This is a genomic window from Bernardetia aquimarina, assembly GCF_042180575.1.
Taxonomy (GTDB): Bacteria; Bacteroidota; Bacteroidia; order Cytophagales; family Bernardetiaceae; genus Bernardetia.
This window is the reverse complement of sequence record NZ_CP170094.1, coordinates 2,551,371-2,609,041: the sequence shown is the minus strand read 5'-3', so window position 1 is coordinate 2,609,041 and position 57,671 is coordinate 2,551,371. Positions and strand designations below refer to the sequence as shown.

The following is a 57,671-nucleotide window of genomic DNA, read 5'->3' as shown; positions in this document are numbered from 1 at the left end:
AAAGTCCTACCAAAGCGACCATTTTATCTTTTACTCCGTTTGGAAATTCTAATCCATCCAAAAATGATTTGATAACCCCCGGAAACGAGCCATTGTATTCTGGAGTAACAACGATTAATTTGGTAGAATCTTTTAGAGGCGAAATAAGTCTATTAAAGCCTTCACTTTTTCCTATATTTTCGTAAAGAGCCGAAAATACAAAATCATGAGGAAGTTCTTTGAGGTCAATTATAGCAGCATGAACTCCTTTTTCTTTGAGTTTTCTTTGGTATAAAAGAGCCATTTGATAAGTTACAGAGTCTTTTCTATTTGTTCCAGAGATGATAGTTATCATTTACTTTTAATTAATGATGTGATTTTTAATTGTATTTAATTCATTGTTTTACTGAACAACTAATGTATTATGCAAACGTACATAACCAGTTTGATTGTCTATTGTTACCTTATACCAAGAATCTTTTTTATCCAAAATTTGATAACGATTTCCTTTCTTGACCACCTTCAAAACAGGAGAAGCAGCCGATGGAGTTTCTACAAAAGTAGTATAATCATTCTGAATAATCCCTAAAGTACGCTGTGTAGCAAAATTATGAAGTAAAAGCAGTACAACAACAACAGAAAAACCAATAACTAATGGAGGTACAATAGGTCTTTCTTGTCGCACTCTACTAATCAACCAAATAGCCATCAGAAGAATAATAATTCCAAAAAATGAAATAATATACCAACGATACGAATCATACAACGACAAAAAATAGGTTTTGTCTGTATATTGATAGCCTTCTAATTGATGTGTTTGAGCAAGCTCTTCCAATTTGTGAAGAACTTGTTTGTCAGGACTAACTCTGTAATGAAGATTGAGATAATAAAGAGCTTGAGGATAATTATTTTTACTTTCTTCTACAAAAGCCATTCTCAAAAGCATTTGAGGACTAAACTCTTTTCGTTTATTTAAGAGATGTTCGTAGATAGAAAGAGCCTCTACATAACGCCCAGAACTAAACAAAGAGTCACCCTGTTTGAGTAAATTTTCATTTTGAGCTTGACTTCTAAAAGAAATACCAATAAATCCTACTAAAAGACAAAAAACAAAAATGCCTTTATAGAAAAATCGAATACTTTTACTTTTTTTTGTAATATTGTTTTGCATCATAAAATTATTGTATTACCTTTGCAACGCATTTGAGGGAAACGCCCCTCATTTTTTATTGAATTTTGAGTAGTTTTTTAAATGATTTGGAATGATTTAGGAACAAATATAAGTTGAAATAAATCAGTTTAAAAATAGTTTGAAGATATTTTGAACTATTTATAATTTCAAGCTGTTGTTTCTCAAATGACAGATTAAAAATAAAGATTTTCTAAAATTTGTATCAAAATTTATCAAAACTTGATTCCGTAGCTCAGCTGGTAGAGCACAACACTTTTAATGTTGGGGTCCTGGGTTCGAACCCCAGCGGGATCACTTATACTTGTAAAACATAATTTTATTCAAAAATAGAATTACGTTTTGCTCACGTGGTGGAATTGGTAGACACGCCATCTTGAGGGGGTGGTGCACTATGTGTGTGAGCGTTCGAATCGCTCCGTGAGCACGCTAAAAATATAGTAATTAAGTTAATATTTGTTTTGATTCCGTAGCTCAGCTGGTAGAGCACAACACTTTTAATGTTGGGGTCCTGGGTTCGAACCCCAGCGGGATCACATTTGATTTTAAAACCATACAATTTTTATTGTATGGTTTTTTTGTGTCTAAATTTTATTATTCTACATATAAAATAGCTTCGGATATTTCATAATAAAAAATTCTATACTCATTTTGACAGCATCTCCAAGCGTAAAGGTCTCTTTATCAAAACTAACAACTAATTTTTCATTCGGAATGCTGCTATGTTTGCTTCGGTCTATCATTTTCTCACCAAAAGGGGCATAATTTATTTTTTCAGTATCAAATAAAAATAGTACTTGCATAAAATCGTGTTCATAAGGCTTCCAAACATAACCTTGTTTTTCTGCATAACGAATACGAACACGAGCATTTTTATTATTTGTATTACTCAAATCATCTTCAATCATAATATGAGTAGAATAAACTTCCATCATTTTGGCTTCACCTTCTAAAAGGGTATTTTTTCGCCAAATCACTAAACTATACCAATCATCTCCTTTTTCAGAAACAGAATATTTATAATTAGAACCTTGATATTCAAACTGCGCTTCAAAATTATAAGGGTCTATGGTTGATAATAGTGTGTCTAAAACACTATCTTGTTTAGCTTCTTGAGCAAAAAGCAATGAACTAGACAGAATAAAAACAAAACACAAAGACAAAAAAAACTGGGGAATTTTCATAGAATTAAAATGGTTGATTAATTAAAATACAAAAATGAATATAATTTTCACTACATTCTGCTTTCAAAAAAAGAATAAAAATAATAGAGAAAATAATATGCCTTGATGGTACAAATTTAATCAAAAAGAGTATTTATTCGTTATTTCAAGTCTTTTTGTTGGGATTAGAAAAATAGAATGCTTTGGTTAGATAATAAAAATCTGTATTCTCAAACTCTTCTTTATATTTGTGCTTATATTTGCAATTATTCTATTTTTTATTGAATTTTTTGATAGCTTTTGCGTTATTATATCTGCAAACTAAAGACACAAAATTTTCTCTTTTATTTTTTGGCTTTCTAAACAAACGACCTCTTTAAAACTATGATACAGGAAAAATTATATGAATTAAGAAATTCCTTTTTGCTTTATATTGAAGATAGAGGATTAATGATTTTGATGCGTCCATTTACTACAATTTTTCAGATTGCCTTCTCTATGTGGACATTCTTCAATTTCTTTTGGATTATGGTTGTTTGTGCGCCTTTTATCATACTTCCTATTCTTATCAACGAAAAAAGAGGTGGAACTTTTGCCTTCAAGATTATGAAATTTTGGGGTTTTAGTTTTAGCCTTTTGAGTGGAATTATTTATAAAATCAAGAACAAAAAACTACTTCAGAAAGACCAGCCTTATATTTTTGTAGCTAATCACAATTCTTTTTTGGATTCTCCTGCCATTACACTTGCTATTCCCAATCAGTTTAGAGCTTTAGGTAAGATTGAAATCTTGAAAATGCCAGTCTTTGGTTTAATATTCAAATATATTGGTGTTATCGTTGATAGAAGTAGTATGGAAAGTAAAAGGCGAAGTCTAAGACAAGTAAAAGAAAAACTAAGAAAGCAAATACATGTAATGATTTTTCCAGAAGGAACAATGAATAATTCAGGACACGATATGTTGCGTTTTCACGAAGGAGCTTTTTTAGTAGCTATCGAAACGCAAACTCCGATTGCACCACTTGTCATCAAAAATACACGGAAAATGCTTCCTAAGAATAGTTGGAGAGTAAAAGCAGGTTTTGTAGAAGTAGAATTTTTAGAACCTATTTCTACTGAAGGAATGACTATTCAAGACCTTCAAAAGCTCAAATTAAAAACCTTTGAAATGATGAAAAATGCGTATTTGGAAAATTAATAAATTAACTACTTTATGAAAATCTATCTTACCCCTGGTCCTTCCGAAAATTATTTTGTAGTTGAAGAAGCCATAAAAGAAGCCTTACAAAAAAAAATAACTGCAATTTCGCATCGTAGCAAAGAGTTTAAAGCTATTTTTGAGCATACCGTTACGCAGCTTAGAGAACTTTTAGAAATTCCTGCTGATTTTTCTATTGCTTTTACGGGTTCTGCCAATGAAATTTGGGAACGAATTCTTCAAAATTGTGTAGAAAAAGAGAGTTTTCACTTAGTAAATGGTTCTTTTTCAAAGAAATTCTATCAATTTGCAGAGCAATTAAACCTTAGTCCGTCTAAATATGAAGTTGATTTTGCAAAAGGTTTTTTAGTAGAAAATATTAATGTTCCTAATTCTGCTGAACTTATTGCAGTTATTCAAAACGAAACAAGTAGTGGCGTTCAGTTTCCTATTGAAAATATTACTTCACTAAAAGAAAAAAATCCAGACAAACTCATTGTTGTTGATGCTGTTTCTTCCTTGCCTTATGCTAATATTGATTTTTTGGTAATTGATTCGGTTTATTTTTCTGTACAAAAAGGTTTTGGTGTTCCTGCTGGTTTGGGAGTTTGGGTTTATAATCAAAAAATGATTGATAAAGCTAAAACTTTGAAAGCAAAAGGAAAAAGTATTGGTACATATCATTCTCTTTTAGAACTTGATAAATATGCTCAAGACAACCAAACACCTGAAACGCCTAATGTTTTAGCAATTTTTGTTTTAGGGAAAGTAATTGAAGCAATGAACAAAAAAGGCATTGCCATGATTCGAAGAGAAACTGATTATAAAGCTGAATTATTATATCATACGTTAGAACAATCTGAATTTTTATCTCCTTTAATTCAAGAAAAATCAGAGCGTTCGAAAACGGTTATTGTAGCAAATGTAGAAAAGGGAACTTCTTCTGATGTAGTTTCTTTTTTAGAAAAGAAAGGAGTAATTATAGGAAAAGGTTATGGAAGTTTTAAAGACTCTCAAATCAGAATTGCTAATTTTCCGACGCACTCAAAAGAACTTATCGAACAAGTAGCTGATTTTTTGATGGAATATGGGAAGTAAGGAGTTAGGAATTAGATATTGAGAAATAGGAACTAAGAAATAAAGAAGGATTGAAGTTGGCAACTGAAATGAGGTAAATTAAAATTATTTTCATAATCTCTTGAATTAAAGCCCTTTTAATTCTTGTAATTTGAGATAAAATGCTTAATTTTGCAGTTCGTTTTTTAGATATTTGTATTTTTACAAATGCTATTAGGACTTTAAATTAAATTTATAGGGTAAGTGGCGCAATCCTCTTACATTAAACTGTTTATACAATGAAAAAAGAAATTCACCCAGATTATCGTGAAGTAGTATTTTTAGATACTTCAAGTGATTATAAATTCTTAACTCGCTCTACTATCTTAACAAAAGATACTATTACTTGGGAAGACGGAAAAGAATATCCATTAGTAAAAGTAGAGGTTAGTTCTGCATCTCACCCATTCTATACAGGTGGAAAAGGAAACTTTGGACGTACTACTGGACGTGTTGAGCGTTTCAATCGTCGTTATAAGCGTGCTGATAAAAATGCAGAAGCACAAGCCGAAACAACAGAAGAAACTACTGAAAAGTAATCTCTTTGTTTTAAAATATCAAAAAATCCTTCAAAACTCTAAGATTTTGAAGGATTTTTTTGTTTTGATAAATTTGAAATTGAAGCTGTTTTAATTTGACTTAGGAATTGAAATTAAATAACATACTCATTTAAAAATAACAAATTATTGATATTCAATGTATTCCATTCGTAATTTGTAATTGTTCCTTAGTATAAACTCTGTAGTATAAACTCTGTTTTATTTTTCCCTTGGCTGATTACACAGAAATAGTCTTCTATATCCAAACCTTGTAAAAGATGAGCTGATGAAGAATGAAAGGATCAGATATTTATGCCCTAACACGAGGGTCAAGTAGCGCATACAATAAATCTACAACAAGTGTAATAACTACAAAAATTACTGCCACCACAAGTGTCGCCCCCATTACAACAGGAAGGTCAAGTTTTTGGACAGCATCAATGGTAAGCCAACCCAACCCTTTCCAACTAAAAACATATTCTACAAAAAAAGCACCCGCAATAAGTGTAGCCAACCAGTTTGAAATAGCCGTTACGACAGGATTAATGGCATTTTTGAGCGTGTGTTTGAAAATAACGATATACTGAGGAAGTCCTTTTGCTCTTGCTGTTCGGACATAATCTTTTGAGAGTTCTTCTATCATCGAAGAGCGTGTCAGTTGTGTAATAATTGCCAAAGGACGCAAACCCAGTGTAAGAGCAGGTAAAAGTATATTTTTGAGAGCCAACTGTTTTCCATCAAAAACACTCATTACCCAAAGCGAACCTGTCATATCAAGTCCCGTATATTCACTTAGATAATATCCAAAAATGAGAGCTATAAAAATAGCAGCAACAAAAGAAGGTGTAGAAATACCCAAAACTGAAATAGAAACTAAGGCATGGTCTAAAAAAGAGTTTTGTTTGAGCGCACAAATAATTCCGAAAATTACTCCAAAAAAAGTAGCAAAAATCATGGCAGCTACCGACAAAACAAGAGTTGCGCCCACTCTATCAAAGAGCATATCATCTACTCGGTGGTTGGTATAATATGATTTTCTTAAATACGGCTTTTTGACTACAAAAGCATTATCTGAAATGCTGAAAAGTTTGAAATAATCGTATTTCAATTCATTCTTTTTAGTATCTTCATGTACAGACAGAAAAGACAAATCATTTACATAGTAAGCAAATTGAGTGGGTAGAGATTTGTCTAATCCTAAGTCAGTTTTGATACTAGCAATCGTCTCAGGAGTCGAACGAGGACCTGCAATCATTTTTGTAGGATCACCTGGTAATGCATGAAATATAAAAAACACCACCACCGTCACTCCAAAAATGACTAGAAAACCATATCCCAATTTTTTTAAAAAATATGCAATCATTTGAAAGTTATCTAATTTTACTTGGAAAAGGCTTGCCTATTTCCTACTCTGATTCATTTAATTCTGACTTTACTTTATGGTATTTGTTTTTAAAACGAGCAAAGGAACTTCTGTATGAAAACTTATTTCTTTTGCCTGACTTCTATGCCACAAACTCTCAAAGAAATTACGATGATGAGTAAGCATAACCAAAATACTTGTTTCATAATTATCTAAATAATCATCTATTCCTTCATCCAAGTCTTCATTTTCTTTGAATCTAAAATCCAACATCGAAACAGGAATATCTTTGAATGCATTTTTTAATTGATAAAGTCTATCAATATCTTCAACATATTCTTTTTCATTGCTGACATGCAAATAATCTACTTTTGCACTCGGAAAATAACTCGCAAGTTCTAAAAGAATATCAATTACTTTTTTGTCTTTTTCTGAAAAATCAGCAGCATAAACGATTCGTTCCCAAGCCGAAAATTTTGCATTACTAGGAATTGCTAATACAGCAGGAGTATCTTGAGAAGCAATAATATCAGCCGTTACACTTCCTAATAAAATCTCTTCGGCTCGTGTCATTCCATGAGTTCCCATAACAACCAAAAAAGTATCATATTCTTTCGACACTTTTTCAATAGAGGGAATAATTCCATTTTCACTTTCCAAAACAGGCGTGATTTTGAGTTTCCCACTTCCATCAACATAATTCAAATCTGAAAACTGATGTATATACTCTCCTAGTTTTGCTTTTCCTTTTTCTATCTCTTCCTTCAAAAAACCTATATGAAGATGATAATTTGTAGCAGAAGGCAAAGGAGCAGCAGCCACATGAAGCAAAATAATTTCAGCTCCAATTACTTGAGCAAAATGTAAAGCATAGTTTAAAGCAGCCTCTGAAGGCTTAGAAAAATCAACAGGAACTAGAATTTTTTGCATAAAAAAACTATCAAAATGAAAAAATGGATTAGAAATCAAAAACTTGACATTGTTTTATAAGGCAATATACTTTTTTTGTAGCAAAAAACTAAATTTAAAACTAAGTAGAAGTTTGACAACAAAAAAAATATTCATTTTAGCACTCCTTTTTTTGTTAATTTTAGTTAGAATAGCTTGTTCGCTCCTAAAATACTTTTTTTATGAGTGTTTTTTGTGTAAAATTTGAACTACTAAATAAATCAGGACATTATATTTCTAGCTTATTTTATTACCTAAAAAAATAGATTTTTATTTCTATACTTCCTTCGATGAAAAAAAATATTCTCCCTTTTGTTACTCTTATTTTATCTAGTGGTTTGCTGCTTTTTTCTTGTACAACTGCCGAAGCTCCACCAAATTATACTCAAAATTTAGATATAGATAAAACTGAAATTCCTGCACCTGAAGTTGTTTTGCGTTCTATTCATGATGATGCTCTAGTAGGTTCGCCTGCTTACGCTCAACTTCGTTATCTCTGTAAAGATATTGGCGCACGTCTTAGTGGTTCAGAAAATGCTCAAAAAGCTGTCGAATATATGCAGCGAGTTTTGGATTCTATGAATTTGGATAGCGTTTATTTGCAGCCTGTTATGGTGCCTCATTGGGAACGTGGCGAAAAAGAATTTTGTCAGATTGTAGGCAATGATAAGAATGAAATTAATCAAAAAGTGCTAGATATTACTGCACTAGGTGGTTCTGTCGGTACTGAAGGAAGGCTGAAAACAGAAATCATAGCTGTCAATTCTTTATCTGATTTAGAAAATTTATCTGAAAAAGAAGCCAAAAAATATGAAGGCAAAGTGATTTTTGTAACGCAACCCATGAATGCAAAATTTATTAATACAGGTTCAGCCTATGGAGGTTGTTCGTCTATTCGTGTGCGTGGTGCAAATTATGCTGCAAAAGTAGGAGCAAAAGCATTTTTATTGCGTTCGCTGACACTTGCAACTGATAATCATCCACATACAGGAGTTATGATTTATGAAGAAAATGGTAAGAAAATTCCTGCTGCTGCTCTTAGTACAAATTCGGCTAATTATTTAGAAAAAATTCTTACTAACGCCCAAAAAGAAAATAAATCAGTAGAAATAGAATTACAATTAAATTGCGAAACATTGCCTGATGTTCTTTCTTATAATGTGATTGGAGAACTACGAGGAAGAGAAAAACCAGAAGAAATAATTACTGTTGGTGGGCATTTGGATTCGTGGGATTTGGCAGAAGGAGCGCACGATGACGGAACAGGTTGTTTGCAATCAGTAGAGGTTTTGAGGTTAATTCAAAAAATTGAAACTAGACCAAAAAGAACAATTCGTTGTGTCTTGTTTATGAATGAAGAAAACGGAGCAAGAGGAGCAAAAGAATATGCACGAGTAGCAAAAGAAAAAAATGAAAATCATATTGCTGCCTTAGAATCTGACAGTGGTGGATTTACGCCACGAGGTTTTAGAGTTCAAGATTCTACTCGTTTAGCTAGTATTCAAAAATGGTTGCCTTTGTTTGAACCGTATAATTTACACAAAATAGAATATGGTTATGGAGGAACAGACATTCGTCCGTTAGGAAATTCTGGAACACTTTTAATCGGACTTGAACCCGATTCGCAGCGTTATTTTGACCATCATCATGCTGAAACTGATGTTTTCGAAAATGTACACGAAAGAGAGTTTTTATTGGGAGCTGCTGCAATGGCAAGTCTTACCTATATGATGGCTGAATATGGAGTAGAGTAGTAATTGCTAAAAAACCCTAAGGGTCTTCAAAGACCCTTAGGGTTTAAAATAAAAGTTTGTTTTTTAGAATAGAAAAAGTAATTTGTAATCATTTCTGCTTTATAACAACCAATCATAAAAAAAATCATGAAAACTACTTACGGATTACCTGCCAAGCGAGAAGAACTTATAGATGTGTTGAATACTGCCTTTGCAGAACAAAATTTGGATGATGAAGAATATGAAAACCGAGTAAAAGAAGCTCTAAATGCAAAATATATTGAAGAATTAGAAGTAATTATTTTTGACTTTCCTAAAGAAATAAAGAATAAACTGTTTCCCAACTCTAGTAAAAATGTTTCGCAACAAAAGTCAGATTTTCCTCCTGCTGCTTTTTCATCTTCTAGTCAGCGAACCAGTCATTCAAGTTCAGAGTCTTCTTCTAGCCAACGAAGTTCAAACTCTGAATTTTCGTCCTCTAGTAAAAGAGTTACTCACTCAAGCTCAGAGTTTTCATCTATGACTACTCATATAAGTTCAGAGTTTTCTAATATTTTTCCTGCAAGAAGCTCAAAAGCTATTTTTACAACATCTAGAGAATTAGTGCCTGCATTAACAGAAAAAACAGTCCATTTTCAAGCAGTTTTTGGAACACAAAAAATAGACTTTAGAAATTGTCAGTTTGAAGGAAAGCGTTTTAGAATAGATGTAGATAGTATTTTGAGTACGACTGTCTTAGATTTAAGAAACCAAGATTTGGCTGGAAAACACATTGATATTTTTATAAAAGGTGTACTCAATGAAATCAAAATTTATATTCCTCATGGTGGAACAGTTCAGAAAAACACAAACCTTATCATGGGAGAATATTCTATAAAAGATAAAAAAAATGGTTTTATGAGTCAAGTCAATAAGTTTTTAGGAAATGAGAAAGTAGAAAGTGAATCTATTAATTTTACGATTACTCTACACGGAAATTCATTTTTGGGAGCTGTAAAAGTAATTTATTGATTATTTTAATAAGCTAATAAAATAAGCAAAAAAATATGTATTTTAGCAAAAAAAAATAAATGTATCGTACCTTCTTAGGTGCGAAAATGTACCGAATGCTTTAGCTTTCGAATAAAAATAGTTTAAGATAATATGGAAAATGCTTTACTGTGGCTGATTTTGATAGGAATAGGAATTGTAATTTTTTTATTGATAAAATTAATTCAAACTCAAAATAATAATAAGGAAAATACAAACGGAAATAAACTCGTCGAAAATCTTCAATTCATAGAACGAGATTTACAAAAAATAGAACAACAGTTTATCTTTAATCGTCAAGAACTAGCTCAACAATCGAAAGAAAATCGCACAGAAAGTAACCAAACGTTTGAGCAGTTTAGAGAAACATTAGGACAAGTTTCTGAAAAAAATCAAGACCAATTAGAAAAAACGATTCGCCAAATAGCAGAGGCGTTTCGTCATTTCAAAACGCAATTAGACAGCAACAGACAAGAATCTCTACAAACAATATTGCAATTTGAAAGTAAAATCAATGAAACAACAACTTCAAACTTAGAAAATATTCGAAAAACATTGGAATTCAAAGTAAATGAATTACAAACGCAAAACACACAGAAATTAGATGAAATAAAAAATGTAGTTGATGAAAAACTACAATCGACTTTAGAAAAACGTTTGGGAGAATCTTTCAAAATTGTGAGCGAAAGGCTAGAACTTGTCCATAAAGGATTAGGCGAAATGCAACAATTAGCAAACGGAGTAGGCGATTTGAAAAAGATTTTGAATAACGTAAAAACAAGAGGTATTTTTGGAGAATTTCAGTTAGAAGCTATTTTAGAGCAAATTTTGAGTAATGAACAGTACGCCAAAAATGTAAAACCAAATCCGAATAGTAATGCCATTGTAGAATTTGTTTTGAAAATTCCACATGCAAAAGATAAAAGTCAGAATGTTCTGATTCCGATTGATGCAAAATTTCCAGTTGAAGATTATCATTCTTTGATGGATGCGTATGACCAAGCCGAACCAAAACTCATAGAAGAAAAAAGAAAACTGATGATAAATCGAATAAAATCATCTGCAAAAGACATTAGTCAGAAATATATTGTTCCACCTCACACTACCGATTTTGCGATTCTATTTTTGCCTTTTGAGAGTTTATATGCCGAAGTGATGCGCTGCGACGGACTTTTTGAGCAAGTTCAGCGAGATTATAAAGTTACCATTACCAGTCCGACGACGCTTTCGGCTATTCTGAATAGTTTGCAAATGGGATTCCGTACTTTAGCCATCGAACAGCGAAGTAGCGAAGTGTGGCAACTTTTGGGAAGTATAAAAAATGAATTTTCTAATTTTGGAACAGCTTTAGAAAAAATCCAGAAGAAATTAGGAGAAGCTAGTAATACCTTAGACCAAGCAAATGTTCGTTCTCGTGCTATCGAAAAGCAACTCCAAAAGGTGCAGGAAATTCGGGTGGAAGAGTAAAAAATAGTAAATAAATAATTCAATCAAACTGAAATTATCGTTTTTCTTAAAAAATTGGTAACTTGCCTTACTATAAAACCTATTTCTAATCTCAAGTCTATTTCATTGAAATTTTAATTAGGTTTTAGAAAAAAGCATTCTAAATAGACACAAAAAAGCACAAACGCCAACTTCTATATAAATTTATAATTATGAGCGACGCAAAAAATACAACCAAAACGACAGCCAAAAAGCCAGTTCGTAAAACAGCAGCCAAAAAAACAACTGCCAAATCTCCAGCTAAAAAAGAATCTTCTTTTTCAAAAGAGGTGTATATGAAATGGTACGAAGATATGCAGTTGATGCGTAAATTCGAAGAAAAAGCAGGACAGCTTTACGGACAGCAAAAAATTAGAGGTTTTTGTCATTTGTATATCGGACAAGAAGCCTGTGTAGCTGGTGCAGTTTCAGCACTTACCAAAGACGATAAATGGATAACTGCTTACCGTGACCATGCACATCCACTTGGCTTGGGAACTTCTCCGAATGCAGTTATGGCAGAGCTTTTTGGAAAAGAAACAGGTTGTTCAAAAGGAAAAGGTGGTTCGATGCACATGTTTGACAAAGAAGTCAATTTTATGGGTGGACATGGAATTGTTGGAGCGCAAGTTCCACTCGGTGCAGGAATTGGTTTTGCAGAAATGTATAACGAAACTGGAAATCTTTGTATCTGTTATATGGGTGATGGTGCAGTTCGTCAGGGAGCAATTCATGAAGCCTTTAATATGGCAATGCTTTGGAAAATCCCTGTGATTTTTGTTATTGAAAACAATGGTTATGCAATGGGAACTTCTGTAAGCAGAACCTCAAATGTAATTGATTTATCAACACTTGGAGAATCGTATGATATGCCTTCAGAGGGGGTGGATGCAATGAGTGTAGAAGCTGTTCATGAAGCTGTTGCAAGAGCTGCTCATCGTGCTAGAAGTGGAGAAGGTCCTACGCTTTTGGAATTCAGAACTTATCGTTACAAAGGACACTCAATGTCTGACCCAGCAAAATACCGTACTCGTGAAGAAGTAAATGAATACCGTAAAAAAGACCCAATAGAACAAGTAAAAGACGTTATTTTAGAGAAAAAATATGCTTCTCAAGAAGATTTAGATAAAATTGATGCTGACATCAAAGAAAGAGTAGAAGCCTCTGTAAAATTTGCAGAAGAATCTGACTTCCCAGATGCAAAAGAAGCATTTATAGATATTTATAAACAAGAAGATTATCCATTTATTATGGATTAATTATTTTTTGTTTCTAAATCCTAAGGGGCTTCAAAGACCCTTAGGATTTAAATTCTACTTTAGAGAAGTAAAAATACAATTCTAAAAATAGCAATGACACAAAGAATAGCACACATAGCTTTAGTGGTCAAAGATTATGATGAGGCAATTAGCTTTTATGTAAATAAACTAGATTTTAGACTACTTGAAGACACTAAAATTGATGAACAGAAAAGATGGGTTGTAATTGCTCCTAATGGTGCAAAAGAATGTTGTCTTTTACTTGCTAAAGCAGCTAATGAAGAGCAATCAAAAAGTATTGGGAATCAGGCAGGTGGAAGAGTTTTTTTGTTTTTGTTTACAGATGATTTTTGGCGAGATTATAACAAAATGATTGCTAAAGACATAAATTTTGTAAGACCTCCAACAGAATATGAGTATGGCAGAGTTGCAGTGTTTGAAGATTTATATGGAAACCTTTGGGATTTATTAGAACCAAATGAAAATAATAAAGGATGGATTACTTAAAAATAAGAACTTCCAATTGAAAACTCTATTCAAAAAAAGACCGTTATACAATTAGACGTTTTATCTAAATTAAGAAAATTACAATCACAAATAATTGAACAATTAAATGCTATGGCACTAACTTATAATATTGAAGAAGATTTGAGGTATAAGCAAGGAAGAGAAGAAAGTGCTAAAGAAACCATTTTAGAAATGTTTCAAGATAGATTTCCTGTTGATAAAATTGCTAAATATGCTAGAGTTTCGATAGACTTTGTAAAAGAAGTTATCTAAACAAATCAAAAAATAATTTTATTCTAAATAAAATTTAGTCAAAAAAACCATGCAAAAACTTGTTTTACTTCTTGCTTTTTTAGGTCTTTCGCTCGGTCAAGAGTGGTGGAATCCTGTGTATATATTCCAAACCAATAGCGCAAAGAAAAAAGCAACAAAATTATACGAAGAAAAAAATTATAAAGAAGCAGCGTCCGAACTTCTTTATATGAATAATATTTGGAAATTAGAAGAACCAACAGTTACACTTAATTTGGCTCATGCTTATTTTGAGCAGCAAGATACCTCTGCCATTTCTTCGGCTTTGACGTATTATTCACAAGCTGTAAATAGCAAAAATGATAGAGTAAGAAGTGTCGCTAATCTGCAAGTAGGTATTTTGAAGGCAAAGCGTGCAGGTTCAGAAAAAACAAAACCCAAAGACAAAAAGAAAATTTATGAAGATGCTTTAGTCAATTTTAAAGATGCCCTTCGTGCAGACCAACACAATGAAGAAGCTCGTTTTGATTATGAACTCTTGAAACGTCTTTTAGAAATTGAAGTACAAAAACAAGAGCAAGAGCAAAAAGATAAAAGTGAAGACGAAAAACAAAAAGAAGAACAGCAAGAACAAGACGAGCAAAAAAGTGAAGAAGATCAAAATCAAGACCAACAAGACGGACAGGAAAACCAAGAACAAGACCAAAGTAAAGATGAACAAGATGCTCAAAAACAAAATCAACAACAACAGTCTGCTGCTGACAAATTGAAAGACATGGATATTTCGAAAGAAAAAGCAGAACAGATTTTGGATGCGATGCGTCAAAATGAAGCTCAATATTTACAACAACAACAACGCAAAGGCAAGAAACCTCGTAAAACAGGAAAACCAGATTGGTAGAATTTCAGTATAACTTGCTCGTGAGGACACAAGCAATAATAAAAAGAAATTATAACCTGTTGTAAAACAAAAAAAATAGCCGTTGCTCGTGTCCTCACGAGCGACACACTTATACACCATGCAATACAAAGATTATTATAAAATTCTAGGTCTTCGAAAAAATGCAAGTGCCGAAGAAATCAAAAAAAGTTATAGAGAACTTGCCAAAAAATATCACCCAGATCGTAATCCAAATGATATTTTAGCCGAAAAAAGATTTAAAGACCTCAATGAAGCACACGATATTTTGAGTGACCCTTCAAAAAGAGCGCAATATGATTTGATGGGTAAAAACTGGGGTAGCTATCGCAAATTTGCCGAACAAGCAAAAAGTACTTACCAACAAAAAAAAGAAGAAGGATTTGAGTTTAAAGACCTTTTTACAAGAGAACGTATGAGTGATGCTTTCAAAAATGTAGTTGATTTGGGGAAAGAAACTATTTTCAAAAGTGAAAAAGAAACTACAGGAATAAAAAGAAAGCCTAAAACAAAAGAGATAAAAACAACTATTTCTTTTGAAGAAGCTTATACAGGTACTACACGAGTAATTACAGTAGATAAAAACAGAATTCGTCTAAAACTTAAAGAAGGAATTGCAGATGAGCAAAAACTAAAGTTAGGAGCTAAAGGGGAAAAAGACGAAGATATTGTAGTTGTGGTAGAAGTAGAAGAAAGCAAAGATTTTACACGAGAGGAAAATGATTTGCATACGACAGCCAAAGTTTCTTTGTATGAAGCTATCTTGGGAGGAAAAATTTCTGTTCCAACAATGAAAGGAAAAATTTTATTCCCTATTGCTGCCGAAACTGCCAATGGAAAAGTATTTCGCATTAAAGGAAAAGGAATGCCCATCTATAATCAAACAGGCAAATTTGGCGATTTGTATATCAAGATAGAAGTAGAATTACCTACCAAATTATCTCAAAAAGAAAAAGAACTTTTTCAACAGTTATCAAATTTAGAAAAGTAATTATTTCAAACCCTAAAGTTCAAAACCTCTTAGAGTTTATAGCCGTTGTTGGTGTTTTAGCGTAGCGACACCAACAACCAACATACAGAAAAATGTCCAAAAATTCCAATTCAACCAACTCGTTAGGCGATTTATTAAGTGATGTACAACGCACACAATTAGGTGCAAAAAAGGCTTCTTCAAAAATTCCAGATCCAATTTATATCAAAACATTTGCAGAGCTAGAAAAAGGAGCGCAAAAGTGGAGTAAATGCAAACAAATTGCCATTGATACTGAGTTTGATGATAATAATAATTATTATGGAAGGCATCTGTGTTTGGTGCAAATTTATGATAAAGACAAAATTTATTTGATTGATACTGTTAAACTAGAAGGAAATATACAGCCTTTGCTTTCTGTTTTAGAAAATCCAAAAGTTGAAAAATTATTTCATAGTTCTTCCTCTGATTTGATTGTGGTAGGAGATGTCTATAACTGTTCTATCAAAAATATTCAAGATACAGCTCTTATGTATCGTTTTTTACTCAAGTCTAGTAATGATATTGGACTTCAAAGTTTGGTAGAAGAGAAATTAAATATTGAATTAGAAAAACAAGAACAAGTTTCAGATTGGGCAAAACGTCCTCTTTCAAAGTCCCAACTTATCTATGCAGCTACTGATGTAATTTATTTATTCGAACTTTTTGAGATTCTTAAAAAAGATCTTCAAGAGCTAGATAGATGGAAATGGTATGATGAAGAAAGAGAAAAATTAGAGGAAGTTGGGGCAGAAAGTGCTAACAATGAAAATAATTTAGAAGATAAAAATACCATTGCAGCATTAAAGGCAGCCATTAAATACAAGTTTCCTGAAGAAAATACTGTTCGTTTTGCTATGTATTGGAATCTTAGAGATGCAGTAGCAAAGAATGTAAATCGTCCTCATTATAGAGTAATTTCGAATAATCGCTTGGCAGAACTTGTCGTAAAACCACCTCAAAAACTAGAAGAATGGGAAACGTTGCGTGGCTCTTCTCATCATTTCAAAAAACGAGCAGATGAGTTTTTTGAGCTTTCGAAACTAGATTTGTCAGATAGAAAAAATCGTTTTTTTAGAGAGTTAGACAGAAGAGCAGAAGAAAAAGAAGAGTATTATCACGAAAAAAGACAACATCAAAGAACACTTCATCAACGAGAAATTATTTTTACAAATTTACGTGATGCCCTCACAGATTATAATGGATTGAATATTCAATCACTTATTCTGTCTAATAAAAACAAAAACGATGTTATTTGGAACGGACTAGAAACAGTTACTAATTCTTGGAAAATGACTGTTTTAGAAGAAATTGCAAAAGAAAATGAATGGAATATTGATGTTTTGAAAGGCTCATTGAAAAAATAAAGATTATCTCGTTCTGTATTCAGAAAAATTTAATAAGAACAATTCCCCAGTTTATAAATAAGATTGGGGTTTTTTTTTGCCTAAAAAATTTAAAAAATAGTTCTTCTTTTTAGGTTTGTTTGAAAGGGGAAGACTAAAGAAATAATAAACTCTAACACACTAACTTTATTATTGCACCCAAAATTAGTTTACGAGGATAACTAATAAAAGGTTGTTTTTTATGCGTTTTTATTTGCAACATTGTTGCATGTGTAGGTAATAATTATAGCTCTTTTAGTTGTTTTTTGAGTCAAAAAGTTTAAAATTTGGTTTTTTTTGAAAAAAATAGAATTAATTTTGGTTAATTTGATTTTTTTCAAAATAAAATATAATTTGGTATGAGAGCTTTTTAAATAAAAAAATCAGAATATAATTCTGTTTAATGGATGTTTTTTCTTTAATGTATTTGGTTTTTTGGTTTTTTGGTCTGTTTTGTACTGAAAATAAATGTTTTGACAGAATTTTGTTTTCTAAAAAAAGCTCTGTATGTTTGCAACACCTTTCAAGAGTAAGTTTTGATAAGGGATTTAACAGAAGCTAAAAAAAATTAACTTAAATATTCATTTCCCCTTTAACATTTTTACAGATTAAAATAATGACTTTTACAAAAACAATCAAACACACACTTTTTAGTCTTGGACTCGGCATAGGAATGCTTGCAAGTTCAACATCATTCGCTCAAGATTCTCACAATCACAAAGATGGTCGTACTTGTACTACAGACCACAACTTAGAGCGTCTGCTTTCTATCAATCCAGAAGCAAAAGATAATATGGATAAGGTAGAGGCATTTACTCAGAATTATATTCAAAATTTAAGCAATCAACGCACTGAAGCTACAGTTTATACAATTCCTGTGGTAGTTCACGTAATTTATAATACTTCAGCTCAAAATATTAGTCAAGCACAAATTCAATCTCAAATTGATGTATTGAATCAAGATTTTAGAAGAACAAATAGTGATTATACACTTACTCCTTCTGAATTTGCTGGCTCAGTAGCTGACACAGAAATACAATTTGTTTTAGCAACAACAGACCCTAATGGTAATCCTACAAGTGGGGTTACTCGTACTCAAACAAGTAAATCATCTTTTTCTACAAATGATGATATGAAATTTGATTCAAGAGGAGGAAAAAATGCTTGGAATACTCAAAAATATTTGAATATGTGGGTATGTAATATGAGTGGTGGAATTTTGGGTTATGCTCAATTCCCTGGTAGTGGTGCTGCAAATACAGATGGTGTAGTTATGCTTACTACTGGTTTTGGTTCTACTGGAAATGTAAATGCTCCTTTTAATAAAGGTCGTACTGCTACTCACGAAGTAGGGCACTGGTTAAATCTTCGCCACATTTGGGGAGACGGTGCTTGTGGTGCTGATGACTTTGTAAGTGATACACCTATTGCTGCTGCTTCTAATGGTGGATGTCCTTCTTATCCTTCAAAATCTTGTTCTAATAATGGTGGTTTTTCAAGTGATATGTTTATGAACTATATGGATTATACAAACGATGCTTGTATGTATATGTTCACAACAGGTCAGAAAAACCGTATGCGTGCTGTTCTTGATGCTGGTGGATTCCGTTCTGCTTTAGTTACTGGTGGTGGTGTAGATCCAGATCCAGATCCAAATCCTTCTTACTGTGCTACTAAAGGAAATAGTGTAGCTGACGAATGGATTGCTGGTGTAGCAGTTGGTTCTCTAAACAAAACAAGTGGTGCTAATGGTGGGTATGCTGACTTTACTTCTACTTCTGTAAATCTTTCTCAAGGAAGTTCTAATGCTCTTACTCTTACTCCAGGTTTTGCAGGAACTACTTATAATGAGTACTGGAAAGTATGGATTGATTTTAATAAAGATAATGATTTTGAAGATGCTGGTGAATTAGTTTATGATGCTGGTTCTGTTTCAAGTGCTGTTCGTACAGGAACAATCAATATTCCTTCAAATGCTTCTACTGGTTCTACTCGTATGCGTGTTTCTATGAAATATAATGGTGCACAAACTTCTTGTGAAACGTTCTCTTATGGTGAAGTTGAAGATTATACTGTAAATATTACTGGTGCATCTACTCCTTCTTGTGGTGTTCCTTCTGGATTGTCTTCTTCGTCTGTAACAAGCTCTTCATTTACAGCTTCTTGGTCTTCTGTTTCGGGTGCAACTTCTTATGACCTTCGTGTTCGTACAGGTGGTGGTACTTGGACTGTTCTTAACTCTACTTCTACTTCTTTAAATGTTACTGGTGCATCTGCTTCTACTACATATGAATTACAAGTGCGTGCCAACTGTTCAGTAAGTAGTGCTTACTCTTCTAGTTCTTCTGTAACTACTTCGGCTGCTCCTGTTGTTTCTTACTGTGCTTCTAAAGGAAATAGTGTTTCTGATGAGTGGATTCAAAGAGTACAAGTTGGTTCTATCAACAATAACTCAGGTTCTAATGGTGGATATGCAGATTTCACAAACCTTTCTACAACATTTACAAAAGGAACAAACTATACAATCACAATCACTCCAACGTGGTCTGGTCGTACTTATAGTGAAGCGTATGATGTGTGGGTAGATTACAACCAAGATGGAGACTTTGATGACTCTGGTGAAAAAGTTTATTCTCGTTCAAAAACAACTAGCTCTTCTATAAGTGGTTCATTCACAATTCCTTCTTCTGCTGCAAACGGTGCTACTCGTATGCGTGTAACAATGAAGTACAATGCAAATGCAAGTCCTTGTGAAACATTCTCTTATGGTGAAGTTGAAGATTATACAGTAGTAATTGGTTCTGCAAATATCATTAACCCTGCTCCTATGGCATATCACAATGATAGACCTCAAGATGCTAGAGTTGATGGAACTAAAGATGGAGATGTTGCTTTTGTAGCTTTCCCTAATCCTGCAAGCCAAACATTAAATGTTCGTTTAGGATACTTTAGTGTAGATTCAGAAGTTGTTATTTATAGTGTAACAGGTGCACAGGTTGTAAAAACTACACTTACTTCTCAAGAAACTGCTATTAATGTTTCAAAACTTCCTAAAGGAATGTATATTTTGAGCGTAAATAACGGTCGTGAAGTAGAAACAATGAAATTTATCAAAGAGTAATCTAAAAATATAATTGGTAAATAAATAAATAAAGTTATTTATCTTTGTAATAAAATATAAAACATCTAGCCTAGTTTATTCTAGCTGCTAGATGTTTTTTTGTAGCATAATTTTTGAAAAATAGCTATAAATAATTACAACAGTCAAATCTCTATTTATTAATTCCCTTAAAATTAAAACAAAATGAAAAAATCAATAAATTATTTCTTCTCTTTTATAATTTTACTTTTTGTCTCTCTCTCTCTTGTAGCCTGTAAAGATGATAAAGAAGAAGTTGAGCCTACTATTAGCTGTGAAAATTCAGTGCAAAACATAACAGAAGCAAATACTATTCTTTCTGAAAGCACTTGGGAGTGGGTAGAATCACGTAGTGAAGGACGCTTAGGAGAAATTGTAGTTACACCTCAAACAGAAGGAAAAACAATGTCGTTAGTATTCAACTTAGGAGCAAATGTAGAAGAACTTGAAAATGGACAAGCAACTGGAATTTGGGAGTATAGATTGAGTATTTCTAGTGATACTACACTAGGAGCTTTTAATTCTGTTTGGATAGATGCAGATGGAAATGTTGATAGAAACTATTATATAGATGTATGTCCAGAGTTATTAAAATTGACAGATGCTTCAAGCAGTCTAATGACAACAACAACTTATAAGAGAAAATAAAATTAGTTCTCTGACAATTTTTGCACTTTGTTCTAATTATGAGATATTTGAATGTTATTCATTTTGTCATATCTAGTGATTTTTATTTGTAGGGAAAAGGCACGCCTTTTCCTAAAATAGGCATTTATAGTTTAATTTGGGCTATAAAATTTCCTACTGGGTAGGAAAAGACGTGTCTTTTCCCTACAATTCTCAAAATATCAAATGATAGACGAAAACGGGTAGGTGCAAAAATTGTCAAAGAACCATAAAATTGATTATAGCAAGTTAAAGTACAGATTTTTGATTCTAAACCACTTATCGCTAATTACTAAGAAGTTAAAAAGACAAAATCTTGTTGATAAATAAATATAAATTCTTACTGTTTTAAATGAAAGGAGTAGCTTTTTTATTTTCTTCAAAAGAAATTTGTATTTTTGATAAAATCACTAACCTTCATTTCTTTTAAACTCATGAAAAAAATAGTCTTCTCTTTTCTTCTTTCTATTTTCTTCATTTCAAATGCCTATTCGTGGGGATTTTATGGACATCGTATCATTAATAGAATGGCTGTTTATACACTTCCTCCAGAAATGTTTGGGTTTTATAAAGCTCATATTCAATATATTACCGAAAATGCTGTCAATCCAGATCGTCGTAGGTATGCTGTTGAGGGAGAAGCTCCTCGTCATTATATTGATATGGATATTTATGGAGATAGTGCTTGGCTTAAATTGCCCCATCGTTGGAAAGATGCTGTAGAAAAATATTCAGAAGATACACTGATGGCGTATGGAATTGTGCCTTGGACAGTCGAACAGTTTCGTTGGAAACTCATCAATGCCATGGAAAGAGGTGATGCAGAAGCAATTATTCGTATTTCGGCAGATTTAGGACATTATATTGGAGATTCGCATGTACCTCTCCATACCACCGAAAATTATAACGGACAACTTTCAGGACAGTATGGAATTCACGGTTTTTGGGAATCTCGTTTACCAGAACTTTATGCCTTACAGTATGATTTTTTTGTAGGAAAAGCAGAGTATATTGAAAACACACAAGAACGAGCTTGGGAAGCTGTCATCGGTTCGCATATTGCGTTAGATTCTGTTCTTCGTTTTGAAAAAAAACTAACTCAACAAATGGGTGATGACCAAAAATGGAGTTATGAAACTCGTGGAAAAACTACTCAAAAACTCTATTCAAGACCTTTCTCAAAAGCTTATCACGATATGCTCAATGGGCAAGTAGAGCGAAGAATGAAACAGTCTATCAAAACAGTAGGTGATTTTTGGCTTACCTGTTGGATAGATGCAGGACAACCTGATTTGAATAAACTACTTCTTTCTAAAGAAGAACAAGAACAACTAGAAAAAGAAATGAAAGAATTAGAACCTTCTGAAGGGCAATCTGCACCTACTTTACCCGAAAAACCTAGAGAACATGAAGGGCATTAATTTTTTTGATAGTGTTAAATAACTTCTTTCTACTTATTCTTTAAATATGTTTTATTTTGCTCAGTTGCCTATTTCCTCAAAAATCATATCTAAGATTGACTAAAAAATTGCGTTTATTCATTCTGTAATCAAAACGATAGGCATTATTTTTTATGAGATAATTGTCTTTGTCTGCAAGATTTGTAATCAAAAGCCCTAATTCTAAATAAGGAGTAAAACGATAGGCAAACTTGGTATCGACAGTTGCCCAAGCTGCCACATTATCTGAACGAAAATCTTTGGTTCGGTCTGTAATACCTGAACTTCTTCGCTCTACTTGGCTTTGTGCATGTACCATAGCAGAACCCAAAAATTTATTTTTCTCATAGACAAAACCAAAATTTAGGGTATGTGCAGGATACCAAGTCAGTTTATTAGGGCTTTCTGTAATGGTTTCATCTCTAATGGTTTCATCAAGGCGTTGAACGAAAGAGTAGTTTCCTGTAATTTGAAATTCAGAAGAAAGAGAAGATTCAATTTCATATTCAATTCCAAAATTAGTCAAGCTATATAAATTTGTACTCAAATTAGCATTAGCAACACTATAAGCAATAATATCTTCAAAGTTGGTATAAAAAGTATTGAGTCTCATGATTGTCTTTTTAGAGGTTTGCCATTCTCCTACCAATTCTAAAGTAGTAATAGATTCGGCTGAAAGTTCGTTGATATTCGAAGCAAGTGAATAGGTATTTGCACCAAACATTTCGGTCGGAGTAGGTGTGCGAAAGGCTCTTCCTCCAAGAGCTTTGAAGGTAAGGGTTGGCATAGCGTGAAAAACAAGACCAATTCTAGGGCTAAATTGCTCAAAAGACTTTGAGTCTTCGTTTCTTTCTGTTGAATAAATATCTGTATAATTGAAAAATTGATTATCGTAGCGAAGTGTAACTGTCGCTTGTAAAAGTCCATTCAAAACTCTAGGAGAGGTGTATTGAGCAAATAAGGCTAAATTTATCAACGGTTTTGATTCTATAAATTCAAGCCACGCATTCATAGGTTGAGGATCATTGTCTTGAAAAGGCGAAAAATCTGAATTCAAGTCAATATTTGAAGTATGAGCATCATCTCCATTATAATAGAATACATTTCCTTCTATTCCTGCCAGTAAAACAGATTCTTTTCCTAATGAATATTTATATTGCATTCTTCCAAAAACATCTTCTGCACTTGTCTTTAAATACTCTGTAACTCCCAACGGATAAAAATTTTCAAGTGCACCATCAGGATAATAACGCATATTCCAATCAATGCCATGACGCTGATAACGAACAACATATTCTTGAACTAATCTTTTATTCAAATGTCCACTTGTGTATCGCAAAGACAACATTTTACGATTTTCTTTTATTGCTTCAGGTTGGTCAGGAATAAAAAACAACCACCCATGTCCTGTTTCAGACTCCCAATCGTGTTGATGATATTGGAGTTCAAAACCTTCTAATTTCCCTCTGCCTTCTAGTTTTCCAAAAAGGTAATAGCTACTTCTTGTGTCATTTGTTTGTTGTTGTAGAAAATTTCCTGCATCGTCTGTTCTTTCAGAATCATCAAAAGATAAGTATTCATTTCCTAGCGTAGAAAAAGAATTAAAAGCTACAACAGCAGCTACCAAATCACTTTCTCCACCTAACACAATGTCATAAATTTGTTTGTTATTACTTCCCAAACGGATTTGTACCATTCCATTTTGTCTAAAGTCAGAAGGTGAAACTGTATTTATTCCGATAGCTCCATTCATTGCATTTGCACCATAGAGAGCTGAAACAGGACCTCGTATAATCTCTATTGATTTTGTAAAAACTAAAGGTGTAACTTCTGAAGTATAGGCTGTTCCGTACAAATTATCATTATAAGGAACACCATCAACTAAAACAAGTAGATGATTATTGTTCCAACCTTCAAAAACTCCTCTTGAACTTACCGTTTTTCTATCATAATCTTGGGAAGGAGAAAATCCTGCTTGTCGGTATAAAATATCATTCAGACCTACCCAACCATATTTATCTATCCGTTCTTTAGAAATTACATTTACGATACTTGGCGCATCAAGCACACGCTGTTCTATTTTAGAGGCAGAAGAAACTTTTCCTGTCAATAGGTTTTCCTCAGGTTGCAAAAGTTCATCTATGCTTAATTGATATAAAGAAGAATCACTTTGAGCAAACGAAAAAAATGAAATTGATAAAAAAAGCAATACAAAAATAGGAGTTGAGTAAAGTTTTTTCATTATGAAAAAATTAGAGAAATAGCCATGGTTAAGGTAGTATAGGTTTAAGATAGTAAATTATTTGTTGTAATGAAATAATTTATTATGAATTCTTTTTTAAGAATTTGAGTTTTGTATCCGTTTTTAATATTTATGTGTTCGAAATTAAATTGTTATTATTTTATTGATAGAGAGAATGAAAAATTAGTAAGCTAGGAAAATAAGCAAAACTTTTAGTAAGTGTTTTTCGTACACTAAGATAATTTTACTATATTGCTTCTTTAACTTAATTAGAATCAATAGACCTTATTTTATAACCTTACCAATTTTTTATGGAAATCACTAGAAATTTATATAGTAGCAACCTAACTTTACTAACCGATTTGTACCAGCTTACTATGGCGTATGGCTATTGGAAAGCTGGAATGACAGAGAGAGAAGCCGTTTTTAATTTATTTTTTCGTCGCAATCCCTTCAAAGGTGGGTATGCTATTGCGTGTGGGTTGAGTTATGTCATTGATTTTTTGGAAAACTTCAATATTTCGGATGAGGATGTAACCTATCTTTCGACACTAAAAGGAAATGATGATAAAGCACTTTTTGACCCCAAATTTTTAGAGTATCTACAAAATCTTGAATTTACATGTGATGTAGATGCAGTAGAAGAAGGATCTGTCGTTTTTCCACAAGAGCCACTCATTCGTATCAAAGGTTCATTGATTCAATGTCAAATTTTGGAAACTTTGCTTTTGAATATGGTAAATTTTCAGTCGCTTATTGCTACCAAATCTTCACGTATTTGTCTAGCTGCTAGAGGAGAAGATGTTTTGGAGTTTGGGCTTCGAAGAGCGCAAGGAATTGATGGAGGTTTGGCTGCTAGTCGGGCTGCGTATATTGGTGGCTGTGTTGCAACTTCAAATGTTTTGGCAGGAAAACTTTTTAATATTCCTGTGAAGGGAACACATGCTCATAGTTGGGTCATGTCCTTCGAATCTGAAATAGAATCCTTCGAAACTTACGCAGAAGCCTTACCAAATAACTGTATTTTCTTGGTCGATACTTATGATACAGTAGAGGGAGTAAAACATGCTATTACAGTAGGAAATAAACTAAAAGAAAAAGGGTATAAGTTTGCAGGAATTCGTTTGGATTCTGGTGACCTTTCTTATTTGAGTATAAAAGCGAGAGAATTATTAGATGCAGCAGGTTTTACAGAAACTTCCATTGTAGCCAGTAATGATTTGGACGAACATATTATTGATAGTTTGAAGCAGCAAGATGCAAAAATAAATGTTTGGGGAGTAGGTACAAAAATGGTTACAGCTTACGACCAACCAGCACTTGGAGGTGTTTATAAATTATCAGCACTTAGAAATAAAGAAAATACAGCTTGGGATTATAAAGTAAAATTATCCGAACAAGCCATCAAAATTTCTACTCCAGGTATTCAACAAGTTCGTCGTTTTTATGCGAATGGAGAATGTATTGGAGATGCTATTTTTGATGAAGAAAACAAACCTAAATCTGATAACTGGACAATCGTCGATCCAATGGATATGACTCGTCGTAAGAAAATGACAAGTGTAGAAGGAGAATACAAAGACCTCTTGAAACCTATTTTTGTAAATGGAAAATGTGTTTATGAAAAGCCTAACCTTCAAACCATTCAAGCAAAAGTAAAAGATGAGTTGAAGACTTTACATAGAAGTATCAAACGTTTTACCAACCCTCATTCTTATCCTGTTGGCTTAGAAAAAGGCTTATATGACTTAAAAACTGAACTTATTTTGAAACTCAGAGAAGTAGAATAGAAAATAAAGATTGCATAATAGGTTTGGTATTCCATACGAGTTAAAACAAAAAACAAGAAAGCATGTTCATAAAAACTATCTGAATTTAAAAATAGATTTAATCAAATAAATTAGCTGCGCTGCTCCTTCGGGGTATAGTATTTTTAACTTTGAGAGTCTTTTCAGAAGACTCTCATTAAAGTAAGCACTTTGGGAACAAACTATTTTCAGATTTATTTTATTGACAAAGTTTTTATGAACACGTTTTTTACTATTACAACATATTTTCCACAATTTTCATCAATTCTTCTAAGTATTTTTTATCTGTTTCATCAAAATCATTTACTTTGTCGCTATCTACATCAAGAATCAAAGCTACATTTCCAGTTTTATCAAAAACAGGAACTACAATTTCAGATTTTGAATCGGTGCTACATGCAATGTGTCCCTCAAATTTTTCTACATCTTCTACCAAAATTGTTGCTTTATCTTTCCAAGATTTTCCACAAACTCCTTTTCCGTATTTTATACGAGTACAAGCTAAAGGACCTTGAAAGGGTGCAAGAATGAGAGTTTGTTTTTCAAAATCAGTAGAATTATTTGTTTCGACTCTATAAAATCCGACCCAAAAAAAGCCCATTCCATATTTTAAAGCTGCTGCAATATTAGCAAGATTTGCTGTAAGGTCACTTTCAACAGAAGTAAGAGCTTTTATTTGAGGAATCAATTCTTGATATTTTTCAGCTTTAGTAGCTGTTGATGATATAGTTAATGTTTCTGCCATAATATAAAGTATGAAGTAAGAGATATGAAATAAGAAGTAAATACAAATAAAAGTCTGCAAAGATAAATACAGAGAATGAAAACACAATTTTTTAAAACAATACATGTCAGAAAGCAATTTTCACTAATCACTAACCTCCATTATTTCCCATCATAAATCAATCCCTTCAAAAATTTTGTATAATCTGTTTTTGTGGTTTTGTTTACCAGTTCGATAAAATCTTCTGTTAGAACAGTCTTGTATTTATTTTGTTGATAAAACTCTCTTAAAACTTGAAAAAAGAGCGCATCATCATCTAGTTTCTCTCTGATTTTATGTAAAACAACTGCACCACGATAATAAATAAAGCCACTCGTAATCATATTGGTATGCTCGTTACGTTTTCCGACTAAAATAGACTCATGGTTATACATAGTATTGTGTCTAAATCTTAAATACAACTTATTGTATTGTTCTTTACCTAAAACTCTTTCCACAAAAAGAAGTTCCATATAAGTTGCAAAACCTTCGTGCAACCACACATCAGACATATCGGCTGCCGTAACAGCATTTCCAAACCATTCATGAGCAAGTTCGTGTATGATTGTGCCATTCCAATCCTGTTTTGCAACTTTCCACATATAATCGTCTTCTTTTTTCCAATTCTTTCCAATTCCGACACAGGTTTGATGTTCCATTCCGTTATAAGGCGATTGAACAATTCCTATTTTTTCTTTATCAAATGGATAATCTCCCAACAAACTATCAAAAAAAGTAAAGGCTGCAATCGTAAAATCTTTTTGTGATTCTACATCTTTATAATCTTCTTCTAAAGGATAAAAAAGAAAGTTTATTTCTTCAGTTTTTCCGTCTTTTTCATAATCAAATTTTTCGGAAATGGGTTTGTAATTTCCTATGTAAAATGAAATTCCGTAGGTATTTGTTGGATAATTAGTAAGCCAATGATAAATTACTTTTTTTTCATTCAGAATCTCAAAACGTTCTAAATTTCCATTTGCAATAGCTCTCAAATCAGAAGGTGTAATGACAGAAATCCGAACCGAATCAGCTTCATCAGAAGGGTGGTCTTTGCAGGGAAACCAAATATGTGCGCCTGTTGCTTCACAGGTAACTCCTATCCAAGATTTTCTACCTTTGGTTTTTTCAAAAAATATCCCTTTTGAATAATAATCTTCTGCAACATGAACTTTTCCGTGATAATCAATAGAGATAGAATAAGAACCTTTAGAAAGTTTTTTACCAAAATCCACCACAAAAAAACAGTTATTTCGGTCATACTTTAATGATTTAGAATTTTTTTGATTAAGAAATAGAATATTGTCAATTTCTAAATCTTTATAGAGTTCTAATTGTATAAACTGACTTTCTTCTAGTAACTCAAAATTAATTTTTACTTTTCCACGTACTCGTTTTCTACTAACAGAAGGTTCTATTTCTATGTCATAGAAAGTAACATCAAAGCAACTTCTCAATGGTGTCAATTCGCCTATTTCTTTTTGATGTTCTTTATCAGATTCATTTTTTTGAAAGTTTGCTGTTTGTTCAAAACTTGTAAGTTGAGCAAAAGTAGAAGAAGTACAAAAAGAGTATAAAAATAGAACTAAAAATAAATATTTCATTTTGATTAGCTTGATTGTAAATTGCAAAAGTACTTAAAATAGATTTTATAATTATAAAAATTCATCTCACTTCAATTTTCATTAATTATTCAATGACTAATAATTTTTCATAACTTAGTAGCCAAACTCACACAAACAAAAATTAGAATACACGAAATAAAATCATCTTCACTTATAATTAAGCCGAATTAGAGTTTATGAATCCCACATCAAGCAAAACCGAGAAACGCAACTATTTCATTATAGATTTTGATAGCACCTTTACGAAAGTAGAAGCAATGGATGAGCTTTGTCAAATTGCACTTCAAAACCATCCAGAAAAAAATGAACGTCTTTCTCAAATCCAATCTCTGACAGACCAAGCAATGGATGGAAACCTCTCTTTTAGAGAGTCTTTGCATCAAAGAATTGCGATTTTGGAAGCTAATAAAAGTCATTTGCCAGAGCTTATCAAAAAACTAAGCGAAAAAGTATCGGAATCGTTCAAGCGCAATCAAACTTTTTTTGATACCTATAAAGATACAATTTTGATTGTTTCTAGTGGTTTTAAGGACTTTATTGTTCCGATTGTTACTAAATTTGGTATAAAATCAGAAAATATTTATGCAAATGAATTTACATTTGATGAGGATGGAAAAGTAATAGGTTTTGACGCAAGTAATGTTTTATCAGAAGATAACGGAAAAGTAAAACTACTCAGAAATCTAAATCTTCAAGGTGATATTTATGTAATTGGTGATGGTTATACTGATTATGAAATCAAAGAAGCAGGACTGGCAAATGAGTTTTATGCTTTTACAGAAAATATAAAACGTGAAAAAGTACTTAGTAAAGCCGACCACGAAGCCCAAAATCTTGATGAGTTTTTGTATATCAATAAATTAGCTCGTAATATTTCATATCCAAAAAATAGAATTAAGGTTTTACTTTTAGAAAATATCCATCAATCAGCAAAAGAAATGATGGAAAAAGAAGGTTATCAAGTAGAATTACTTTCAAGTGCTTTAAGTGAAGATGAATTAATAGAAAAAATAAAAGGCGTTTCTATTTTAGGAATTCGTTCTAAAACTAATTTGATTTCCAAAGTAATAGAGCATGCTGATAGGTTGTTGGCTGTTGGAGCTTTTTGTATCGGAACAAATCAAATTGACTTAGAAGCCTGTCAAGATAGAGGAATTGTAGTTTTTAATGCGCCTTATAGCAATACTAGAAGTGTTGTCGAATTGGCGATTGGAGAAATGATTATGCTTATGCGTGGCGTTCCTCAAAGCGTTATGGAAATGCACACAGGAAAATGGAATAAATCGGCAACAGGTAGTTTCGAAGTGCGTGGTAAGAAGCTAGGAATTATTGGTTATGGAAATATTGGAGCGCAGCTTTCCGTGGTGGCTGAAGCCTTGGGTATGAAAGTTTATTTTTATGATATTGTGGACAGATTGGCGTTAGGAAATGCAACTATGTGTACTTCTTTAGAAGAGCTTTTGGGCATTGCTGATGTAATTTCTTTGCATGTTGATGGACGCACTGAAAACTCAAATATCATTGGAAAAGAACAGTTTGATTTGATGAAAGATGGTGTTGTCTTTATGAACTTAGCTCGTGGACAAGTAGTTGATATTCCTGCTCTTGTAGAAAACCTTAAAAGTGGAAAAATCTTGGGTGCAGGCATTGATGTTTATCCAGAAGAACCAAAAAATAACCAAGAAGAGTTTATTTCAGAATTGCGTCAGATTCCAAATGTCATTCTTACGCCACATGTAGGAGGAAGTACAGTTGAGGCACAGGAAAATATTGCACAGTTTGTTCCTAATAAAATGGTTGATTATATCAATGCAGGAAATACTTTTTCTAGTGTAAATTTCCCAGAGCTACAACTTCCAAAGCTTCAAAATGCTCATCGTTTGATGCACCTTCATAGAAATGTACCTGGTATTTTGGCTAAGATAAATCAGATTTTTGCCAAAAATGAAGTAAATATTGTAGGTCAGTATCTTAAAACCAACGAGAAAATTGGTTATGTAATTACAGACATCAATCAAAAATACAATGAAAAAGTAATTCAAGAACTCAAAGATATTGAAGATACAATTCGTTTTCGTATTTTGTATTGATTTTTTTTTAACCCTAAGGATTTTGAAAATCCTTAGGGTTTTTTAGTTTTTATTCTTCTGTTGCATATTTTATTGATAAGGCATCTTCTAAATCATAAGCTGTAAGAGCGTATTTGATTCTCTCAAATTTTGTAACATTATCAAGTCTTGTTTCAATATAATAGGAGTCATTTAATGTTGCAGATAGATGTAAGTTAGATTTATTCTCTTTCTTAGTTAGAGATAATTTTTCACCTAAATCTGTAGTAAAAAAGGTTTCTGGTTGTAAGTCAAATAAACGTTTTATTACTTCTACATACAATTTAGCTACCTGTTTTACCTTAATTTTTTCGTCAAAGAAAACGGCATATTCAAGTTTTTTATGTTTTGGAGTATCAGCATCAAATATATTAGCTTCCTCTTGTTCGTCATTCTCTTCAATTTCAATAGATGGATATTCCCAAATTTGCAAAAAACGTTCTGCGATAACTTCAAAACGTTTTTCAATTTCTTGACGATTCCATTTTTCTGCATTTGCCAAATAACGATTCAGCCATAATCTACTGTCTTTATAACCTGCTTCTGGTAAATCTCTTTTTGCTTCAAATGTTTTATTGCCTAGTTTTCCATTATTTCCAGAAAGAGTAAGATTTGAAATTGTATGTAAATAATTCTCCATCATGAATTTATATTCATCTTCACTAAGTTCTTTTCTCCATTTCATATCGGGGTTTTTGGGAAAAATATGTTCGATAGTAATTTCGGGGTTATTATCAATTAAAACAGGCTCTCTATTTTCATGATTTTCCAAACGCTCTAAAAAGTAGGTTCTATTTTTAGATTGAACATTGTACATATCTTTTACTTTCAAAGCATCTATCACTTCTGTATCTTTAGGGAAACGTTGAACTCCTGGACGTTGCATAAGATACTTCTGAATAGAATACAAATAATCATCTTCTATTTTATCATATAATATCATGAATATTTTATTGAGAGCATTGGTAGGCAAACCAACAATAAATCTTCTCCAAGTAAAAGATTGAACTAACTCTAAGACGCTTAGAAATGTATTTTTGTCTATAATCCCATTCGAATAATCTTCATATACTTTCATCAAGAAAGGATAAGAAACATTTATTTCTAACTTATCAATATACTCTAATTGATTTCTAATATCTTTATCTTTTTCATTTTTTGGATTGACAAGTTTGTTATAATAGCGAACTAATGATTTGAGTTGTCTTAAATTGTCTTCTAAATTATCTAAAGAAGAAGTAGGGTATTTGATTTTGAATTCTAAATATACTTTTCCTTTATTAGGTATTTTTTTATTTTCAAGGGTCAAGAAATCTCTAATGAAATCTGATACTTTACTGATATTTGTCTTTTCATCTTTTGCAAAATCTTCTATCACTTGCCAGTAATCTCTGTAAATTTTGTTTTGGTCTTTTCTATCTAGTCCCATCAAAATATAATTTCTGATAAGGTCTGCTTGTGAAAGTTCCAAACCAGTAGAGTTTAGGCTTTCAAAAATACGTTGAGGGTCATCTTTGTCTCTATCTAAAGAAATTTCTACAAACATAAGTTTAGAAAGACCTTGTAACACTACTTCAACATTTTCTTTTGTTATTCTTCCTTTAAAATAATTGAAATTCTCTACTAATTTTGAAAAGTCTGGAAAATCCTCTTCTTCTGTACTTCGAATCAAATATTTTAATGCTTTTTCATTATTATCAGTAGGTTTCAGTTTTAACTTCTCATCTTCTGAGGCAAATTTATTTATCAAATAGGTTTCATGAATTTCATTTTCTAAACCTTCATCATTTATATCCTTTGCTAATCTATGTAAAGCTAAATAGATAAGTGTAAGTGTTGTAAGTCGTTGCTGTCCATCAATAATAATCAATTCCTTAATCCTTGATGTTGTATAAACATCATCATGCACATAAACTATGCTTCCTATAAAATGTGCTATTGTTTCTCTATTCGAACCTACTTCTAATATATCATCTAAAAGTTGTTTACATTCAGAAGTTGTCCAATCATAATTTCGTTGGTAAACGGGAATTACAAATTGTGTTTTGTTGGAAGATAGAAATTCTTGTATTTTTGATTCAGTTGCTTTCATAGTTGTATGAAAAATAGTTATAAATTGTGAAGTCTTACAAAAATAACATTTTTAATAAATAAAACAAGTAAAAAATGATTTTGAATAAAAAGTAAGTTTGTAAATTGATTTTTTAAATAATTTTGTCAATGTTTGGACTTACAAAACAGCAAAATATTATTTCTATTCAAAACAAAACCAATCAAAAAACAGTAGTCTTTCCAAAGAATTAAAGCCATAAAAATATTCAATTATGCAAACCACAGAAACACTAGAAAAAAATATAAATAAAGACTTCTACAAAAACCTCCATTCAAAATTCAATCAAACTCGTCAAAGAACGCTTTCACTTTGTCAAGATTTGCAGCCAGAGGATTTTGTTGTTCAGCCGATAGCTGATGTAAGTCCTACAAAATGGCATTTAGCGCATACGACGTGGTTTTTCGAAACCTTTTTACTTATTCCTTACCTCAAAAATTATAAAGTTTTTCATCAAGACTATAATTATTTATTCAATAGTTATTATGAAACGGTGGGTAAGCGTGTGTTGAGAACCGATAGAGGAAACCTTACTCGTCCGACGACAAAGGAAATTTATGAATACAGAAAGTATGTAGATAGTTCGCTTTCCTTGTTTTTTGAGGAATTAGAAAAAAATAATCAAAATAATAGTTTTGATAATGAAGCAGAAGCAGAAATAAAAAAACGTCTTTTTATTGGACTTAATCACGAAGAGCAGCATCAAGAATTATTGGTAACTGATATAAAATATGTTTTAGGAAATAATCCACTTTTTCCTGCCGTAAAGATGCCAATAAATGATTTTACGGTATTTGTAGGGAAAAGGCATGCCTTTTCCTCAAGTGAAGAAGAGCAAGAAGATTTTATAAAAATAAAAGAAGGAATTTATCAAATTGGTTTTCAATCAGATAATAAAAAAAATACAGATGAAGAATTTTATTTTGACAATGAAAAAGGTGTGCATCGTACCTTTGTAGAAGAATTTGAAATTTCTAATAATCTTGTAACCAATAGAGAATATTTAGAATTTATCAATGCAGGAGGTTATCAAAACTTTAATTTTTGGCTTGCTGAAGGTTGGGATTTTGTAAAGCAAAACGATTTAAAAGCTCCTTTGTATTGGTTTAAAGAAAGTGATGAATGGTTCAAATATGATTTTAATCAGTCAGAAAACGGCTTACAAAAACTAGATTTAGATGCGCCTTTGTGTCATATCAGTTTTTATGAAGCCGAAGCCTACGCACAGTTTAGAAACATGCGACTTCCAACCGAATACGAATGGGAAGTTGCAAACGAGTTTTTTGAGTGGGGCAAACGTTGGGAGTGGACACGCTCTGCCTACCAACCTTATCCAAATTTTGAAAAAGATGAGGGGGCTTTAGGTGAATATAACGGAAAATTTATGATAAATCAGCTTGTTTTGCGTGGAAGTTCGGAAGCAACTGCACCAAATCATTCAAGGTATTCGTATCGCAATTTTTTTCATGCTGACAAACGTTGGCAATATACTGGAATACGTTTGGTAAAATAATTATTTTCAAAAATTATCAAAAAACCAAAAAAACTATTTTCATAATCGTTTTATCTAAGCTAAATTTGTAGATTGTATCATCTAATTTGTTTACTTCTTTATTTATTAGAAAATTTAAAGTGTATTCGATTTAGATTTACTTTTCTCTAAAAATAAAGGGAAATAATACTGACATTACAACTACAAGAAATCATTATCGAAAAATGATTTTTCCATATATAGCAAAATAAAATACGACTAAAAATCGACATAAAACCTTGATTAGTAGTTGATTATACATAAAATTAATTTAAAGTTTTTTTATAGAAACATAAAAAATTATTTATAAGAATATTTTAAACCCTAAGGGTTTTCAAAACCCTTAGGGTTTCGAACAGTCTTTTGTATATAACTTTATCTATAAATTTGCTTATAGATGCTTATACTTCTTGTATCTAGGTTAGATTATTTATTCTTTTTTAGGGAAATGAATCTGTTTTTTTTAAATTCACGAAGTGTAAATTACTTATTATTAAATAGTTAGAGTGTATTATCTAATTCGTAATTCGTAATTTTTAATTCGTAATTATTCTTATTCATTCAATCTAAAGAAAATATATATAATGTATCTTGAAATCACAATTACGGCTATTGTAGCTTTGATTGTAGGAATTTTGATAGGGCGTTTTTTGCTCATTAAAGTTCTCAACAGTCTGAAAGAAAAAGCAGAAAACGAAGCCAAATCAATCTTACAAACAGCAAAAGCAGATGCTGCAAATCTTTTGAAAGAAAAAGAATTATCTGCCAAAGACCACTTTTTGAAACTTCAAGCAGAACATCAAAGAGAATCCAACAAACGACAAAAAAATGTAGCTTCACAAGAAGCAAAACTCAAAAAACAAGAGCAACGTTTCCAACAAATTGAACTCAAATTAAAAGAAAAAGAGGTTTCTTTAAGCAAAGAACAAGAACTTTTAAACAAAGAAATCAATAAGCACCAACAGCGAAAAGATGATTTGTATAAAAAAATGGAAGCTGTTGAGGTGAAGTTTGAAGAGGCAAATCGATTAGAAAAAGAACAAATTGTTTTACTAGAAAAAGTATCAGGACTTTCTGCTGAAGAAGCAAAAAATCAACTTATCGAATCTTTAGAAAAAGAAGCGCACACCTTAGCAACTGCCAAAATTCGCCAAATTATGAGCGATGCCGAGCTTACAGCCACTAAAGATGCCAAAAGAATTGTACTTTCTACTATCCAAAGAACAGCCACCGAACATGCGATTGAAAACTGTGTTTCTGTTTTTCATTTGGAAAGCGACGACATTAAAGGAAAAATTATTGGTAGAGAAGGGCGAAATATCAGAGCCTTAGAAGCTGCAACAGGCGTTGAAATTATCGTTGATGATACACCAGAAGCAATTACTATTTCGGGTTTTGACCCAGTACGTAGAGAAATTGCTCGTCTTTCTTTGCATCGTTTGGTAGCAGATGGAAGAGTTCATCCAGCCAGAATTGAAGAAGTTGTCGCCAAAACAACAGAACAACTAGAAGAACAAATCATAGAACTAGGAGAAAGAGCAGTCATAGAATTAGGAATCCATGGGTTACATTTGGAATTAATAAAACTTGTTGGAAAGATGCGTTTTCGTTCTTCGTATGGACAAAATTTATTACAACATTCCAAAGAAGTTACTCGCCTTTGTGCCACTATGGCAACAGAAATGGGCTTAAATGTAAAACTTGCCAAGCGTGCAGGACTTTTACACGATATTGGAAAAGTATGTACTGAAGATCCAGACAAACCACATGCTATTTTGGGAATGGAACTCGCCCAACGTTATGGAGAACACCCAGAAGTCTGTAATGCAATCGGAGCGCACCACGACGAAATTGAAATGACTTCAATGCTTTCGCCCGTTATCCAAGCCTGTGATGCTATTTCGGGTTCAAGACCAGGGGCAAGACGTGAAACAATGGAATCCTACATCAAGCGTCTGCAAGATTTGGAAAGTTTGGCAACTTCGTATAGTGGCGTAAATAAATGCTATGCCATTCAAGCAGGACGAGAATTGCGTGTAATTGTAGATGCTGAAAATGTAATGGATGATAAAGCCGATGAAATTGCATTCAAAATTTCACAGCAAATTCAAACCGAAATGCAATATCCAGGACAGGTAAAAGTTACAGTTATTCGTGAAAAACGAGCTGTGCATTATGCTAAATAAAGTTTTGAAATAAGAAGTCAGAAGTATTATTGTAGGGAAAAGGCACGCCTTTTCCTTTCTATATAAGTCAGAGTAACGAATGAAATTCAAATTTATAGATTTATTTGCTGGAATTGGTGGGTTTCATTTGGCAATGCACAGATTGGGAGGAGAATGTGTTTTTGCTTCTGAAATTGATGATTTTGCACGTCTTACTTATCAAGAAAATTATCAAAAAACATCTCCTAAACTGTTTGAAAACGACCTTTTTAATAAAGATATTAGAACAATAAGTCCAAAGGATTTACCTGATTTTGATGTTCTTTGTGCTGGTTTTCCGTGTCAGCCATTTAGCCAAGCAGGATATAAACGAGGCTTTGCAGATAATCATAGTTCAGAAAGAGGAAATCTGTTTTTCAATATTGCCGAAATTTTGGAAGCCAAAAGACCAAAGGCATTTTTTTTAGAAAATGTTCGTGGTTTGGTTACGCACGACAAAGGAAAAACCTTTAAAATCATTCGAAATATTCTTGAAAATGAATTAGGATATTCTTTTTATTATAAAGTTGTTCATGCATCAGATTATGGATTGCCACAGCTACGACCAAGAGTTTTTATAGTTGGCTTTAGAGATGATAGTTTTATGAATAGCTTTTCCTTTCCTCCTCCTATTCCTCTAAAATTTACGATGAGTGATGTTTGGCAAGGTCAGTGTAGCCGAGAAATTGGTTTTACGATTCGTGTAGGTGGGCGTGGTTCGGATATTACAGACCGTAGAAATTGGGATAATTATTTGGTTGATGGAGAATTAAGACGATTATCATATATCGAAGCTAAAAAAATGCAGGGATTTCCAGATGATTTTGAGTTTCCTGTTAGCAAAACACAAGCTATAAAACAGTTGGGAAATAGTGTTGCAGTTGATGCTGTCGAAGCTGTTGCTAAGAATCTTTTAAAGCATTTAGAAAAATTAGAAAATTGTAAAAAAATAAAAGGTGGAAGTAGCAATCAAAAAGCTGATGTTTTATTGGATATAGAAAATGAAATTATACAAAAAGAAAACGAAGGCTTTGGAATAAAATCATATTTAGGAAGTAAACCAACGCTATTAAATGCGTCTGGAAATACAAATTTTATATTCAAGATAAATGGCATAGAAAAAGGCAGTAAGATAAACAATAAGACTATTATTGATGAAGTAAATCAAATAAATACAAGAACAAAATTAAAAGATAGAATAAATAAAATTGAGGAATTAGGAGGAACGTTTGAATATCTAGGAGCAGAAAGAGATACAATGGATTTTAATCTCAAAATGATTGATAGTGAAATGCCAAAATTAATGGGCAAAATTCTGCTTTGTTTTTATAAAAAACGTATTTCTTCTATCAAAAAAATCACAAAGAAAATTATAGGAAAGGATAAAGACCAAGAGGTTTTATTAAAGAATAAAATCAAAAACCTTCTAATAAGTATTCTCTTAGGTTTCTTTGCAGGAACAAAATGGGACGGCGCATATCAATCTAATGGAACAATCATAATGAAAAATAATGGCGATTGTCTAGGTTTTCATATTGTAGAAATGGAAAATCTTAAAAATTATTTGTTTGAAAATATCAAATTAGATACGCCTTCCACAACTAGACACCGTTTTGGACAGCTTTATTCCGAAAAAAATGGAGAGTTATTTTTTAAATTAAATTTACAACTTCGTTTTAGTTGATATTTGAAGTTTATGATTGAATTATCGTAATTTGTAATTAAATCGTAATCCATAATTCCTAATTCGTAATCAAAGAAATTTATGCTTCTCGCTCCCTCTATTCTCGCTGCCGATTTTGCTAACCTTCAAAATGAGGTTCAAATGCTCAACAAAAGTCAAGCTGATTGGATTCATATTGATATTATGGATGGTGTTTTTGTTCCCAATATTTCATTTGGAGTTCCTGTTTGTGAGGCGATTGCCAAACACGCCAAAAAACATTTAGACGTTCATTTGATGATTGTCAATCCTGAAAAATATGTAGATAATTTTGCTCGTGCTGGTGCAAACACTATTTCTGTTCATATCGAAGCATGTCAGCATTTACATAGAAATCTTCAACAAATTCGTAATTTAGGTTGTCAAGCAGGAATTGCAGTAAATCCTCACACTTCTATTTCCCAGTTAGAAAATGTAATTGAAGAAACTGATTTAGTGTGTTTGATGTCGGTAAATCCAGGATTTGGAGGACAAAAATTTATAGAACAGACTTATAAAAAAGTAAGTCAATTAAAAGAACTTATCTTAAAAACAGGTTCAAAAGCTCTTATCGAAATTGATGGAGGTGTAAATGCAGGAAATGCTAAAAAATTAGTAGACGCAGGAGCTGATGTTTTGGTAGCTGGTAACTTTGTGTTTTCTTCGTCTGACCCAACAGAAACAATTAGTAATATCAAGCGTATTTCGTAGGAAAAAGACATACCTTTTCTTAGTGATGAGCTTTACTGTTTAAAAATAACCTTCAAATACTAACAAATACAATAATTTTGATTATTTTTAATTGAAAATGAAATTTCTACACCTTTTTCTCAACTAACTTTCAAATAAGGTGCTGAAAACGTTTGTAGCATTACTTTCGTTGTACAATTACAAATTACCATTGCTTGTGTCCTCACAAGTGACCTATCAAAATATAAAAACTATGCTCTTCGACAGATTAAAAAATATTATTCGCTCTACAACCAATGACTTCCTAGAAAAAAATGGACTTTCAGATGATGATTATATGAAAGCTATTGAAGATGAATACGAAAAAGAATTTGGTTCTTTAGGAAATGATGACACCACTTATTCTAGTAATTTTGATACAGAATATGAGTTTACTGCACCAAAAGCAAATCCAAAAGAAAGAATTTATTATCATACTTTAGGTCTTGAAGAAGGTGCTTCTTTTGAGCAAGTCAAAACGGCTTATAAAAAACTAATGAAAGCCTATCATCCAGACCGTCATCAAGCAGACCCAAAAAAGCAGCGTTGGGCAGTGGAGCAATCTCAAAAAGTAAATGAAGCCTATTCTTTTTTTAAGAAAAAATTTGAAAAATAGAGGTCGTAGATTAAAATAGATTTGAAGGTTTTAAGAGAAATCAAAAACTATTGCTAATCGTATAACGTTTGCAAAGGGATAAGCTTTTTATAAATTGATTAGATAAAAAATAGATTAATGTCCTATCTCAAACTAACGAGAAGGGGATTTTATTGAAATGAATATCTCTAAGTTATTTGTAATAGGTATATCATAATCGTAATTTTTAATTCGTAATTGTTCTATATATATGTGGATATTTTTTAAACGTCTTTTTAATGTTGGAAAAGCTAAAGCACACGCCAAACTTGATAAAGTAGAAGACCCTGTTGCGCTTACCGAACAATCTATAAAGGATTTGAAACAAGACCTTGCCGAAAGCATGAAAAGTCTTGCCGAAATGAAAGCCCTTGCCATTCGTACAAAAAGAGATGTTCAGCAAGCACACCGAGCAGCAGACCAGTACGAACAACGAGCAATGCAATTTATAGCTAAAGCAGAACAAGGCGATATTTCTATGGATGAAGCTGACCGTTATGCGCTTAAAGCACTTGCTCAAAAAGACCAAATTTTGAGAGTTTCTTCTGCAAATGAACAAAACTTACGTGCTTATGAAAACATGATTCGTAAATTAGAATTAGATATTCAAAAAATTCGTACTCAGATAAATACATGGGAAGGAGAACTCAAAACACTCAAAGTACGTTCACGTCTTTCTGAAACAAGCCGTCGTTTGAATGAGCGAATGTCTTCGATTAGTAATAATAGCATGAATAACATGCTAGAAGATATGAAAATGAAAGTGGAAGAACAGGAAGCTCTAGCTCAATCGTATGAAGATGTAGCTAATTTGAATGATAATGTTGATGATGAAGTAGAAAAAGTACTAGGTAAAAATGCAGCAGCGTTGCCAGATTTGCCTTCCCCACAAGATGCTTTGGCACAATTAAAGGCCAAAATGAAAGCTCTACCAAAAACAACAGAAGAGTTAATAGAAGAATCAGAAGCTGATTTTACTACAAAAAAAATAGGTTCTGATACAAAAAATGCAGAAGACAAAAATCAAGAAAGTAAAAAAAATATTACCTTTGGCAAAGTAGAAAAAAGCACTCCTCCAAAACGTCCTCGTTTGCGTATCAGAAAAGAAGGCTTCGATGACTAGAAAATCTACTATCAAAGATAGGTTTACAACTAGGTTTTATAGTTATTCAAAATGTTAAATTGTTTGATTAAACAGACAATTATTTGTATCTTAAATTTTTACAATACTGTCTTAGTTTTGTGAAAATTTATTATCAAATTACTATCCTTATCTTATTTATGAAAAAGTTATTTTTGATTCGTCATGCACAAACGGAAGGATATAGCCTTTCGAACCCAGATTCAAAACGTAAACTCACAGAACATGGCATCCAAGATGCAATGCGTTTGGGACAGCTTCTATATGAAGAAAATTTTGAAGTCGACAAAATAGTGAGTAGTATAGCTGTTAGGGCGCAAACTACAGCTCGTCTTATTGCAAATGGAATGCACTATCCACCTTCTCAAATCCAAATAGAGGAGGATTTGTATCAATGTTCAGAAGTAGATTTGCTGCGTTTTATTAATCAAATTGATGATAATTCTATCAATAATTTGTTTTTAGTGAATCATAACCCTGCTGTTTCTGCACTAATTTATCTATTGGCTGAAAAAGATTATGGCTTTCTTAGTCCTTGTAGTCTAGTTGTTTTTTCTTTTGATATAGAAAACTGGACAGAAATAACTAGAGGCAGTGGAACAGTTGAAGAAATTCGCATCCCAGAAAAAGGTTTTGAAGTAGCTGTTTTATAATATTATTTCAGCTAGTCAAACATAATTCGTTTGGCAATACTTCTTCCTAATGTGATTTCATCTGTATATTCTAGTTCGCTTCCAATAGGAACTCCACGAGCAATCCCACTCACTTTTACCCCTTGTTTTCTTAGCTTTTTAGTTAAATAAAAGGCTGTTGTATCCCCTTCCATTGTAGCATTAAGAGCTAAGATGACTTCTTTTACGCCATTCTGTGTTCGGTCTAATAAAGAGTCAATGTTCAAATCTGATGGACTAATTCCCTCAATAGGCGAAATAACTCCTCCCAAAACGTGATACAATCCATTATATTGTGCCGTATTTTCGATAGCCAACAAATCAGGAACTTCCTCTACAACACAAATCAAACTCTCATCTCTTTTTGGGCTTTTACAAATACTACAAATATCTGTATCTGAAATAGTATGACATTTTTTGCAATAAACTGTTTTTTCACGAAGGGCAATCAGTGATTTGGTCAATTCTTCTACATCTTGTACTTCTTGTCTGAGCAGATGCAAAGCCAAACGCAAAGCTGATTTTTTACCAATACCAGGCAAACGAGAAATTTCGTTTACAGCATCTTCTACTAATTTGGAGGGATAGTTCATATCAGTCGTCAGTTACCAGTTATTCAGTTATCAGTCATGAGTAGTAATCATCAACTGAAAAACCTAACTTCTAACCTTTTAAAAAGGGATTTTAAATATATCTTTGTTGTTAAACTAGCTTACAAAAATACAAAAAATAGAGGAGCTTTGAAAAATCTATTTTTGAATCATTTTAATCAATCCAAAAAACAAGTTCGTCGAAAAGAAACCTAAAAACAATTTTTTAGCTTGAATATAGATAAACATAATTCAAAGAAAGTCAGTTTTAGAAATGGAATTGCAATTATAAGTAACTGAGCAAAATAAAACAGATCTAAAAAAGAATTAGAAACTGGAAATTTAAACTGTCAAGACACCTTTGAGGTGTCAGACAGATTTTGTTAACCTATAAATAATTTTGCCCAGTTACTTAATACATTTTTTTACACAAAGCATTTAATGAATTACGATATAATATTTACAGGGGGAGGAGCAGCAGCATTGATGTTGCTTTATAAAATCTCAAAAGACAAAAATTTATCTCAAAAAAAGATTTTAGTTATTGATAAAGAAAAGAAAGATACAAATAATCGATCGTGGTCATTTTGGACAAATCAAAAAACAGATTTTGATATTTTGGTGTATAAAGAATGGCAAAAAGTTCGTTTTATTGCTCCCAAAATTGATAAAACAGATACACTAAACTCCTTAAAGTATAAAATGATTCGTGGTATTGATTTTTATAACTTTGTCAATGCAAAACTCTCTGAATTTGAAAATATAGAATTTTTACAAGCAGAAGTAAGTGAAGTATTATCAATTTCTGATACACAAGCCGAAGTAAAACTGACAAAGGAATTTGAAAGTAAAACATTTAATTCTGAATATGTGTTTGATTCTCGTTTCTCAAAAGAAGATATTCCTCCAAAAAGTAATGACTATCATTCTTTGTTACAGCATTTTTTTGGTTACCTAGTCGAAACTGATGAATCTATTTTTGATAAAAATACGGCACAGCTTTTTGATATGCGTTTGCCACAGCGAAATGCAGTAGAATTTGTCTATATTTTACCATTTTCTCCTACAAAGGCATTAGTAGAATATACGCTTTTTTCAGGAGAGCTTTTAGAAAATAAAGAACTTTATAAAGTACGCTTAGAAACTTATATGGCTACGAAACTCAAAGTAAATGGTTTTAGAATTTTGGAAGAAGAGTATGGCGTAATTCCGATGACAGATTTTAAATTTGAGCAACCAAAGGCAAAGAATATAATTTATTTAGGTACAAAAGCAGGAAGAGCAAAGCCAAGTACAGGATATGCTTTTTTAAGAATGTACAGAGATGCCGAATGTAGAGTAAATGCGTGGAAAAAAACAGGTAAGCCTCATTATGAAGAGAAGTTTAATAAGCAATTTGAAACGTATGATAAAATGATTTTAAATATTATGGAACGTAATCCAGAAGATATTCAACGCATTTTTACGGATATGTTTCAGAATAATTCTATCGAAAGGGTTTTGCTTTTCTTAGACGAACAAACAGATTTTTTTACTGATTTAAAGATTATGGCTTCTGTTCCTTCTGTTCCTTTTCTGACTTCTATCAAAAATTTGATTACAGGAAAAAAAGGACAACGATTGCATCAAAACCTTGTAAAGTTTGCTTCTTGATTTTAAGTAATTGAGCAGAATAAAATACACCTAAAAAATAATTAGAAAGTAGAAGTTTAAATCTTCAAAATATCTTTGAGGTGTTATACAGATATTGACAACATAATAAATAATTCAACATTTAATACAACAACCAAGCAGCCAACAAAGGCAAGTAATCTTTCAAGGCTACTCGCATAATTTTCAATGCTTTACCTATTTGATTTTCTACTGTTTTGACAGAAATTTCTAAGGTATCTGCTACTTCTTGATATGACATTTCTTCAAAACGATTGAGCATAAAAACTTCTTTACAGCGTGGAGGAAGTAATTCTAAAGCAGCTTCAATATGATTGGTTAGCTCTTCTGTTCGGATATTTTCGTCGCTTTGGCTAGAATCTACTGCCAAATGTTGGTAAATAGGTTCGTCAATATCAAGTGCATGGTCTGAAGTTGGACGTTTTTTGCGAAGATAATCTATACCTGCGTTGGTAGCAGAACGTTTGAGATAGGCAGCTAAGGAAGTTGTGATGGTTAGTTGTTCTCTTTTTTTCCAAAAATTAAAAAATACATCTTGAACTATATCTTCTGCAATGGCTTCGTCTTTTACCATTCTATACACTGTCTTACACATAGGCACATAGTGCAACTTAAAAAGTTGTTCTATATCATCTATTACAATGTTTTTAGCATCAGACATTTAATGAATTGTAAATGGTAAATTAGAGTTTATTTAAAATAAGAATATTTTAGCAAATTAATAAATAGTTTACAATAAATAGATAGTATTAATTCATTTACCATTCTAATTGTTACTCTTCTTCTTTTTGGTCGTGGCGTTGTAAAATTCGGACTTTTACTTTCTTTACTCGCTTTCTATCAGCCGATTCTATAACAAATTCAAAGGGAGGAAATTCTTTTGTTTCTCCTCGCATAGGCATTTTTGAAAAAAGTTCTAGCATCAATCCACCAATAGATTCACTTTCTCCTTTTACAGTATCAAAATGACTTCCATGTAATTCGAATTCTTTTACAAAATCACTCAACAGTGTTTTTCCTTCAAAAATATATTCATCTTCTGCTGTACGGATAAACAAACGCTCTTCTTCATCATCAAATTCATCATTTATTTCTCCTACAATTTCTTCGATGACATCTTCTAAAGTAACAAGTCCAGAAGTACCCCCATATTCATCCACTACGATTGCCATGTGAATATGTTTGGTCTGAAAATCTTGAAAAAGGTCGTCTATTTTTTTGGTTTCAGGAACATAAAAAACATTTTCTCTAATCAATTTTTGCCATTCAAAATCAGTTCCTTTTCTCAAGTGAGCCAACAAGTCTTTTGCATAAAGCAGCCCGATAATATCATCCATTTTTTCCTTATAAATCGGAATTCTTGAATAACCACTTTCTTTGATTGTTTCTAAAAGATTATCATAAGAAGTCGAATATTCTACGGCTGTGATTTCTGTACGAGAAGTCATAATTTGTTTGGCATTGATTTGACCAAAATTAATTACTCCTCTCAAAATTTGTCTGGCCTCTTTAGCTGCTTCGTTGTTGGTGGTAAGCTCTAAGGCTTTATTGAGTTGTTCTACCGAAATAGGAGTTTGATTTTGTCCTTTTTTGACACTTTTTTCTAATCTTTCTCCCATAAAAGCAAGTATCCAAGCAGCAGGTTGAAAAATAGTAATTGCAAAAGCCATTGGACGAGCAACACTTCTAGAAAATAAAAGTGAACGCTGACGAGCAATAACTTTAGGAACGACTTCTCCAAAAAATACAATAGCTGCCGTAACAATAGCTGTCAAGATAACGACTACAATTCCTTCTTCTTCACGCCCAAAAATCTGCCACATCATGTAGGTAGAAGCAATTACAATAGCAATATTTACTAGATTATTTAATAATAAAATAGTGGCTAAGAGTAATTTTTGTTTGCTGAGAAGTTCTAAGAGTTTTTTATCTACTAATTTTTTGCTGTCTTTACATTCTTCTAATTGCTGTGTGGTAAGAGAAAAAAAGGCTACTTCCGAACCTGAAATCAGTCCCGAAAGCAGCAATAAAATAAGTATAATAAAGAGTTCGAAGCCATACATCGCCAAACTAGAAGCCTGTATGCTGTTTATTTGCAAAAGAACATCTAAATTATAAAAGTTGTCTAAAATGGATATGATATTCCAACTAAAACTGTCGCTCTCGTTCAATGTCGTAAAAATTAAGTTTTAGATTAGAAAGGAAGATCGTCTTCAGGATTGCTAGAACCACTCAACTCACTTGCCACTTCTGTATTCTGAGAAGAAGAATTTGAAGATGAAGAAGCATTAGAACTTCCTCCATAAGGATTTTCTGTTGGCATCGGAACACCTCCACTATAATTAGAATCAGTTGCTTTTGTTGCAAATTGCAAATCATTAACTACTACTTCGGTAACATATCTTTTGATTCCGTCTTGTTCCCAAGAACGAGTAGTCAGTTTGCCTTCTACATAAATTCTATCTCCTTTTTTAAGTTTTTCTGCTTTTTCAGCAGTCCAACGCCACATCGTTAGGCGATGCCATTCTGTTTTTTCTTGCCACTCTCCCGATTGGTCTTTATAGTTTTCGCTAGTCGCAATAGAAACGGTAGCTAATTTTGTTCCATTTTCTAAGGTACGAATTTCTGGGTCTTGCCCAAGATTTCCTAATAAGATTACTTTATTTACTCCTGCCATAATTTTAGGATTATTTTAATAAAATTGAATGTAAAAATTAGTTTGGTTTACTTCGTCCTTTTTGAAAAATATTGATTTGATAATATAGCGTAAAAATACGAAAAAATAATATACTTAGAAAAGATGCGAGCTTAAATAGTCAAGATATTTACTAATAAGTACTGGTTTTGGGATTTTATCTAAGTTTTGCCAATTTTTTTCTTCTAAATTATATTTTTTCTTTAATTTATTCCAAAATGCTATTTGTTCTTTTGGGTCTTTTATTTCTATAGTATAGAATTTAGCATACAAGGTTCGATGAGAAAGTTGATGTTTGAAGATGATAGATTCATGAGTAGATTTGATAGATTTTGGTTTTTGCTCTGAGTTTTTTATTCCATCAAAATCAAAGTTATCTTCTTTTAAATGAATTTCTAATTCTTTTATTGGTTCAAAATTCTTTTTGTCTTTATTTAGAAATTCTATTACAAAAAAGTCATTTAATCCTTGCCAAATATCACCTTCTTGTCTTTGCTTAACTAATACTTTTTTTTCTGAATTTGTTTCATGTATAAAAACAAAATAGTGCATAAAACGGTCTTTTAAAACGTTTTTCTTTCCTTTTATGGGAAGTTTTTCGATTAAATTATTCTCAAAAGCAGTACACTTTTTTTGTAATGGACAGGTTTTACAATTTGGGTTTTTGGGAACACATTGTAACGCACCGAATTCCATGATGGACTGATTATAAATAGCAGGCTGTTTTTTATCAATTAATTTTTGTGCTAATTCTCTAAACTCTTTTTTGCCTTCTGTTGAAGTAATATCTTTTTCTATTCCAAAAAAACGAGCCAAAACACGATATACATTTCCATCCACTACAGCTTGCACTTCGTCAAAAGCAAAGGAAGAAATAGCTGCTGCTGTATAATCTCCTACACCTTTCAATTTTTTTATATCTAAATAATTGCTTGGAAAAACTCCGTTTAAGTCTTCTGAAATATATTTTGCTGCTGCATGTAAGTTTCTTGCTCTTGAATAATAACCTAAGCCTTGCCAGAGTCGTAAAACAGTTTGTTCGTCTGCTGCTGCAAGCTGCTGAACGGTTGGAAAGTTTTCAATAAATTTTTCATAGTAAGGTGTTCCTTGTGCTACTCTTGTTTGTTGAAGAATAATTTCAGAAAGCCAAATTTTATATGGGTTTTGGGTATCACGCCACGGTAAATCTCGTTTGTTTTGATGATACCAATCAATGATTTTTTGAGCGAAAAAGGAATTTTTGGTCATTTGAAAAAATAAAGTCAGAAGTTAGATTTGAGAAGTCAGAAAAATTAAATTAGTAATACATATTCAAGTTGTAGAACAACACAATGTTTATAGATTTTGATAAAAAGTAATTAGAAATCAATAAATTTGTGAATAAATCATGATTTTGAGCGTTCTTTTTATAATTCTTCTAGCTAAATACTAAGAAACAGTATAAAAATGATAAAATTAAATTTTGAAATGAATAAAGTAAATCCAGTTAGTTATGTTCTGTGTTTTTGTATAATATCACTTTTTTATATTCTCTCTAGTTCTGTTTTGGCACAGGATAGTCGTTTTACACAGATTTGGAGTGCGCCCATGACAGTCAATCCAGCTTGGGCAGGAACAGTTCCACATTGGAGAGCATCTGTTTTGTATCGCCAACAATGGTATGGTGTAAATGGTGGTATTCAGTCTTTTTTTGGAGGATTTGATTATAATTTGGGAACAGGAAGAGGTGCTTTAGGAGGTTGGATAAAACAAGATAGAGTAGGTTCTTTGAACGCAAATAATTTGGAAGTAGCTGCTATTTATTCTTATAGAGTTCAGTTTCAAAATGACTGGCAACTTTCTATGGCAGGACAACTTAGCTATGGGCAACGCAGTCAGGGAATGGATGGTTTGCGCTTCGAAGATGCGATGTTGAGTGGAAATATAACAGCCGAAGAATATGGAAATTATACACTTCGTTATCCTGATTTCGGAACTGGATTTGTGGCTTATAATTCTAAAATGTGGATTGGATTTGCAGCTTATCATCTTTTAAAACCAGACATTTCAGTTTCAATTATTCAAGACCAACTTAATATCCGAATGACAGGGCAAGCAGGATATAGAATTGCTTTGAACGATGAGCATACACTTGTTCCTTCTGGAATTATTCAATATCAAAATCCATTTTTGCAGGTAGATGCAGGTCTGAATTGGGAATGGGATTTTTTGTATGCAGGTGCTTGGTATCGTGGTTTGCCTACTCGTAGTGGAACACAGCTTTTGCCTTCTTCTTCACTTGCTTTAGTGAGTGGTATAAAAGTAGAAAATTGGCAATTCGGAGTAAGTTATGATTTTGCATTGGCTTCGCTTGTTGGTGTGGGAGGAAGTTATGAGATTAGCCTTATTTACATGCCAAAATATGATTTAAGACGTTCGGCACGAGGAAGAGAAGAAGTAAAATGTCCGATTAATTTTAGGTAAATTTATATGAAACAAATTCTAACGCTAATTTTTTGTTTTATATCCTTTCTAAGCTATTCTCAAGACACAACACTATTAAAAGTTCATTTTTTATATGGCTCAAAACTATTGAAAAGTGATAAAAGTACAGAGCAAAAATGGTTTGGTGGAATCTTGGGAGGACATGTTGGCATTGAAGTAGGGGAAGATAAAGTTTTGAATTTTCTTCCAAGTAGAGAGAGTTTTCATTGGTTTGCAAACAAAAAAGACAAACATAGTACTTACGCTATTCACTCTGTTCCTAGTTTTTATGCCATCTTTGGAGAACATCCAGATAGTGTTCAACTAGCAATTATTTACATTCCAATAAGCATTCAGCAAAAAGAAACTTTTGATAGTATTGTGTCTGCTTATATAGGTCATGCGCCTTATGATTATGCTTTTTTTTGTATGCGATGTGGTGCAGCGACGTATGATATTTTGGCTCAATTAGATATTTTGAAACATTATAGTTATAGGAAAACGAGTAGAGAAATATTTTATCTTAGAAAATTACGAAAACGACTTTTCAGAATGGCAAAGGAGAATAACTGGAAAATTATCAAACAAGAAGACATTAAGAGGCGAAAATGGGAAAGGGATTGATTAAAAATGAATCTTTTTTCTATATTGAGAAGTATTATTGATTAGGAAAAGTCAGGTAAATTAAAAAACATGAATAAGTCATTTATATTTAAAGGGTTTGCATTAGTAAATTTTGTTATTTTACTAACGGCTTTTCTATTGTATAGAAATGGTTCTTTTGATAATTTTATTTATAACAATACAGAAAACTTATTGACTAGTCCAAATGGAGGAACAGTAACACAAACAACTCAAGATTCTACATTTATAAAAGCTGATACTTTAGATATACGAATGTTTTCATCTTCAAAATCAATGATACTCATTGATGATATTAAATTTGATGAAGATACAATCAAAACAGATTCTAGTAAAGTCAATTTAACAGAGAAACAAAAACACTTAATGTATAGCTCAAAATCAGGACGAATAATAGACCCAAAGTTATTTGAGGTTGATAGTTTGAAGAAAGAAAAAAAAACTGAAAAGAAGAAAAACAAAAATTAAAGATGAGTTTTTTGAATATTCTGTTAGCAACAGGAGCAAGTTTGATTTTCTTAGCATTGGTATTTATTCCAATGGAAAAAGTATTTCCTGCCAAACCAAATCAAAAGATATTTAGACCCAAATGGTTTTTAGATTTGTGTTATTTTGTTGGTCAATACCTTTTATGGAGTGGATTAGTTTTGAAGGTATTGAGTTATTTTGGAGTATGGATTGATGAAACTATTTCTTTTCAATTTAGAGAAATAATAGCTGCACAACCAATTTGGTTACAATCACTTGAAGTTTTAATTTTAAGTGATTTACTGATTTATTGGGGACATAGATTTCAACACCAATTTGATTTCCTTTGGCGTTTTCATAAGGTGCATCACACAACCGAAACGTTAGATTGGCTGGCTGCACACAGAGAACATCCCATTGATTCAATTTATACAGTAGGAATAATAAATTTGCCTGCATTGCTTTTGGGCTTTAACTTGGAAACTCTAGCTGTTGTAGTTGCTTTTAGAGGAGTTTGGGCAATTTATATTCATTCGAATGTTAGACTTTCTATCGGAATGTTAAAAGTAATAATTGGTTCGCCAGAGTTACATCATTGGCATCACGATAAGGAAAGAGATAGAGGAAATTATGCAAATATATCACCTTTGATGGACGTAATTTTTGGAACATATACCTGTCCGCCAACAGAACCAAAAGAATATGGAATTGAAGAAAAGTTTCCAACCACTTATTTAGGACAGCTTCTTCAACCAATTTTACCAAAAAGAATTTGGCAGTTTATAGATAATAAGACTACAAAAAACAAAGTATAGTTTTGTAATTATTCATTCTCAATAAAAAAAAAACGATGAACTTACTAAGTTATCCAATTATTTACAAAGACAAATTTGGAGAAGAGAAAGCTAAAATAACCACTTTGGGAAGTACATTACATATAAAATTGCGAGATACTCGTTTTGAAGGACAATGCTTCGAAACACTTGAAATATCAGAATTTGATAATCAAAAAAATGATAAATTTGAATGGGAAAAATGTCAAGACGGCTCAAAAATCCTTACTAATTTTGAAATGAAAGTAAAATTTCAAATTCAACTTGCCATCGAACATAATCCACAAATGGAGGAAATGATTGCACAAATTAGTACAGGAAATGAAAAAGGTACAAACGTTTTCTTAGAACTCAAAACTGGTTTTGGGGATTTCAAAAACAAAAAAAACTACGATTCTTTTGAAGATGCACTGCTAGAAATTCAGAGTTTATTACCACAAAATACCAAAATCAAAACTTGTCTTAGTTGTAAGTTTTCAAATTATCATCCAATAGGAAATGGAATGTTTGGTGGATTGTATTGTTTCAAAAAATTAGCTCATCAAGTAGATAAAATAGTTGATAAATCTAGTTTGCTGCATTGCTTTGATAAAGAATTTACCAAAGATGAAGAAAAACAAAAAATATTCAATGTACAAGAAACATTTGATTGTCTAGACCATCGTTTTCCAAAAAAGCATAATTGGTCATACAAAAGTTGGGTAGAGTAAATGGAATACAAGAAATAAAAAACGAATTGCAGCATAAAACAACAATTCGTTTTTTATAGTAAAAATGTAAATCAAATTATACTACACCTTGTTCAATCATCGCATCAGCTACACGAACAAAACCTGCAATATTAGCTCCTTTGAGATAATTTACTTTCTTTTCCTTCTTTTTTTCTTCTTTTCCATACTCTACACATTGCTCATGTATTTTTTTCATAATTGCTTTCAATTCTTCATCTACTCGTTCTTTTGTCCAAGATAAGCGAAGTGAATTTTGTGTCATTTCCAGTCCAGAAGTAGCCACACCACCAGCATTTGAAGCCTTACCAGGGGCATAAAGGACATCGTTTTTAGCAAAAATATCTATTGCTTCCGAAGTAGTTGGCATATTTGCACCTTCTGCAACTAACATACAGCCATTTTTTACAAGAGCTTTTGCACCTTTTTCTTCTAATTCATTTTGAGTAGCACAAGGAAGTGCAATATCACATTTTACATCCCACGGACGTTTGTCTTTATGGAATTTTGCAGACGGATATTTCTTTGCATATTCTTTTATTCTACCTCTTTTTTCATTTTTGAGTTCTTTTACAAACTCTAGTTTTTCTGTTGTAATTCCTTCTTCATCATAAACATACCCATCAGAATCTGAAAAAGTAACTACTTTTGCACCCAGTTCCATCGCTTTTTCACAGGCATATTGCGCTACATTCCCAGAACCCGAAATAACAACTGTCTTATTCTCTAAAGAGTCTTTTTTGTGTTCCATCATTTCTTTTACAAAATACAGAAGTCCGTAACCTGTTGCTTCTGTTCTTAGAAGTGAACCTCCCCATTTTATGCCTTTTCCTGTAAATGTTCCTGTAAATTCATTTGCTAGTCGTTTATACTGACCAAACATATAACCTACTTCTCTTGCTCCTACACCAATGTCTCCAGCAGGTACGTCAGTTTCTCCTCCAATATGTCTAAAAAGTTCGGTTACAAAACTCTGACAAAAACGCATTACCTCTTCATCACTTTTTCCTTTTGGGTCAAAATCAGAACCTCCTTTTCCACCACCTAAAGGCAATCCAGTAAGAGAGTTTTTGAAAATCTGTTCAAAGCCTAAAAATTTTAGAATAGATAAGTTTACACTTGGATGAAAACGAACACCTCCTTTATAAGGTCCTAAAGCAGAATTGAACTGCACTCGAAAACCTTTATTGATTTGAATTTCATTTTTATCATCTAGCCAAGGAACACGAAATAAAATAGCCCTTTCAGGCTCTACCATACGTTCTAAGAGTTTTGCTTTTTTGTACTTTGGATTTTCTTCTATGAAAGGAATAATAAACTCTGCAACTTCTTCAACAGCTTGCAAAAACTCGCCTTCATGAGCTTGTTTTGCTTTTACAGATTCTATAAAACCCTTTATTTGTGTGTTATGATTATTTTTAGACATAATTGTTTGGTGTGTTTTGTTTTATCAATCAATTTGAAATAACGGCTTAATCTACTCATTTTAATTGTGAAACAAACAATTTTGAGTGAAAGGATGTAGCAAACACATCTAACTTTGGACATTTTTAATTGTTTTACCTAAGTAACTGGGCAAAATTATCTATAGGTTAATAAAATCTGTCTGACACCTCAAAGGTGTCTTGACAGTTTAAATTTCCATTTTCTAATTCTTTTTTAGATATGTTTTATTTTGCTCAGTTACTTATATTCTATTTTACTGTCTTAAAGACAAGTATTTAATCTGCCAATTTCATAATTTTGTAACTCCTAAAAAAGAGTATTTGTATTGTTAAATTAGACTTATCTATCTTGCATCAACATTGCAAAACACATATTGAATTTTACTAAAAAAATCGTTAGAAGTGAATTTTAAAGAAATAATTGAAGAAACATATCAAAAAATAAAAATTGCAGAAAATAAAGGAGAACTAGCCTCTTATATTCCTGAATTAGCAAATGTAAATGCTCAAAATTTTGGAATACATATATCAACGATTGACCAAATGAGTTTTGGAATTGGAAATTGGTCTGATAAATTTTCTATTCAAAGTATTGCAAAAGTATTATCACTTGCCTTGGCTTATAGAATAGTGGGTGAAAAAATATGGAAAAGACTGGGTGTTGAGCCATCTGGAAATCCATTTAATTCGCTTGTTCAATTAGAAGTAGATAATGGAATACCTAGAAATCCATTTATAAATGCTGGTGCAATCGTTATTTCTGATATTCTTCTTAGTAATTTAGAAAATCCAAAAGAAGATTTTTTAGCTTTTGTTAGAAGTCTTTCTAATAATGCAGAACTAAATTACTCAAGTGAAGTGGCTGCATCAGAAAAAGCAATAGGATTTAGAAATGTAGCCTTATGTAATTTTATTAAATCCTTTGGAAATATTGAAAATGAACCTTCTGATGTTCTTGATTTTTATTTTGACCTTTGCTCCTTGGAAATGAACTGTAAAGAACTTTCAGAAGCATTTCTATTTTTGGCAAATAATGGGTGTAGAATAGTTGATAATCTTTTGATACTCAACAAAAGTCAAGCGAAAAGAATAAATGCACTCATGCAAACTTGTGGTTTTTATGATGAATCTGGAGAATTTGCTTTTAAGGTTGGATTACCTGGAAAAAGTGGCGTTGGAGGAGGAATTATAGCTGTACATCCAAATCAATATACGATTGCTGTTTGGAGTCCAAAACTAAATAAAAAAGGGAATTCTTATAAAGGAATGCGTTTTCTTGAAGAATTTACTACAAAATCAGAGTTATCAATCTTTTGAGTTGAGACTCAAAACGACTATTTTTCTATTTTTGCAAAAAAACCAATAAACTTCACTCTCTTCTAATGACAAACAAAACTCGTTTTACTCCTTTCAAAGAATCTATTGTAGGAATAGAACTACCTAGCCGTTTTACATTTCCTTTTTATTATCAAGCTCATCCGATTGTAAAACTAGCTGCCAAACAAGTACAAGAATATTTAATCAATCAAAAAGATTGGAAACATAATTTTGGTCTAAACTCAACTGATAAAGGTTTAATAATTGGAAAAATGTTTGGCGTTTTGGTAGTGAAAAATGAGGAAAATAAACTTGGCTTTTTGGCTGCTTATTCGGGCAAATTGGCTGATAGCAATGACCATTCTTATTTTGTTCCTCCTGTTTATGATATGCTAAAAAAAGATGGTTTTTTCAAAAAAGAAGAAGAAATTTTGAATCATCTAAATAGAGAAATAGAAGAGTTAGAAAGTAATCAAGAATTTAAAAAAATAAAGCAACAGGTTGAAACAGAAATTCAACTTGCCAATACCGAATTAGAAGAATCTAAAAAAGAACTACGAGAGCAAAAAAGAGAACGAAAAATAAAAAGAAATGCAGCTTCGTCAAAATTGTCTGAAACTGATTTTGAAATTTTGAAGGAAGAATTAAAAGAGGAAAGTCTCAAACAACAATATTTTTTTAAAAAGCTCAAAAAAGACTGGGAAGAGCGTTTAGAAACTTCTCAAAAACAACTTAGAATTTTTACTGATAAAATAGCAGCACTCAAAAATGAAAGAAAAAAACGAAGTAATAATTTGCAACAGCGTCTGTTTGATAAATATAAATTTCTGAATGCAAAAGGAAGTTATAAAAGTCTTCAGACGATTTTTAGCAAAGAATTAGAAATTGCCCCTCCTGCTGGTGCTGGAGAGTGTGCAGCTCCCAAACTCTTGCATTATGCCTATAAAAATAATCTCAAACCAATAGCTTTGGGTGAGTTTTGGTGGGGACAATCTCCCAAATCTGAAATCAGAAAACATAGAGAATTTTATCCTTCGTGTCGCAACAAATGTGAGCCTATTTTGGGTTTTATGTTGGAAGGATTAAAAGTAGAAGAAAATCCAATGCTAACAAATCCTGCTCAAGGAAAAGTTTTAGAAACAGTTTATGAAGATGATTATCTTTTATTGATAAATAAACCTGCTGAATTTCTCTCTGTTCCTGGGCGAAATATTAAAGATTCAGTTCAGACAAGGATGCAAAAAAAGCATCCAAACTCAATGTTAGTTCATCGTTTAGACCAAAGTACATCTGGTTTGCTTTTGGTGGCAAAAGACAAAGAAACTTATCATCATCTGCAAAGTCAGTTTATCAAACGAACCGTAAATAAAAGGTATGTTGCTTTATTAGATGGAATTTTGAAGGAAAAAAAAGGAGTAATAGATTTGCCTTTGCGTGTAGATTTGAATAATCGCCCTCATCAATTAGTTTGCTATGAACATGGAAAAATAGCACAAACAAAATATGAAGTCTTAGAAATCAAAGAAGGAAAAACTCGTATTCATTTTTATCCAATTACAGGCAGAACACATCAGTTGAGAGTTCATGCAGCACACCAAAACGGATTAAATGCTCCCATAATAGGCGATGATTTGTATGGAAAAAAAACAAACCGTTTGCACCTTCATGCTGAATATTTAGAATTTACACATCCTAAAACAAAAGAGCGAGTTAATTTTTTTGTGGAAACTGAATTTTAGATAGTTGTTGTTGTGTATTTCTAAAAAAAGCCTATTCCTAATCTCAAATTCATATTATATAAATTCAAATCTGAAATAGTTACATTTTTATCTGAATGAGTAGGCTTTTCTACAACTCAAATAGCTCTTACACTAAAAACTTGCCTTTTATCAAGAGTAGGATTTTTGTAAAGCAATCTTGTTAGTTTCTTCTGAATAAATAATCCTTTCTGCAAACTCTTAATCTGTATCCAAGCCTTTTCTGAAACAATAACAAACCAACCTTCTCCAGTTTCTCCATCTTTACGAGGACGCATTATACTATTTCCATTTGACCAATAAATAGATTCAGTCATTATCTCTCCTTCTGCATTTTGCCAGGCAAATAGTTTTGATTTACATGGTTTCCATCCTAGTTTTTTTGCAATCATTGGGTTAATAGCAATCCACCGAGATTTTACATTAAGTTGTCTCTCAAAAAGATGATCTCTAATAATTACTATATGATTCTCCTCTTCTTGTATTTTGTAGTAATCTTCTGTGAAAGATTGGAATAACAAACCAAATATAAAATAACTATCGTTTTCATCTTCACTAGTTGAAATACAGGAAATATACTCTTCTGTTGGTGTTCCCCAATCTAAGTTTTTTACCATAGTGTACTCTCCAATAACTTTCATATTATTGAACTTCTGTAAAGATTCAGCAAGTCTTGGAGACTGATTTATTCTATCAAGCCAATTTTTATTTACTCCACCAAAATTGCCTTCTCTAAGAGTTTGTATAAAAGAAGGCTTACTAATTACAGGAGAAATATCAACAGAGTAGTCGTAAGTTTGAAAAATCTCTTTATTTCGACTTTCATCTAAATGCCCACTATCAATAAGTTCGCTAACAACATACATTATGGCTTTTCTAGCTGTAATTACTACTGGTTTTAGATGAGAATAACCAAGATTAACTTCTTTTAATTGGTAATTCAGTTCTTCTAGATGTTCTTCTGTCCACTCATTAAGGTTTTCAATCTCTTTCATTATTGAATAAACTTTTTCATATATATCATCCTCATAAATACCTGTTAGATAAGACAAAGTATTTATAAGAGGATGAAATACTCTAAGCAAGTTTTCCACCTCCTCGTTACTTTTATCAAAAAAAGTAAATGGTATTTGTAAGTCAATACTTTGATTTGTGTGAGCAGCTTCTCCTATTTGCAGCAGTAGGTTTCTTGCATTTTTTCGTATATGGTAGTCTTTTGAGAGAGAGAATTTAAAAAGGTTATCCTTTAGTTTGTAGAGTTGCTTAGATTCTTTTTCAGCTAGATACATCAAAATATCTATGGTTGCATAGTTATCTATTTGGTTATCAATTACTTTGCTTAAGGCATATTCATTATTTTGAGTAATATAATCTGATATAAGCATTCTTGTTTGTTCTTGTATTACCAAAACAGGATGGTTTAAAAAATAATTTATGTAATCAACAAGTGTATTTAATATTGGCTTTGATGTAACTTCTAT

The 57,671-nt window shown here is 32.0% G+C and carries 48 protein-coding genes and 3 tRNA genes (2 of these 51 cut by a window edge); 35 read left to right on the top strand and 16 right to left on the bottom strand.

Translation table 11 applies throughout. The features are described from left to right. Window positions 1-334 carry the 5' portion of an NADPH-dependent FMN reductase gene (locus ACE193_RS11065; protein WP_375563032.1) on the bottom strand. It extends 203 nt beyond the left edge of the window, so 334 of the gene's 537 nt are visible here — the first part of the coding sequence; it begins with the start codon at window positions 332-334; the stop codon falls past the left edge of the window. 48 nt (window positions 335-382) lie between these two features. Beyond that, on the bottom strand, window positions 383-1,153 hold the full coding sequence (locus ACE193_RS11060; RefSeq protein WP_375563031.1) for an SH3 domain-containing protein: 771 nt from the start codon (window positions 1,151-1,153) through the stop codon (window positions 383-385). Between the two features lie 239 nt (window positions 1,154-1,392). Here ACE193_RS11060 and ACE193_RS11055 point away from each other — a divergent pair. From ACE193_RS11055 to ACE193_RS11045, 3 genes are all read left to right on the top strand, one after another. After that, a tRNA-Lys gene (locus ACE193_RS11055) sits at window positions 1,393-1,465 on the top strand. 47 nt (window positions 1,466-1,512) lie between these two features. Next, window positions 1,513-1,595, top strand: a tRNA-Leu gene (locus ACE193_RS11050). A gap of 36 nt (window positions 1,596-1,631) precedes the next feature. Continuing rightward, window positions 1,632-1,704: transfer RNA gene (locus ACE193_RS11045), tRNA-Lys, on the top strand. 63 nt (window positions 1,705-1,767) lie between these two features. On the opposite strand, the gene ACE193_RS11040 is transcribed toward ACE193_RS11045, so the two are convergent. Further along, a complete protein-coding gene (locus tag ACE193_RS11040; protein WP_375563030.1) occupies window positions 1,768-2,352 on the bottom strand; it encodes a hypothetical protein in 585 nt (194 codons plus the stop codon). 363 nt (window positions 2,353-2,715) lie between these two features. Here ACE193_RS11040 and ACE193_RS11035 point away from each other — a divergent pair, with 363 nt between their 5' ends. The 3 genes from ACE193_RS11035 (at window position 2,716) to ACE193_RS11025 (ending at window position 5,183) form a co-directional block, all read left to right on the top strand. Continuing rightward, window positions 2,716-3,528: a lysophospholipid acyltransferase family protein gene (locus ACE193_RS11035; protein WP_375563029.1), complete on the top strand. Its 813-nt coding sequence runs from the start codon at window positions 2,716-2,718 to the stop codon at window positions 3,526-3,528. 15 nt (window positions 3,529-3,543) lie between these two features. Continuing rightward, window positions 3,544-4,626 carry an aminotransferase class V-fold PLP-dependent enzyme gene (locus tag ACE193_RS11030; RefSeq protein WP_375563028.1) on the top strand — a complete coding sequence of 361 codons (1,083 nt, stop codon included), beginning with the start codon at window positions 3,544-3,546 and terminating at the stop codon, window positions 4,624-4,626. Window positions 4,627-4,883: 257 nt separating this feature from the next. Further along, window positions 4,884-5,183, top strand: coding sequence for a type B 50S ribosomal protein L31 (locus tag ACE193_RS11025; RefSeq protein ID WP_375563027.1), 300 nt, complete (start codon window positions 4,884-4,886; stop codon window positions 5,181-5,183). 310 nt (window positions 5,184-5,493) lie between these two features. On the opposite strand, the gene ACE193_RS11020 is transcribed toward ACE193_RS11025, so the two are convergent. Together ACE193_RS11020 and ACE193_RS11015 are read right to left on the bottom strand one after the other, a co-directional pair. Then, window positions 5,494-6,546 (bottom strand): ABC transporter permease, encoded by a 1,053-nt coding sequence (locus tag ACE193_RS11020; protein WP_375563026.1) that lies wholly within the window; start codon window positions 6,544-6,546, stop codon window positions 5,494-5,496. Between the two features lie 69 nt (window positions 6,547-6,615). Next, complete coding sequence (locus tag ACE193_RS11015; protein WP_375563025.1) at window positions 6,616-7,476, bottom strand: universal stress protein; 861 nt, start codon at window positions 7,474-7,476, stop codon at window positions 6,616-6,618. Window positions 7,477-7,784: 308 nt separating this feature from the next. Here ACE193_RS11015 and ACE193_RS11010 point away from each other — a divergent pair, with 308 nt between their 5' ends. From ACE193_RS11010 to ACE193_RS10955, 12 genes are all read left to right on the top strand, one after another. After that, window positions 7,785-9,248 (top strand): M28 family peptidase, encoded by a 1,464-nt coding sequence (locus ACE193_RS11010; RefSeq protein ID WP_375563024.1) that lies wholly within the window; start codon window positions 7,785-7,787, stop codon window positions 9,246-9,248. A 126-nt stretch (window positions 9,249-9,374) separates the two neighbouring features. Beyond that, on the top strand, window positions 9,375-10,238 hold the full coding sequence (locus ACE193_RS11005; RefSeq protein WP_375563023.1) for a LiaF domain-containing protein: 864 nt from the start codon (window positions 9,375-9,377) through the stop codon (window positions 10,236-10,238). A 132-nt stretch (window positions 10,239-10,370) separates the two neighbouring features. Continuing rightward, complete coding sequence (locus ACE193_RS11000; RefSeq protein ID WP_375563022.1) at window positions 10,371-11,723, top strand: DNA recombination protein RmuC; 1,353 nt, start codon at window positions 10,371-10,373, stop codon at window positions 11,721-11,723. A 191-nt stretch (window positions 11,724-11,914) separates the two neighbouring features. Beyond that, window positions 11,915-13,000: a pyruvate dehydrogenase (acetyl-transferring) E1 component subunit alpha gene (pdhA, locus tag ACE193_RS10995; RefSeq protein ID WP_375563021.1), complete on the top strand. Its 1,086-nt coding sequence runs from the start codon at window positions 11,915-11,917 to the stop codon at window positions 12,998-13,000. Between the two features lie 93 nt (window positions 13,001-13,093). Next, the gene (locus ACE193_RS10990) at window positions 13,094-13,507 is read left to right on the top strand and encodes a VOC family protein (RefSeq protein WP_375563020.1); all 414 of its coding nucleotides are present in this window, start codon (window positions 13,094-13,096) and stop codon (window positions 13,505-13,507) included. Window positions 13,508-13,618: 111 nt separating this feature from the next. Beyond that, window positions 13,619-13,780, top strand: a complete 162-nt coding sequence (locus ACE193_RS10985) for a hypothetical protein (RefSeq protein WP_375563019.1) — start codon at window positions 13,619-13,621, stop codon at window positions 13,778-13,780. Between the two features lie 49 nt (window positions 13,781-13,829). Then, complete coding sequence (locus tag ACE193_RS10980) at window positions 13,830-14,660, top strand: hypothetical protein (protein WP_375563018.1); 831 nt, start codon at window positions 13,830-13,832, stop codon at window positions 14,658-14,660. Window positions 14,661-14,778: 118 nt separating this feature from the next. Further along, window positions 14,779-15,669, top strand: a complete 891-nt coding sequence (locus ACE193_RS10975; protein WP_375563017.1) for a DnaJ C-terminal domain-containing protein — start codon at window positions 14,779-14,781, stop codon at window positions 15,667-15,669. A 92-nt stretch (window positions 15,670-15,761) separates the two neighbouring features. After that, on the top strand, window positions 15,762-17,054 hold the full coding sequence (locus tag ACE193_RS10970) for a ribonuclease D (protein ID WP_375563016.1): 1,293 nt from the start codon (window positions 15,762-15,764) through the stop codon (window positions 17,052-17,054). A 634-nt stretch (window positions 17,055-17,688) separates the two neighbouring features. After that, complete coding sequence (locus ACE193_RS10965) at window positions 17,689-20,193, top strand: GEVED domain-containing protein (RefSeq protein ID WP_375563015.1); 2,505 nt, start codon at window positions 17,689-17,691, stop codon at window positions 20,191-20,193. A 183-nt stretch (window positions 20,194-20,376) separates the two neighbouring features. Beyond that, a complete protein-coding gene (locus tag ACE193_RS10960) occupies window positions 20,377-20,859 on the top strand; it encodes a hypothetical protein (protein WP_375563014.1) in 483 nt (160 codons plus the stop codon). Between the two features lie 452 nt (window positions 20,860-21,311). Next, window positions 21,312-22,298 carry a zinc dependent phospholipase C family protein gene (locus ACE193_RS10955; RefSeq protein ID WP_375563013.1) on the top strand — a complete coding sequence of 329 codons (987 nt, stop codon included), beginning with the start codon at window positions 21,312-21,314 and terminating at the stop codon, window positions 22,296-22,298. 76 nt (window positions 22,299-22,374) lie between these two features. On the opposite strand, the gene ACE193_RS10950 is transcribed toward ACE193_RS10955, so the two are convergent. Continuing rightward, window positions 22,375-24,558 (bottom strand): TonB-dependent receptor, encoded by a 2,184-nt coding sequence (locus tag ACE193_RS10950; RefSeq protein ID WP_375563012.1) that lies wholly within the window; start codon window positions 24,556-24,558, stop codon window positions 22,375-22,377. Between the two features lie 311 nt (window positions 24,559-24,869). On the opposite strand from ACE193_RS10950, the gene ACE193_RS10945 reads away from it, so the two are divergent. Further along, complete coding sequence (locus ACE193_RS10945) at window positions 24,870-26,348, top strand: nicotinate phosphoribosyltransferase (protein ID WP_375563011.1); 1,479 nt, start codon at window positions 24,870-24,872, stop codon at window positions 26,346-26,348. A gap of 253 nt (window positions 26,349-26,601) precedes the next feature. Here the strand turns inward: ACE193_RS10945 and ACE193_RS10940 are convergent, their stop codons facing one another. Together ACE193_RS10940 and ACE193_RS10935 are read right to left on the bottom strand one after the other, a co-directional pair. After that, the gene (locus tag ACE193_RS10940; protein WP_375563010.1) at window positions 26,602-27,111 is read right to left on the bottom strand and encodes a GAF domain-containing protein; all 510 of its coding nucleotides are present in this window, start codon (window positions 27,109-27,111) and stop codon (window positions 26,602-26,604) included. A 140-nt stretch (window positions 27,112-27,251) separates the two neighbouring features. Next, window positions 27,252-28,730: a M1 family metallopeptidase gene (locus ACE193_RS10935; RefSeq protein ID WP_375563009.1), complete on the bottom strand. Its 1,479-nt coding sequence runs from the start codon at window positions 28,728-28,730 to the stop codon at window positions 27,252-27,254. 197 nt (window positions 28,731-28,927) lie between these two features. Between ACE193_RS10935 and serA the strand changes: the two genes are divergently transcribed. Beyond that, a complete protein-coding gene (serA, locus tag ACE193_RS10930; RefSeq protein WP_375563008.1) occupies window positions 28,928-30,841 on the top strand; it encodes a phosphoglycerate dehydrogenase in 1,914 nt (637 codons plus the stop codon). A 49-nt stretch (window positions 30,842-30,890) separates the two neighbouring features. On the opposite strand, the gene ACE193_RS10925 is transcribed toward serA, so the two are convergent. Then, entirely contained in the window at window positions 30,891-32,951 is a 2,061-nt protein-coding gene (locus tag ACE193_RS10925) for a DUF262 domain-containing protein (protein WP_375563007.1), read from the bottom strand. A 232-nt stretch (window positions 32,952-33,183) separates the two neighbouring features. Between ACE193_RS10925 and egtB the strand changes: the two genes are divergently transcribed. The 7 genes from egtB (at window position 33,184) to ACE193_RS10890 (ending at window position 41,563) form a co-directional block, all read left to right on the top strand. Next, window positions 33,184-34,482 carry an ergothioneine biosynthesis protein EgtB gene (gene egtB, locus ACE193_RS10920; protein WP_375563006.1) on the top strand — a complete coding sequence of 433 codons (1,299 nt, stop codon included), beginning with the start codon at window positions 33,184-33,186 and terminating at the stop codon, window positions 34,480-34,482. A 602-nt stretch (window positions 34,483-35,084) separates the two neighbouring features. Next, window positions 35,085-36,686: a ribonuclease Y gene (rny, locus tag ACE193_RS10915; protein ID WP_375563005.1), complete on the top strand. Its 1,602-nt coding sequence runs from the start codon at window positions 35,085-35,087 to the stop codon at window positions 36,684-36,686. A 79-nt stretch (window positions 36,687-36,765) separates the two neighbouring features. Continuing rightward, window positions 36,766-38,388: an HpaII family restriction endonuclease gene (locus ACE193_RS10910; protein ID WP_375563004.1), complete on the top strand. Its 1,623-nt coding sequence runs from the start codon at window positions 36,766-36,768 to the stop codon at window positions 38,386-38,388. 81 nt (window positions 38,389-38,469) lie between these two features. Next, window positions 38,470-39,117: a ribulose-phosphate 3-epimerase gene (gene rpe / locus ACE193_RS10905; RefSeq protein WP_375563003.1), complete on the top strand. Its 648-nt coding sequence runs from the start codon at window positions 38,470-38,472 to the stop codon at window positions 39,115-39,117. A gap of 232 nt (window positions 39,118-39,349) precedes the next feature. Beyond that, the gene (locus ACE193_RS10900; RefSeq protein ID WP_375563002.1) at window positions 39,350-39,751 is read left to right on the top strand and encodes a DnaJ family molecular chaperone; all 402 of its coding nucleotides are present in this window, start codon (window positions 39,350-39,352) and stop codon (window positions 39,749-39,751) included. A gap of 229 nt (window positions 39,752-39,980) precedes the next feature. After that, a complete protein-coding gene (locus ACE193_RS10895; protein ID WP_375563001.1) occupies window positions 39,981-40,892 on the top strand; it encodes a PspA/IM30 family protein in 912 nt (303 codons plus the stop codon). Between the two features lie 158 nt (window positions 40,893-41,050). Continuing rightward, on the top strand, window positions 41,051-41,563 hold the full coding sequence (locus tag ACE193_RS10890; RefSeq protein WP_375563000.1) for a histidine phosphatase family protein: 513 nt from the start codon (window positions 41,051-41,053) through the stop codon (window positions 41,561-41,563). 11 nt (window positions 41,564-41,574) lie between these two features. Here the strand turns inward: ACE193_RS10890 and recR are convergent, their stop codons facing one another. Beyond that, the gene (recR, locus tag ACE193_RS10885; RefSeq protein ID WP_375562999.1) at window positions 41,575-42,174 is read right to left on the bottom strand and encodes a recombination mediator RecR; all 600 of its coding nucleotides are present in this window, start codon (window positions 42,172-42,174) and stop codon (window positions 41,575-41,577) included. A gap of 438 nt (window positions 42,175-42,612) precedes the next feature. Here recR and ACE193_RS10880 point away from each other — a divergent pair, with 438 nt between their 5' ends. Beyond that, window positions 42,613-43,824 (top strand): lycopene cyclase family protein, encoded by a 1,212-nt coding sequence (locus ACE193_RS10880; protein ID WP_375562998.1) that lies wholly within the window; start codon window positions 42,613-42,615, stop codon window positions 43,822-43,824. Between the two features lie 121 nt (window positions 43,825-43,945). Here ACE193_RS10880 and ACE193_RS10875 read toward each other — a convergent pair whose 3' ends face one another. The 4 genes from ACE193_RS10875 to mutY all read right to left on the bottom strand — a co-directional run bounded on the left by ACE193_RS10875 (window position 43,946) and on the right by mutY (window position 47,785). After that, on the bottom strand, window positions 43,946-44,503 hold the full coding sequence (locus ACE193_RS10875) for an RNA polymerase sigma-70 factor (RefSeq protein ID WP_375562997.1): 558 nt from the start codon (window positions 44,501-44,503) through the stop codon (window positions 43,946-43,948). Window positions 44,504-44,615: 112 nt separating this feature from the next. After that, window positions 44,616-46,013 carry a gliding motility-associated protein GldE gene (gene gldE, locus ACE193_RS10870; protein ID WP_375562996.1) on the bottom strand — a complete coding sequence of 466 codons (1,398 nt, stop codon included), beginning with the start codon at window positions 46,011-46,013 and terminating at the stop codon, window positions 44,616-44,618. 23 nt (window positions 46,014-46,036) lie between these two features. Then, window positions 46,037-46,519, bottom strand: a complete 483-nt coding sequence (locus tag ACE193_RS10865; protein WP_375562995.1) for a single-stranded DNA-binding protein — start codon at window positions 46,517-46,519, stop codon at window positions 46,037-46,039. Between the two features lie 114 nt (window positions 46,520-46,633). Further along, a complete protein-coding gene (gene mutY / locus ACE193_RS10860) occupies window positions 46,634-47,785 on the bottom strand; it encodes an A/G-specific adenine glycosylase (RefSeq protein WP_375562994.1) in 1,152 nt (383 codons plus the stop codon). Window positions 47,786-47,983: 198 nt separating this feature from the next. Between mutY and ACE193_RS10855 the strand changes: the two genes are divergently transcribed. The 5 genes from ACE193_RS10855 to ACE193_RS10835 all read left to right on the top strand — a co-directional run bounded on the left by ACE193_RS10855 (window position 47,984) and on the right by ACE193_RS10835 (window position 51,653). After that, complete coding sequence (locus ACE193_RS10855; protein ID WP_375562993.1) at window positions 47,984-49,000, top strand: PorP/SprF family type IX secretion system membrane protein; 1,017 nt, start codon at window positions 47,984-47,986, stop codon at window positions 48,998-49,000. 6 nt (window positions 49,001-49,006) lie between these two features. Continuing rightward, the gene (locus ACE193_RS10850) at window positions 49,007-49,624 is read left to right on the top strand and encodes a hypothetical protein (protein ID WP_375562992.1); all 618 of its coding nucleotides are present in this window, start codon (window positions 49,007-49,009) and stop codon (window positions 49,622-49,624) included. A gap of 69 nt (window positions 49,625-49,693) precedes the next feature. After that, window positions 49,694-50,110: a hypothetical protein gene (locus tag ACE193_RS10845; protein WP_375562991.1), complete on the top strand. Its 417-nt coding sequence runs from the start codon at window positions 49,694-49,696 to the stop codon at window positions 50,108-50,110. Between the two features lie 2 nt (window positions 50,111-50,112). Beyond that, complete coding sequence (locus ACE193_RS10840; protein WP_375562990.1) at window positions 50,113-50,925, top strand: sterol desaturase family protein; 813 nt, start codon at window positions 50,113-50,115, stop codon at window positions 50,923-50,925. A gap of 35 nt (window positions 50,926-50,960) precedes the next feature. Then, the gene (locus ACE193_RS10835) at window positions 50,961-51,653 is read left to right on the top strand and encodes a DUF6304 family protein (RefSeq protein WP_375562989.1); all 693 of its coding nucleotides are present in this window, start codon (window positions 50,961-50,963) and stop codon (window positions 51,651-51,653) included. A 76-nt stretch (window positions 51,654-51,729) separates the two neighbouring features. On the opposite strand, the gene gdhA is transcribed toward ACE193_RS10835, so the two are convergent. Next, on the bottom strand, window positions 51,730-53,097 hold the full coding sequence (gdhA, locus tag ACE193_RS10830) for an NADP-specific glutamate dehydrogenase (protein WP_375562988.1): 1,368 nt from the start codon (window positions 53,095-53,097) through the stop codon (window positions 51,730-51,732). Between the two features lie 421 nt (window positions 53,098-53,518). Between gdhA and ACE193_RS10825 the strand changes: the two genes are divergently transcribed. After that, window positions 53,519-54,433 carry a glutaminase gene (locus ACE193_RS10825; protein ID WP_375562987.1) on the top strand — a complete coding sequence of 305 codons (915 nt, stop codon included), beginning with the start codon at window positions 53,519-53,521 and terminating at the stop codon, window positions 54,431-54,433. A gap of 65 nt (window positions 54,434-54,498) precedes the next feature. Next, entirely contained in the window at window positions 54,499-56,172 is a 1,674-nt protein-coding gene (locus ACE193_RS10820) for a pseudouridine synthase (RefSeq protein ID WP_375562986.1), read from the top strand. Window positions 56,173-56,288: 116 nt separating this feature from the next. Here the strand turns inward: ACE193_RS10820 and ACE193_RS10815 are convergent, their stop codons facing one another. Then, a protein-coding gene (locus ACE193_RS10815) for an AAA family ATPase (protein WP_375562985.1) crosses the window boundary here: on the bottom strand, window positions 56,289-57,671 show its final stretch. The gene runs 4,482 nt beyond the window's last position; only the last 1,383 of its 5,865 coding nucleotides appear in the window; its start codon lies off the right edge, out of view; its stop codon occupies window positions 56,289-56,291.

Coding starts and splice junctions, on each gene's coding strand:
- rpe (WP_375563003.1), top strand. CDS start 38,470: ATGCTTCTCGCTCCCTCTATTCTCGCTGCCGATTTTGCTAACCTTCAA.
- serA (WP_375563008.1), top strand. CDS start 28,928: ATGAATCCCACATCAAGCAAAACCGAGAAACGCAACTATTTCATTATA.
- ACE193_RS10985 (WP_375563019.1), top strand. CDS start 13,619: ATGGCACTAACTTATAATATTGAAGAAGATTTGAGGTATAAGCAAGGA.
- ACE193_RS11005 (WP_375563023.1), top strand. CDS start 9,375: ATGAAAACTACTTACGGATTACCTGCCAAGCGAGAAGAACTTATAGAT.
- ACE193_RS10820 (WP_375562986.1), top strand. CDS start 54,499: ATGACAAACAAAACTCGTTTTACTCCTTTCAAAGAATCTATTGTAGGA.
- ACE193_RS10955 (WP_375563013.1), top strand. CDS start 21,312: ATGAAAAAAATAGTCTTCTCTTTTCTTCTTTCTATTTTCTTCATTTCA.
- ACE193_RS10890 (WP_375563000.1), top strand. CDS start 41,051: ATGAAAAAGTTATTTTTGATTCGTCATGCACAAACGGAAGGATATAGC.
- ACE193_RS11010 (WP_375563024.1), top strand. CDS start 7,785: ATGAAAAAAAATATTCTCCCTTTTGTTACTCTTATTTTATCTAGTGGT.
- ACE193_RS10970 (WP_375563016.1), top strand. CDS start 15,762: ATGTCCAAAAATTCCAATTCAACCAACTCGTTAGGCGATTTATTAAGT.
- ACE193_RS10990 (WP_375563020.1), top strand. CDS start 13,094: ATGACACAAAGAATAGCACACATAGCTTTAGTGGTCAAAGATTATGAT.
- ACE193_RS10975 (WP_375563017.1), top strand. CDS start 14,779: ATGCAATACAAAGATTATTATAAAATTCTAGGTCTTCGAAAAAATGCA.
- ACE193_RS10945 (WP_375563011.1), top strand. CDS start 24,870: ATGGAAATCACTAGAAATTTATATAGTAGCAACCTAACTTTACTAACC.
- ACE193_RS10925 (WP_375563007.1), bottom strand. CDS start 32,951: ATGAAAGCAACTGAATCAAAAATACAAGAATTTCTATCTTCCAACAAA.
- ACE193_RS10950 (WP_375563012.1), bottom strand. CDS start 24,558: ATGAAAAAACTTTACTCAACTCCTATTTTTGTATTGCTTTTTTTATCA.
- ACE193_RS10850 (WP_375562992.1), top strand. CDS start 49,007: ATGAAACAAATTCTAACGCTAATTTTTTGTTTTATATCCTTTCTAAGC.
- ACE193_RS11030 (WP_375563028.1), top strand. CDS start 3,544: ATGAAAATCTATCTTACCCCTGGTCCTTCCGAAAATTATTTTGTAGTT.
- recR (WP_375562999.1), bottom strand. CDS start 42,174: ATGAACTATCCCTCCAAATTAGTAGAAGATGCTGTAAACGAAATTTCT.
- ACE193_RS10840 (WP_375562990.1), top strand. CDS start 50,113: ATGAGTTTTTTGAATATTCTGTTAGCAACAGGAGCAAGTTTGATTTTC.
- gdhA (WP_375562988.1), bottom strand. CDS start 53,097: ATGTCTAAAAATAATCATAACACACAAATAAAGGGTTTTATAGAATCT.
- ACE193_RS11060 (WP_375563031.1), bottom strand. CDS start 1,153: ATGATGCAAAACAATATTACAAAAAAAAGTAAAAGTATTCGATTTTTC.
- ACE193_RS10855 (WP_375562993.1), top strand. CDS start 47,984: ATGATAAAATTAAATTTTGAAATGAATAAAGTAAATCCAGTTAGTTAT.
- ACE193_RS10880 (WP_375562998.1), top strand. CDS start 42,613: ATGAATTACGATATAATATTTACAGGGGGAGGAGCAGCAGCATTGATG.
- ACE193_RS11015 (WP_375563025.1), bottom strand. CDS start 7,476: ATGCAAAAAATTCTAGTTCCTGTTGATTTTTCTAAGCCTTCAGAGGCT.
- ACE193_RS10865 (WP_375562995.1), bottom strand. CDS start 46,519: ATGGCAGGAGTAAATAAAGTAATCTTATTAGGAAATCTTGGGCAAGAC.
- ACE193_RS10935 (WP_375563009.1), bottom strand. CDS start 28,730: ATGAAATATTTATTTTTAGTTCTATTTTTATACTCTTTTTGTACTTCT.
- ACE193_RS11000 (WP_375563022.1), top strand. CDS start 10,371: ATGGAAAATGCTTTACTGTGGCTGATTTTGATAGGAATAGGAATTGTA.
- ACE193_RS11025 (WP_375563027.1), top strand. CDS start 4,884: ATGAAAAAAGAAATTCACCCAGATTATCGTGAAGTAGTATTTTTAGAT.
- mutY (WP_375562994.1), bottom strand. CDS start 47,785: ATGACCAAAAATTCCTTTTTCGCTCAAAAAATCATTGATTGGTATCAT.
- ACE193_RS10835 (WP_375562989.1), top strand. CDS start 50,961: ATGAACTTACTAAGTTATCCAATTATTTACAAAGACAAATTTGGAGAA.
- ACE193_RS10900 (WP_375563002.1), top strand. CDS start 39,350: ATGCTCTTCGACAGATTAAAAAATATTATTCGCTCTACAACCAATGAC.
- ACE193_RS10845 (WP_375562991.1), top strand. CDS start 49,694: ATGAATAAGTCATTTATATTTAAAGGGTTTGCATTAGTAAATTTTGTT.
- ACE193_RS10940 (WP_375563010.1), bottom strand. CDS start 27,111: ATGGCAGAAACATTAACTATATCATCAACAGCTACTAAAGCTGAAAAA.
- ACE193_RS10910 (WP_375563004.1), top strand. CDS start 36,766: ATGAAATTCAAATTTATAGATTTATTTGCTGGAATTGGTGGGTTTCAT.
- ACE193_RS10960 (WP_375563014.1), top strand. CDS start 20,377: ATGAAAAAATCAATAAATTATTTCTTCTCTTTTATAATTTTACTTTTT.
- ACE193_RS11035 (WP_375563029.1), top strand. CDS start 2,716: ATGATACAGGAAAAATTATATGAATTAAGAAATTCCTTTTTGCTTTAT.
- ACE193_RS10875 (WP_375562997.1), bottom strand. CDS start 44,503: ATGTCTGATGCTAAAAACATTGTAATAGATGATATAGAACAACTTTTT.
- ACE193_RS10980 (WP_375563018.1), top strand. CDS start 13,830: ATGCAAAAACTTGTTTTACTTCTTGCTTTTTTAGGTCTTTCGCTCGGT.
- ACE193_RS10965 (WP_375563015.1), top strand. CDS start 17,689: ATGACTTTTACAAAAACAATCAAACACACACTTTTTAGTCTTGGACTC.
- ACE193_RS10895 (WP_375563001.1), top strand. CDS start 39,981: ATGTGGATATTTTTTAAACGTCTTTTTAATGTTGGAAAAGCTAAAGCA.
- pdhA (WP_375563021.1), top strand. CDS start 11,915: ATGAGCGACGCAAAAAATACAACCAAAACGACAGCCAAAAAGCCAGTT.
- egtB (WP_375563006.1), top strand. CDS start 33,184: ATGCAAACCACAGAAACACTAGAAAAAAATATAAATAAAGACTTCTAC.
- rny (WP_375563005.1), top strand. CDS start 35,085: ATGTATCTTGAAATCACAATTACGGCTATTGTAGCTTTGATTGTAGGA.
- ACE193_RS11020 (WP_375563026.1), bottom strand. CDS start 6,546: ATGATTGCATATTTTTTAAAAAAATTGGGATATGGTTTTCTAGTCATT.
- ACE193_RS11040 (WP_375563030.1), bottom strand. CDS start 2,352: ATGAAAATTCCCCAGTTTTTTTTGTCTTTGTGTTTTGTTTTTATTCTG.